This window comes from Stenotrophomonas terrae (assembly GCF_001431465.1).
Lineage (GTDB): Bacteria > Pseudomonadota > Gammaproteobacteria > Xanthomonadales > Xanthomonadaceae > Stenotrophomonas > Stenotrophomonas terrae.
Genome location: NZ_LDJJ01000044.1, coordinates 1 through 57,671 on the forward strand (window position 1 = coordinate 1; position 57,671 = coordinate 57,671).

29 protein-coding genes and 1 riboswitch (1 of these 30 running past the window's edge) are annotated in these 57,671 nt (G+C 64.7%); of the genes, 17 read left to right on the forward strand and 12 right to left on the reverse strand.

What is annotated here, in order from left to right; genetic code table 11:
* Positions 1-674: 674 nt before the first annotated feature.
* Together ABB27_RS13145 and ABB27_RS13150 are read right to left on the reverse strand one after the other, a co-directional pair.
* Positions 675-1,400: a glutamine amidotransferase gene (locus ABB27_RS13145; protein ID WP_057629250.1), complete on the reverse strand. Its 726-nt coding sequence runs from the start codon at positions 1,398-1,400 to the stop codon at positions 675-677.
* Entirely contained in the window at positions 1,397-3,169 is a 1,773-nt protein-coding gene (locus ABB27_RS13150) for a GspE/PulE family protein (protein WP_152984572.1), read from the reverse strand. Before ABB27_RS13150 ends, ABB27_RS13145 begins: the two co-directional genes overlap by 4 nt.
* A 122-nt stretch (positions 3,170-3,291) precedes the next feature.
* Between ABB27_RS13150 and glyQ the strand changes: the two genes are divergently transcribed.
* From glyQ to ABB27_RS13200, 10 genes are all read left to right on the forward strand, one after another.
* Positions 3,292-4,203 carry a glycine--tRNA ligase subunit alpha gene (gene glyQ, locus ABB27_RS13155; RefSeq protein ID WP_057629252.1) on the forward strand — a complete coding sequence of 304 codons (912 nt, stop codon included), beginning with the start codon at positions 3,292-3,294 and terminating at the stop codon, positions 4,201-4,203.
* Entirely contained in the window at positions 4,200-6,272 is a 2,073-nt protein-coding gene (gene glyS / locus ABB27_RS13160) for a glycine--tRNA ligase subunit beta (RefSeq protein WP_057629253.1), read from the forward strand. The genes glyQ and glyS overlap by 4 nt, the downstream gene beginning before the upstream one ends.
* A gap of 228 nt (positions 6,273-6,500) precedes the next feature.
* Positions 6,501-8,300, forward strand: a complete 1,800-nt coding sequence (locus tag ABB27_RS13165; RefSeq protein ID WP_057629254.1) for an autotransporter assembly complex protein TamA — start codon at positions 6,501-6,503, stop codon at positions 8,298-8,300.
* A gap of 44 nt (positions 8,301-8,344) precedes the next feature.
* Positions 8,345-12,157 (forward strand): translocation/assembly module TamB domain-containing protein, encoded by a 3,813-nt coding sequence (locus ABB27_RS13170; RefSeq protein WP_057629284.1) that lies wholly within the window; start codon positions 8,345-8,347, stop codon positions 12,155-12,157.
* A gap of 272 nt (positions 12,158-12,429) precedes the next feature.
* Positions 12,430-14,577, forward strand: a complete 2,148-nt coding sequence (locus tag ABB27_RS13175; RefSeq protein ID WP_057629255.1) for a S46 family peptidase — start codon at positions 12,430-12,432, stop codon at positions 14,575-14,577.
* 171 nt (positions 14,578-14,748) lie between these two features.
* Complete coding sequence (locus ABB27_RS13180) at positions 14,749-15,486, forward strand: winged helix-turn-helix domain-containing protein (RefSeq protein ID WP_152984573.1); 738 nt, start codon at positions 14,749-14,751, stop codon at positions 15,484-15,486.
* A gap of 331 nt (positions 15,487-15,817) precedes the next feature.
* Positions 15,818-24,850 (forward strand): SdrD B-like domain-containing protein, encoded by a 9,033-nt coding sequence (locus ABB27_RS13185; protein ID WP_057629257.1) that lies wholly within the window; start codon positions 15,818-15,820, stop codon positions 24,848-24,850.
* Positions 24,847-28,227: an Ig-like domain-containing protein gene (locus tag ABB27_RS19980; protein ID WP_057629258.1), complete on the forward strand. Its 3,381-nt coding sequence runs from the start codon at positions 24,847-24,849 to the stop codon at positions 28,225-28,227. The genes ABB27_RS13185 and ABB27_RS19980 overlap by 4 nt, the downstream gene beginning before the upstream one ends.
* Positions 28,228-28,237: 10 nt before the next feature.
* Entirely contained in the window at positions 28,238-29,257 is a 1,020-nt protein-coding gene (locus ABB27_RS13195) for an OmpA family protein (protein ID WP_161809654.1), read from the forward strand.
* Between the two features lie 590 nt (positions 29,258-29,847).
* Positions 29,848-33,288 (forward strand): hybrid sensor histidine kinase/response regulator, encoded by a 3,441-nt coding sequence (locus ABB27_RS13200; protein ID WP_057629260.1) that lies wholly within the window; start codon positions 29,848-29,850, stop codon positions 33,286-33,288.
* 617 nt (positions 33,289-33,905) lie between these two features.
* Here ABB27_RS13200 and ABB27_RS13205 read toward each other — a convergent pair.
* The 3 genes from ABB27_RS13205 to acs all read right to left on the reverse strand — a co-directional run bounded on the left by ABB27_RS13205 (position 33,906) and on the right by acs (position 37,856).
* On the reverse strand, positions 33,906-34,514 hold the full coding sequence (locus ABB27_RS13205; protein WP_057629261.1) for a manganese efflux pump MntP: 609 nt from the start codon (positions 34,512-34,514) through the stop codon (positions 33,906-33,908).
* A 7-nt stretch (positions 34,515-34,521) separates the two neighbouring features.
* Positions 34,522-34,686: riboswitch (yybP-ykoY riboswitch) on the reverse strand.
* 402 nt (positions 34,687-35,088) lie between these two features.
* Positions 35,089-35,754: a response regulator transcription factor gene (locus tag ABB27_RS13210; protein ID WP_057629262.1), complete on the reverse strand. Its 666-nt coding sequence runs from the start codon at positions 35,752-35,754 to the stop codon at positions 35,089-35,091.
* A 158-nt stretch (positions 35,755-35,912) separates the two neighbouring features.
* Positions 35,913-37,856 carry an acetate--CoA ligase gene (gene acs / locus ABB27_RS13215; RefSeq protein WP_057629263.1) on the reverse strand — a complete coding sequence of 648 codons (1,944 nt, stop codon included), beginning with the start codon at positions 37,854-37,856 and terminating at the stop codon, positions 35,913-35,915.
* A 239-nt stretch (positions 37,857-38,095) separates the two neighbouring features.
* On the opposite strand from acs, the gene ABB27_RS13220 reads away from it, so the two are divergent.
* The 5 genes from ABB27_RS13220 to bla all read left to right on the forward strand — a co-directional run bounded on the left by ABB27_RS13220 (position 38,096) and on the right by bla (position 45,898).
* Positions 38,096-39,529: a DcaP family trimeric outer membrane transporter gene (locus tag ABB27_RS13220; protein WP_057629264.1), complete on the forward strand. Its 1,434-nt coding sequence runs from the start codon at positions 38,096-38,098 to the stop codon at positions 39,527-39,529.
* A 151-nt stretch (positions 39,530-39,680) separates the two neighbouring features.
* On the forward strand, positions 39,681-39,998 hold the full coding sequence (locus tag ABB27_RS13225; protein WP_057629265.1) for a DUF485 domain-containing protein: 318 nt from the start codon (positions 39,681-39,683) through the stop codon (positions 39,996-39,998).
* Entirely contained in the window at positions 39,995-41,716 is a 1,722-nt protein-coding gene (locus tag ABB27_RS13230) for a cation acetate symporter (protein ID WP_057629266.1), read from the forward strand. Before ABB27_RS13225 ends, ABB27_RS13230 begins: the two co-directional genes overlap by 4 nt.
* A 175-nt stretch (positions 41,717-41,891) precedes the next feature.
* The gene (locus tag ABB27_RS13235; protein ID WP_057629267.1) at positions 41,892-44,612 is read left to right on the forward strand and encodes a TonB-dependent receptor plug domain-containing protein; all 2,721 of its coding nucleotides are present in this window, start codon (positions 41,892-41,894) and stop codon (positions 44,610-44,612) included.
* Positions 44,613-44,866: 254 nt separating this feature from the next.
* Positions 44,867-45,898, forward strand: a complete 1,032-nt coding sequence (gene bla / locus ABB27_RS13240) for a class A beta-lactamase (protein ID WP_161809655.1) — start codon at positions 44,867-44,869, stop codon at positions 45,896-45,898.
* Between the two features lie 22 nt (positions 45,899-45,920).
* Here bla and ABB27_RS13245 read toward each other — a convergent pair whose 3' ends face one another.
* Positions 45,921-47,015 carry a helix-turn-helix transcriptional regulator gene (locus tag ABB27_RS13245; protein WP_057629269.1) on the reverse strand — a complete coding sequence of 365 codons (1,095 nt, stop codon included), beginning with the start codon at positions 47,013-47,015 and terminating at the stop codon, positions 45,921-45,923.
* Positions 47,016-47,529: 514 nt separating this feature from the next.
* Here ABB27_RS13245 and ABB27_RS13250 point away from each other — a divergent pair.
* Together ABB27_RS13250 and ABB27_RS13255 are read left to right on the forward strand one after the other, a co-directional pair.
* A complete protein-coding gene (locus tag ABB27_RS13250) occupies positions 47,530-48,945 on the forward strand; it encodes a coniferyl aldehyde dehydrogenase (protein ID WP_057629270.1) in 1,416 nt (471 codons plus the stop codon).
* A 56-nt stretch (positions 48,946-49,001) separates the two neighbouring features.
* Positions 49,002-49,388, forward strand: coding sequence for a hypothetical protein (locus ABB27_RS13255; protein ID WP_152984574.1), 387 nt, complete (start codon positions 49,002-49,004; stop codon positions 49,386-49,388).
* A 392-nt stretch (positions 49,389-49,780) separates the two neighbouring features.
* On the opposite strand, the gene ABB27_RS13260 is transcribed toward ABB27_RS13255, so the two are convergent.
* From ABB27_RS13260 to ABB27_RS13285, 6 genes are all read right to left on the reverse strand, one after another.
* Positions 49,781-50,743 carry a transaldolase gene (locus ABB27_RS13260; protein ID WP_057629272.1) on the reverse strand — a complete coding sequence of 321 codons (963 nt, stop codon included), beginning with the start codon at positions 50,741-50,743 and terminating at the stop codon, positions 49,781-49,783.
* Between the two features lie 13 nt (positions 50,744-50,756).
* On the reverse strand, positions 50,757-51,950 hold the full coding sequence (locus ABB27_RS13265; RefSeq protein ID WP_057629273.1) for a CoA transferase: 1,194 nt from the start codon (positions 51,948-51,950) through the stop codon (positions 50,757-50,759).
* A gap of 162 nt (positions 51,951-52,112) precedes the next feature.
* Positions 52,113-53,969, reverse strand: a complete 1,857-nt coding sequence (locus tag ABB27_RS13270) for a glycoside hydrolase family 127 protein (protein ID WP_057629274.1) — start codon at positions 53,967-53,969, stop codon at positions 52,113-52,115.
* A complete protein-coding gene (locus tag ABB27_RS13275; protein WP_083491306.1) occupies positions 53,966-56,155 on the reverse strand; it encodes a formylglycine-generating enzyme family protein in 2,190 nt (729 codons plus the stop codon). Before ABB27_RS13275 ends, ABB27_RS13270 begins: the two co-directional genes overlap by 4 nt.
* 36 nt (positions 56,156-56,191) lie before the next feature.
* On the reverse strand, positions 56,192-57,133 hold the full coding sequence (locus ABB27_RS13280; protein ID WP_057629275.1) for a ribokinase: 942 nt from the start codon (positions 57,131-57,133) through the stop codon (positions 56,192-56,194).
* Positions 57,130-57,671, reverse strand: partial view of a serine hydrolase domain-containing protein gene (locus ABB27_RS13285; protein ID WP_057629276.1) — the 3' end only. It continues 748 nt past the right edge of the window; only the last 542 of its 1,290 coding nucleotides appear in the window; the start codon falls outside the window, past its right edge — the gene reads right to left on this strand; its stop codon occupies positions 57,130-57,132. The genes ABB27_RS13280 and ABB27_RS13285 overlap by 4 nt, the downstream gene beginning before the upstream one ends.

Consider the following 57,671-nt stretch of genomic DNA (forward strand, 5'->3'; position numbering starts at 1 on the left):
CTGCTGTCTGTAGTGCCGAGCCATGCTCGGCAGGGGCTCTACCGGGAATGCCTCTTGCCGAGCATGGCTCGGCACTACCCAGGTCGGATGTGCCACCAGCTTCGCGGCTGACGCCGCTCCTACACCCTCAACGTGCTTCGCGCCGCAAATGCTGCACGTTCGCGCAGCGAGAGGGCTGCTGGCGGTAGTGCCGAGCCATGCTCGGCAGGGGCTCTACCGGGGAACGCCCCTTGCCGAGCATGGCTCGGCACTACAGAGGACGGATGCACCACCAGCTTCGCGGCTGACGCTGCTCCTACACCCTCAACGTGCCTTGCGCCGAACATGCCGAACGTTCGCGCAGCGAGAGGGCTGCTGTCGGTAGTGCCGAGCCATGCTCGGCAGAGGCTCTACCGGGAATGCCCCTTGCCGAGCATGGCTCGGCACTACAGAGGACGGATGCACCACCAGCTTCGCGGCTTACGCCGCTCCTACACCCTCAACGTGCTTCGCGCCGCAAATGCTGCACGTTCGCGCGGCGAGAGGGCTGCTGTTTGTAGTGCCGAGCCATGCTCGGCAGGGGCTCTACCGGAGAACGCCCCCTTGCCGAGCATGGCTCGGCACTACAGAGGACGGATGCACCATCAGCTTCGCGGCTTACGCCGCTCCCACAGCTCCCACAGGCCCTACAGCCCTCAGTGCGCTTCACGCCGCACATGCCGCACGAAACGGCGTAGCAGCTGGCGGGCCAGGGGTGCGGCGGTCACTTCGCGGGCGACGCTGCGGGCGCAGCCGCCGTGGCGGGCGATGCAGTCGGCGCGGGCGCGCACGTAGCCGCGCATGTGGTGGGTGGCGAATTCGGGGTGGAACTGCAGGCCCCAGGCCTGCTCGCCCCAGCGGAAGGCGTGGCAGTTGTCCTGCACCGAGCGGGCCAGCACGGTGGCGCCTTCGGGCGCGCGCAGTACCGTCTGCAGGTGGGTGGCGTGGGCCGGGAAGCTGGCCGGCAGGCCGGCGAACAGCGGGTCGGCCGCAGCCGGGGCTTCCAGTTCCAGCTGGATGGTGCCGGACTCGCGCCCGGCCGGGTTGTAATCCACCTGCCCGCCCAGCGCGTGCGCCAGCAGCTGGTGGCCGTAGCAGATGCCCAGCAGCGGCATGCCGGCGTGGGCGGCGTCGCGCAGCCAGTCGGCGCTGCGCTCGCTCCAGTCGGCGCGGTCGGTGACGAAGGCAGCCGAGCCAGTGACTATCGTGGCGGAAAAATCGCCGCGGTCGGGCAGCTGCTCGCCGCGCTCGACGTTGACCACCACGGTGTCGGCTTCTTCCAGGCCGGCGGCGACGCGGATCCAGTGCGGAAAGCGGCCATAACGGCGCAGGGTCGGGAATGGTTGCCCGGTTTCAACGATCAAGAACGGCTGGGGCTTCATTCCGAGGGAGGCAGGACAGACAGGACTTCCTCGATTGTAGTCAGCCCTGCGGCTACCTTTTCAAGACCCGTACGGCGCAGGGTGCGCAGGCCTTCAGCGGCGGCGGCTTTGCTGAATCCGGCCAGATCCATGTCGCGGGTGATCCGCGCGCGCAGCCGCGAACCCAGTGGTAGCAACTCATACAGGCCAATCCGGCCCATGTAACCGGTGCGCCGACACTCCAGGCAACCGACCGGTGCATATGCCGTGACCACATCTGGTAATGCGTCATGGGCATGACGCAAGGGTGCCCAATCGGCCTCGCTCAAGGTGTCTGGCACTTTGCAGTGCGGGCACAGGGTACGCACCAGCCGCTGCGCCAGCACGCCGTTGACGGTGGAGGCGATCAGGTAATGCGGCACGCCCAGGTCGAGCAGGCGGGTGATCGCCGAGGGCGCATCGTTGGTATGCAGGGTAGACAGCACCAGATGGCCGGTCAGCGAGGCCTGCACCGCCATCTGCGCGGTCTCCAGGTCGCGGATTTCGCCGATCATGATGATGTCCGGGTCCTGTCGCAGCAGGGTGCGCACACCGGCGGCGAAATCCAGGTCGATATTTGTCTGCACCTGCATCTGGTTGAATTCGGGCGCGATCATTTCGATCGGGTCTTCCACCGTGCACACGTTCACATCCGGCGTGGCCAGGCGCTTGAGCGTGGAATACAGGGTGGTGGTCTTGCCCGAACCGGTGGGGCCGGTGACCAGCACGATGCCGTGCGGGCGGGCGACCAGCTCGTTCCAGCCAGCGGCTTCTTCCGGGCTGAAGCCGAGCTGCTCGATGCTCTTGAAGGCCGAATCCGGGTCGAAGATACGCATCACGCACTTCTCGCCAAAGGCGGTGGGCATGGTCGACAGGCGCATTTCCACCTCGCGCCCGCCCGGCGAGCGGGTCTTGATGCGGCCATCCTGCGGGCGCCGGCGCTCGGCCAGGTCCATGCGGCCGAGCACCTTGATGCGGCTGACCACGGCGGTCATCACCGACGGTGGCAGCTCGAATACCTTGTGCAGCACGCCATCGATGCGGAAACGCACCCGCCCCATGTCGCGGCGCGGCTCCAGGTGGATATCGCTGGCGCGCTGTTCATAGGCGTATTGCAGCAACCAGTCGACGATGCTGACCACATGGTGGTCGTCGGCATTGACGTCGCCGGCGCGGCCCAGCTCGACCAGCTGTTCGAAGCTGGGCAGGCCGCTGCTGTTGCTGCCGTCGCGGTTATCGCTGCGGGCGTTGCGCACCGAGCGGGTGACGCCGAAGAACTCCATCGAGTAGCGGTGCAGGTCCAGCGGGTTGACCAGCACCATGTCGATGCGGCGGCGGCTCAGATGCTGCAGGTCGGGCACCCAATCGCGCGCCATCGGCTCGCTGGTGGCCACCAGCACGCGCTCGCTGTCCACTGCCAGCGGCAGGATGCGGTGGCGGCGCGCATAGGCGTGGGAGACCACGGCGGTGGCGCCGGCGACGTCGACCCGGGTCGGATCGATGCGCAGGTAGCGGCTATGGGTACGGTTGGCCAGCCACTCGGTCAGCCGCTCCAGGCTGAGTTCGCCGCTGCCCTGGGCGGCGGCCAGTTTCAGGTTGGCCAGCAGCACCAGCGGGTGGACCTCGCTGGCATTGCGCGCACCCTGGGCGGAAAAACGGATCCGCTCCTGGTCATGCGCGGCGACCAGCCCGTCGGCCAGCAAAGCACTGGCGATATTGGAAAACTGCAGCCTTCCCGGGGCGATAGCCACCGGTGCTGATGGTGCCTGAGAGCCCTCTACGGCCGCGTTCTCCACCCCAAACCCCTTGCTGGCGCGGCCATCGCGCGGTCGGTCGCTATACTAACGCACCCCTTACGTACGGCTCAGGCAGCATGTCCGCGACTCCCCCCGTTTCGATAACTTTCCAGGGACTGATCCAGACCCTCAACGATTTCTGGGCGAAACAGGGCTGTGTCTTGATCCAGCCGCTGGACCTGGAAGTGGGCGCCGGTACCTTCCATCCGGCCACGTTCCTGCGCTCGATCGGCCCGGAAAGCTGGAATGCCGCCTACGTGCAGCCCTCGCGCCGTCCCACCGATGGCCGCTACGGCGAAAACCCCAACCGCCTGCAGCGCTACTACCAGTACCAGGTGGCGATGAAGCCGAGCCCGGACAACATCCAGCAGCTCTACCTGGATTCGCTCAAGGCGCTGGGCATCGACCCGCTGGTGCATGACCTGCGCTTCGTCGAGGACAACTGGGAATCGCCGACCCTGGGCGCCTGGGGCCTGGGCTGGGAAATCTGGCTCAACGGCATGGAAGTCACCCAGTTCACCTACTTCCAGCAGGCCGGTGGCCTGGAATGCCGGCCGGTGCTGGGCGAAATCACCTACGGCCTGGAGCGGCTCTGCATGTACCTGCAGAACTGCGACAACGTCTACGACCTGATCTGGACCTACGGCCCGGACGGCACCCCGGTCACCTACGGCGATGTCTACCACCAGAACGAGGTGGAGCAGAGCACCTACAACTTCGAGTACGCCGACGTGGAAGAAATGTTCCATCGCTTCGACGCCTGCGAGAAGGAAGCGCAGAAGCTTGTGGAAGCCGGCCTGCCGCTCCCGGCCTATGAACAGGTCTGCAAGGCCTCGCATTCGTTCAACCTGCTGGATGCGCGCCGCGCCATCTCGGTGACCGAGCGCCAGCGCTACATCCTGCGCGTGCGCACGCTGTCGCAGGCGGTGGCCAAGCTGTACGAGGCCAAGCGTCTGGAAGCGGTCGCCGCCAAGGAGGTGCAGGCATGAGCATGCAGCCGCTGCTGATCGAACTGGGCGTGGAAGAGCTGCCGGTCAAGGCGCTGCCGGGCCTCGCGCAAGCCTTCTTTGATGGTGTGATCGATGGCCTGGCCAAGCGTGGCGTGGCCTTCGAGCGTGGCGATGCCAAGCCGCTGTCGACCCCGCGTCGCCTGGCCGTGCTGTTGCCGGGCGTGGAAACCGAGCAGCCCGAGCAGCACTCGGAAGTGTTCGGCCCGTACCTGAACATCGCGCTGGACGCCAATGGCGCGCCGACCAAGGCGCTGCAGGGCTTTGCTGCCAAGGCCGGGATCGACTGGACCGCGCTGGAGCGCACCACCGACGCCAAGGGCGAGCGCTTCGTGCTGCGCTCGGTCACCCCGGGCGCGCAGACCGCCAGCCTGCTGCCGGAGATCCTGCGCGAGGCCATCGCCGCCATGCCCATCCCCAAGCCGATGCGCTGGGGCAACCACGATTACGCCTTCGCCCGGCCGGTGCATTGGCTGGTGCTGCTGCACGGCACCGACATCGTGCCGGCCGAGTTGCTGGGCCTGAGCTCGGACCGCTTCAGCCGCGGCCACCGCTTCATGGCCGATAAGCAGGTGTGGCTGAGCACGCCGAACGACTACGTTGAATCGCTGAAGGCGGCCAATGTGCTGGTCGATGCCGATGCACGCCGCGAGCGCATCATGGTCGAGGTCAATGCCGCAGCCGCACAGGCCGGGGGCGTTGCCCGCATCACCGACGACAACCTGGAGCAGGTGGTCAACCTGGTCGAATGGCCGGCGGCAGTGCTGTGCAGTTTCGAACGCGAATTCCTGGCCGTACCGCAGGAAGCGCTGATCGAGACGATGGAGATCAACCAGAAGTTCTTCCCGGTGCTCGATGCCGGCGGCAAGCTGACCGAGAAGTTCATCGGCATCGCCAACATTGAATCCAGGGACGTGGCCGAAGTTTCCAAGGGCTACGAGCGGGTCATCCGTCCGCGCTTCTCCGATGCCAAGTTCTTCTTCGACGAAGACCTCAAGCAGGGTCTGGTGGCGATGGGCGAAGGCCTGAAGACCGTCACCTACCAGGCCAAGCTGGGCAGCGTCGCCGACAAGGTGCAGCGCGTCAGCGCGCTGGCGCAGGTGATTGCGCCGCAGGTCGGTGCCGACCCGGTGCAGGCCAAGCGTGCCGCCGAGCTGGCCAAGAACGACCTGCAGTCGCGCATGGTCAATGAGTTCCCGGAACTGCAGGGCATCGCCGGTCGTCACTACGCCGTTGCCGGTGGCGAATCGCCGTCGGTGGCGCTGGCCATCGACGAGAGCTACCAGCCGCGCTTTGCTGCCGATGACATCGCCTTGTCGCCGCTGGGCAAGGTGCTGGCGATCGCCGAGCGCCTGGACACCCTGGCCGGCGGCTTTGCCGCAGGCCTGAAGCCGACCGGCAACAAGGATCCGTTCGCCCTGCGCCGCAACGCGCTGGGTCTGGCCCGCAGCATCATCGAGTCGGGTTTTGATCTGGATCTGCCGGCGCTGCTGGCCACTGCCAACGCCGGCCTGGCCGAGCGCAAGGTGCAGGCCGATGGCGCCGAGCTCTACGACTTCATCGTCGACCGCCTGAAGGGCTACTACGCCGACAAGGGCGTGCCGGCCACCCACTTCAACGCCGTCGCCGAATTGAAGCCGGCCTCGCTGTACGACTTCGACCGCCGCATCGATGCCATCGGCACCTTTGCCCAGCTGCCGGAAGCCGAGGCACTGGCCGCGGCCAACAAGCGCATCCGCAACATCCTGCGCAAGGCCGATGGTGAGATCCCGGGCAGCATCGATCCGTCGCTGCTGCGTGAGCCGGCCGAGAGCGAGCTGGCCGAAGCGGTGGTCGCCGCCATCGACGACACCGGCACCGCGCTGGCGCACAAGGACTACGTGGCCGTGCTCGGCCGCCTGGCCCGGCTGCGCCCGCAGGTGGATGCGTTCTTCGATGCGGTGATGGTCAACGCCGAAGACCCGGCACTGCGTGGCAACCGCCTGGCGCTGCTGCGCACCCTCGGCGACCGCCTCGGCAGCGTGGCGGCGATCGAGCACCTGTCGAACTGATCGGCCTTGGATGTCTGACCGCAACAGGCCCGCGCAAGCGGGCCTGTTGTCTTGTGGAGCCGGCAACCGCAATCGGTAGTGCCGAGCCATGCTCGGCTGGGCATTACCGGTACAGCCTCTGCCGAGCATGGCTCGGCACTACAGAGACCACCGCTGCCGAGCATGGCTCGGCACTACGGTGCGGTGGGATGACGGTTATGTGATTTTGCTGGTCATGTTCGGACCGGTATGCTGACGCGCATGCAGCTATCTCGAATCACCCCGCTCCTTCTGTTCCTGGCAATGCTGGCAGCAGCACCGCTCGCCCATGCCCGTGGCACCATCGAAAAAGTCCAGATCAAAGGTCTGGACAAGGGTGATGACGCCGAGATGATCGAAAACATCGAGGTTTCACTCTCGGTCTACGATGCGATCGGCAAGGTGCAGGGCGAGTCACGGTTGGAATACCTGCTGTCGCAGGCCGAGCGGCAGACCCGTACGGCGCTGGAACCGTTCGGTTTCTACAACCCCAAAATCACCATCGAAGCACCGCGTACCGGCGATACCCTGCAGGTGCTGATCCAGGTCGACAAGGGTGAGCAGGTCAAGGTCCGCACCGAGGAACTGGCCATCACCGGTCCGGCCTCGCGCGATCAGTATCTGCAGGAAGACATCGAGGCCTTCCAGCCCAAGACCGGCGAGGTCTTCGATTCGGTCAACTACGAAGCCAGCAAGATCAAGATCACCCGGCGCCTGGCCGAGCGTGGTTACTTCGATGCCGATTTCACCCAGCGCAAGGTGGAAGTGACGCGCGCCGAGAATGCTGCCGACATCTTCCTCACCTGGGACAGCGGCCGCCGCTACAACATGGGCCCGATTTCCTTCGAGCAGGATTACTTCCGCCCGGACCTGTTCGAGCCGCTGGTCTACTGGGAGCAAGGCAGCTACTGGCATGAAGGCAAGCTCGACCGCCTGCGCGAGTCGCTGACCAAGCTCGACTACTTCAGCGTCATCGATATCCAGCCGCACCCGGAACAGGCCGATGACAACGGCGAGGTGCCGGTCAACGTCAAGCTGACGCGTGCCAAGCGCACCATCTACACCGCTGGTCTGAGCTATGGCAGCGAGAGCGGCCCCGGTGTGCGCGGTGGCGTCGAGCGTCGCTACGTCAACCGGCGCGGGCACAAGCTCACCACCCAGCTGGACTATGCGCAGAAGCGCAAGAGCTTCATCACCAGCTACCGGGTGCCGGGCTTCCGCTGGCTGGATGGCTGGTATACCTATGCGGTCAGCGCCTATGACGAGCAGACCGACTACATCGACCTGCGCAACATCAAGCTGATCGCCAGCCGCAGCGGCGAGATCAACGAGAACTGGACCGCCATCGTGTCGATGAACGCCCTGCGCGAACGCTGGCGCTACAGCTCCGGCGATGCGTTCAACGCGGCGGTCTACAACTATTCAACGCTGGTCTACCCGCAGCTCACCGCCGACTACGTCAATGTCGATGACAAGAGCTTCCCGCGCCGTGGCCTGAGCGGCAACGCCACCATGCGCGGTGGCATCGAAGGCGCAGGCTCGGATACCAGCTTCATCCAGGCCGATGCCACCGTGCGCTGGTACATCCCGCTGGGCGATGTCGATCGCCTGATCCTGCGTGGGCAGGCCGGCACCACCTGGACCAGCGATCTGGTCTCGATGCCGCCCAGCCTGCGCTATTTCGCCGGTGGTGACCGCTCCATCCGTGGTTATGCCTACCGTGAAGTCGGCCCACGCACGCCGGCACCGGACAAATACGCACTCGGTGCCAAGAATCTGGTGATCGGTTCGGCCGAGTACGAGCATTACTTTGGCGGTGGCCCGTGGGGCGGCGCGGTGTTCGTCGATACCGGCAGTGCTTTCGACAACACCATTGATCTGCACACCGGCGTCGGTTTCGGCGTGCGCTGGAAATCGCCGGTGGGCCCGGTCCGCATCGATATCGCCCATGGCTTGAACAACCCCGATTCGCAGTTCCAGCTCTACCTCAACATCGGAGCTGACCTGTGAGCCGCCGTCCCGACGACGTGAGCCCGGAAGAACGCGAGGCGCGCATCGCCGAGCTGCGGGCCAAGCGCAAGGCGCGTCTGCGCACGCTGGCGATCCGCAGCGGCATCACCATCACCGTGCTGGTGCTGCTGGGCCTGTTTGCCTTGTATTGGCTGCTGCAGACGGTGGCCGGGCGCGAGGTATTGCTGGCGCAGGTGGTGGCGCGGCTGCCGGCGGGTTCCTCGCTGACCTGGAGCAAGGCAGAAGGCCCGCTGGCCGGGCCGCTGATCCTGCACGACCTGGATTTCCGCTACAACGATCTGCATTTCACCGCGGCGCAGGCCTATCTGGATCCGGATATCCGCCCCCTGCTGGGCCGCAAGCTGCGCCTGGACGCACTGCGCATCAGCGACGCCACGCTGGAACTCGGCCCCTCCGAAGACAAGCCGTTCGAGTTGCCGCGCTGGCCGGATGTGCTGCCTGCGATCGAGCTGCCGCTGGCCCTGCAGGCCGACACCATCGTGATCGATGGCCTGCGCATCACCCAGCTGCAGCAGCCGATCATCGATATCACCCGCATCCGCGGTGGGCTGGAAGCGGCGAATGGCGAATTCACCGCCAGCCAGCTCAAGGTCAACAGCAACCTGGGTGATTTCCGCATCGACGGCCATTACCTGCCGCGCGAGGATTACGCCACCGACCTGACCGTGCGCGCTCTCATGCCGCCGCGTCCGGGCCAGCCTGCGGCGCGCCTGGGCCTGGTCGCTCGCGGTGACCTGGCGCACATGGAAGTAGCCATTGCAGGTTATGCACCCAAGCCGCTGCATGTCAGCCTGATCCTGGACGGCCGCACCGATCCGGTATGGAATGTGGCCGCGCGCAGCGAGCAGCTGGACATCGGGCAAGTGGTACCGGCGCAGTTCCTGGCCGAAGCCCCGGCACCGCTGGCGCTGGATTTCACCGCGCGCGGGCGCGGTGGCCAGGCCAAGCTGCAGGGCCGGGTACGCCAGGGCGAGAACGAGCTGGTGCTGGCGCCGTCCAATGTCGCCATCGAGAACCAGGTGCTGACGGTCGCACCGCTGGTTGCTGAGGCCTTCGGCGGCAGCGTGCGCCTGCAGGGCACTGCCGATTTCAGCGATGCGCAGAATCCGGGCTTCCACTTCGCGGTGGTGGCCAATCAGCTGACCTACACCCCCGAACCGGACCCGAGTTCACCGGACAGCACGCCGGTGCCGCTGCACCTGAAGGAAGCGCGGCTGGGCGTGGCCGGCAACCTCAAGAATTGGGCCGCGGTCGGCAAGGCCGATGTCGCGCGCGATGCACAGGACGCCAATCTGGATTTCGACGTGCGGGGCAACGACCAGCAGGCACGCATCGAACGGCTCAAGGCGACCACCCCCGGCGGCGCACTGGAATTGAAGGGCTCGGCGGCATGGGCGCCCGAACTGGCCTGGGATGTGGAAGCGAGCCTGGCCAAGTTCGACCCGGGCTATTTCGCCCCAGGTTGGGAGGGCAATCTGTCCGGCACGTTCGCTTCCAAGGGCAAGCAGTTGCCGGCAGTGGCTGGCAGTACCGACATGCGCTTTGAAGCCAGCTTGGACGTACCGCAGATCAACGGCATGCTGCGCGGCCGCCGCGTCGATGCGCGCGCAAAGCTGGCCCTGCAGGGTACCCAGGGCGAAGGCAATGTGCGGCTGGTGATGGGCGACAGCCAGATCGAGGCCAAGGGCAAGGTCGGTGATCGCCTGGATGTGGATGCACGGCTGGAGCCGCTGCACCTGTCCGATCTGCTTCCCGGTGGCACCGGCAGCCTGGCCGGTACGCTGCAGCTGCGCGGCACCCCCAGCGAGCCGGACATCACTGCCGACCTGCGCGGTAATGGCCTGCAGTGGGACGATTGGAAAGCACAGCAGATCAGCATCAACGGTCGCCTGCCCTGGCGCGGTGACAGCGGCGCACTGCAGATCCATGGCAGCGCGGTCGAGGTAGGCATGCTGCTGGACCAGGTCAACATCAACGCACGTGGCAGCGTGCAGAACCTGCAACTCGATGCCGATACCCGCAACGAGCTCGGTGCGGTAGCGCTGAGCGGCAGCGTGCGGCAGCAGGGCCAGGCCTGGCGCGGCGAGCTGGCATCGTTGCGCATCGCCCCGGTCAAGGGTGCGCCCTGGCAGCTGCGGCAGCCGGCCGCGTTCAACGTGCAGGGCAGCAACTTCACGTTGGCCGATGCCTGCCTGGGTGCGGAAACCGGCGGCGCCTTGTGCATTGCCGCCAACTGGCCGCGCGAAGGCCTGCAGCTGCGCGGCGATGCCTTGCCGCTTGCGCTGGTGCAGCCCTGGTTGCCGCCCAACGAAGGCCGCCGCATGTACCTGCGCGGCGAGATCACCCTGGACGGTAACATCCGCCCACGTGGCAATGCCTGGGAAGGTGCCTTCAAGGTGGCCTCGGCCGAAGGCGGCATCCGCCTGGGCGACAACGCCCGTGGCGAGCTGGTGCGTTACGACAATTTCTCGTTGAACGTGGACATGCTGCCCAACAGCATCAAGGGCTACCTGGGTGTCGGTTTCAAGGGTGACGGCTTCATCGATGCCAAGGTGCAGACCGGTTGGGAGCCCAATGCAGCGTTGACCGGCGAGTTGTACATGAACATCGCACGGCTGTACTGGCTGGAGTTGTTCTCGCCCGACCTGGTGCGCCCGCAAGGCCTGATCGAAGGCCACGTCAGCCTGCGCGGCACGCGCTCGCAGCCCACCCTGGGCGGTGACGCCAAGCTCAGCAACTTCACCGGTGAGTTCCCGGCCCTGGGCCTGACCCTGAGCGAAGGCAGCGCCACCTTCGTCGCCCAGCCCGATGGCTCGGCGCGCATCAGCGCTTCGACCAAGACCGGTGGCGAAGGGGCATTGCAGGTGGACGGTGGCCTGTCCTGGTTTGGTGACGCACAGCCGCTGCAACTGCATATCCATGGCGACAAGGTGCTGCTGGCCAACACCAGCGAGCTGCGCGTGGTCGCCAACCCGGACCTGAACTTCACCCTGGCCGGCACCGCGATGGAGCTGCGCGGCAGCGTGCATGTGCCCGAAGCCCACCTCGACCTGGAGCGCCTGGATCGCGGTACTTCGTCGTCGGAAGACATCGTGGTGCTGGACCCGGTGGATCCGGAAGAAGGCCCCTCCTCGCCGCTGGACATGGACCTGACCGTCAGCCTCGGCGACAAGGTCAAGATGAGCGGCTTCGGCCTGAAGGGCGCGTTGACCGGGCGGATGCAGGTGCGTGCGCGTCCGGGCCGCGAGATGACCGCCAACGGCGGCCTGGAAGTCAGTGGCCGCTACAAGGCTTACGGCCAGGACCTGACCATCACCGATGGCCAGCTGCTGTGGAACTACGGCGTGGTTTCCGATCCGCGCATCAACATCAAGGCCGAACGTGCCATTGGTGACGTCACCGCCGGCATCACGGTCACCGGCCGCGCGCAGCAGCCGAAGGTGGACGTGTGGTCGAACCCGGCGATGTCGCAGTCCGAATCGCTTGCTTACCTGGTGCTGGGGCGTAGCCTGAGCATGGCCAGCAGCGACCAGGCACAGCAGGTCAACGCGGCCTCGGCGGCGCTGTCGGCCGGCAGCGGCCTGTTGGCCGCGCAGGTGGGCGCCAAACTGGGCCTGGATGATGCCGGCGTCAGCCAGTCCCGCGCACTGGGTGGCTCGGTGATCGGCGTGGGCAAGTACATCACGCCCAAGCTCTACATCGGCTACGGCGTCTCGCTGGTGGGCAGCGGCTCGGTGCTGACCCTGAAGTACCTGCTGCGTCGCGGCTTCGACATCGAAGTGGAATCGTCCACGGTTGAAAACCGCGGCTCGGTGAACTGGCGCAAGGAGCGTTGAGCAGCAGGGGGTGTTGTGGGAGCGGCGTAAGCCGCGAAGCCAGCACTCCCACCGCAGCCATTGGCGCATAGCACTGGCCGAAGATGCTTCACCGCGAAGCCATACAGCAATGGCTTCGCGGCTTACGCCGCTCCTACATGGCCCGCGCTTTCGGCAGCGCCCTGACGTAGCCCACACAAGCGCTGGCTGCCCCTGTTGTGACTGCTGGCGGTTGCCGCTCCTGGCGGGGGCCGCTACTGTCGGCGGCTGTTCTGTAATCCGCTGGAGTTCCGATGACGCGTAAACCGCTTACCGCCGCGCTGGCGCTGGGCATGAGCCTGGCCGCTGTTGCCGCCCACGCCAACGAAGGCATGTGGATGCCGACGCAGCTGCCGGAGCTGGCCAGGACGCTGAAGGAAGCCGGCTTCAAGGGTGACCCGAAGCAGTTGGCCGATGTCACCGCGCCGCCCTTGAGTGCGGTGGTACGGGTGGGCGGTGGTACCGGCTCGTTTGTCTCCGACGACGGCCTGCTGCTGACCAATCACCATGTGGCCTACGGCGTCATCCAGTACAACGCCAGCAAGGAGCACAACACCATCGACGACGGCTTCATCGCCCAGGGCCGCGACGACGAGCGCGCTGCCAATCCCGATTACCGGGTGCTGGTGACGGTGGGCTTCGACAAGGTCACCGATGAGGTGCTCAAGGACGCGCGCGGCAAGACTGGCCGCGGTTACTACGATGCGGTGGAAAGCGCACGCAAGCGCATCGTCGCCGACTGCGAAGCCGAGGGCGGTGTGCGCTGCTCGGTGGCCAATATGTACTACGGCAGTGATTTCTACCGCATCCGCCAGCTGGAGCTGACCGATATCCGCCTGGTCTATGCACCGCCGCGCGCGATCGGCAACTACGGCGATGAAGTCGACAATTTCATGTGGCCGCGGCACACCGGCGATTTCACCCTGCTGCGTGCCTATGTGGGCAAGGACGGCAAGCCGGCGCCGTATAGCAAGGACAACGTGCCTTACCATCCGCCGGCACATCTGAAGATGTCGCTGGATGGCCCCAAGGAAGGCGACTACGCAATGCTGGCCGGCTACCCGGGCACCACCTATCGGCTGCGCACCGCTGCCGAGTTCGCCAACCAGATCGATAGCGTGCTGCCGCGCCGCGTCGAGGTTTTCCAGCAGCTGATCGATGTGATCGAAGCGCAGGGCAAGACCAGCGCCGATGCACGCACCCGCTATGCCTCGCAGCTGCAGTCGCTGAAGAACAACCGCAAGCGTGCCGCCGGTGAGCTGGAAGGCCTGCTGCGCAGCGATGCCAAGAGCCAGCGTGCGCAGGACGAGCAGGCCATGCTGGCCAGCGCCGATGGCAAGTACAAGGCGGATATCGACGCGTTGTTTGCCTCGTTGGCGGAGGATCGCGCGGTTGGTAGCAGCGAATTCCTGGTCACCTTGATGTCCAGCCAGACCCAGTTGCTGCGCTCGGCGCTGCTGCTGGAACGGCTGCGGGTGGAATCGCTCAAGCCCGACGCCGAGCGTGAGGCCGGTTACCAGCAGCGTGACCAGGCTCTGATTGAAGGCGTGCTCAAGCAGGTGCAGCGCCGCTACGACCCGACGGTCGAAAAAGCCCTGCTCACAGCCTTGCTGACCCGCTACCAGCAGTTGCCGGATGCGCAGCGCGATTCGCATTACGACAACCTGTTCGGGCGCACCCCGGCCGAATTGGCCAAGCACCTGGACGAGCTGTACGCACAGACCAAGCTGGGCGATGAGGCGCAACGCCTGTCGCGCTTCGAGGCGGCGCGCAAGGGCGGCTTCATCGAAGCCGACCCGCTGGTCTCGGTGGCCTCGGCGCTGGTGATGGCACAGCTCAGCGCCGAACGCGACAGCAAGGAGCGCGAAGGCGAACAGCTGCGCCTGCGCCCGTCCTATATGCAGGCCTTGTTCGCCTGGCGCGCAAGCCAGGGCAGGGCGGTGTACCCGGATGCCAACAGCACCCTGCGCATCAGCTACGGCAAGGTCGAGGCGCTGCACCCGCGCGATGCGGTCAGCTACGCGCCGGTCACCACTGTGGCCGGCATCGTCGAGAAGAACACCAATACGGTGCCATTCGACGCCCCCAAGCCGCTGCTGGCGGCCATCGCCAAGGGTGATTTCGGCAGCACCGCCGATCCGGTCCTGAAGACCCAGACGGTCAACTTCCTGACCAACCTGGACACCACCGGCGGCAACTCCGGTTCGCCGGTGCTCAATGCCAAGGGTGAGCTGATTGGCCTGAACTTCGATTCCAACTGGGAATCGGTCAGCGCCAGCTGGTGGTTCGACCCGCGCTACAAGCGTGCGGTGCACGTGGACATGCGCTACCTGCGCTGGCTGCTGGCCAAGGTGTACCCGGCGCCGGCGCTGCTGCAGGAAATTGGCGTGCCGGCGGAGTAAACGCCGCGGGAGAGGGCGGCGCGCCAACGCCGCCCTTTTCGTTCATAAACAAGCGCCGTCCGTTTCATTCATAAAACGGCGTGTACCCGGTTTCAGCGGTAACTGACATTACGCTAGGCTAAAATCCCAGCTATACGTGGGCTGTTTACTTAAGCCCGACAGGGAGAGTGTGTGGCATCGGATCTGAACTTCGCGCCCGTTGGCGCAGCCAATCCCATGGCCTTGGCGCCGTTGCGTATCTGGATTGTCGGCAACCTGGAACTGCTGCAGCCGTTGTTGCCCTACGGTGCCCAGATCCAGGCCCTGGACAGCGTTGAGGCGCTGTACCGCGAACTGGTGATCGTCCCCTGCGACATCGTCGTGATCGACACCACCCGGGTCCGCACAGGCATGGTCGAGACCGTCGAACACCTGCGCCGCCGTGATGATCTGGGCGTGGTGCTGCTGGTGGACCCGCTCACCCCGCAACTGATTGCCGAAGGCCTGTGGGCTGGTGCTGACGCCTGCCTGCCGCATCGGCCGGAGCCCGAATTCCTGGCAGCCAAGCTGTACAGCCTGCGCCGGCGCCTGCCTGGTGAAGCCGCGCAGCTGGTGGAAAACCTGGCTTCGGCCAACGACAACACCTGTTGGTCGCTGGAATCGGACGGCTGGGACCTGCGCGGGCCCAACGGACAGGTGTTGGCGCTGACCGAGGCCGAGCGCGCATTCCTCACTTTGTTGTTCTCTTCGCCGGCTGAGACAGTCGCCCGCGAACGCCTGATCGCCGCCCTCACCGACCAGCCCTGGAGCTTTGATCCGCATAGGATCGAGGTGCTGGTGCACCGCCTGCGCAACCGTGTGCAGGCCGCCACCGGCTGTACCCTCCCGGTTCGCGCAGTTCGGGGTGCCGGCTACCGTTTGACGGTCTAGTTCACAGTTTTAAATTCAGTGACGATTCATTGATTTGAAGATGCGCCTGTTCACATTTGTGAGAGGCGAAATACGTAAATCCCGCGTGAAATCAATGTGATAGCCATGTGATGCGCAACGCATCAAGTCCGTTACGAAAGTAAGTGAGATTTTCCGTCATTTAACGGAACTGAATACGCCCCGGCGCGCCGTAAGAATCGCCGCCAACACGAGCACCCCCACGGTGCCGACTTGGCAGTTCGTTTTTGGGGCGAACTGTCTGACCACACGAATTTTCCCCGGGCTGCCATCTGGCGGCCTGTGCGCGCAGCGTTTGCACGAGGTTTGCACGGTGAACAAGCAATTCAAGCAGGACAGCGACGTCAGTCACTCTTTCGACGTGCCTACAACGGGCCGCCCGTCGCGGAGCTGGCTGCGGAAGGCGTGCCATGGTGGCCTGCGCGGGTTGGCGGCACTGGGGTTGATGGCCGGTTTGATGGCAGCGGCACCTGCGGCGCAGGCGTACAACGTGGGCCTGTCCTCGTTCCAGGATTCGACCAGCCCCTGGCTGATGGCCAATGGCGACCCATCCGGCACCAATGAAGGCAGCAACCTGACGCCGCTGGGCGGCATCGTGGTCTATGACGCGGTGATCGCCAACATCGAGGCCAGCTCTGTTTCGGGCATTGCGGCGGTCTTCGACATGGCGCCGGGCATGACGGTCTACGAAATCCCGTCCAACTGCACCAGCCAGACAGCAAGCTCCGGCGCATTGCGCATCGTCTGCGAGTTTACCTCCTTGCCTGCACTGGGCACCGAGGCATTCCAGCTGAAGATGGCCACCAGCGGCATGGCCAAGTCGGTAGTCGGCGTGCACGGCGCGGTGGGCCTGACCAACCAGGTGCCGGCGCTCAATGAAAGTGTGCAGGCGCTGGATCCGGCGACGCACGCGTTCTTCCAGGGCGACAGCAATACCAGCAACAACAAGCTGTCCGACAACACCACGTTGACCGATTCGGCCGATCTGGAACTGGTCAAGACCAGCAACCCGGCGGCGCCCGGCAGTGTCATTGGTGGCGGTGAAGTCACTTACACCTTGACCGTCACCAACAAGGGCCCCGGCCCGGCGAGCAATTTCAACGTCCGCGACAGTTTGCCGTCCGGCTTCACTGTGGTCGCCGGCAGTTTCCAGGGAGCGGGAGCAGGGTGGGCCTGGAATGCCGCCACCACCACCGCCACCCATGCCACTGGCTTGGCGGCAAATGCCTCCACCACCTTCAGCTTCAAGGCAAAGGCCGACATCTCGGCCGGTGATGTCACCAACCACGCGCTGGTCACCTCGGTCGGCACCATCGATACGCAGCCGAACAACAACCCGGCCCAGGCTGACACCCGCGTCAGGGCCGGTGCGGACCTGGGCGTGGATATTGCGTGGAGCAAGAGTCCGGCCACCACCGATCAGCCGCTGGATCTGAAGATCACCGTCACCAACAAGGGCCCGGAGACCGTCAACGATGCCGTCATCAAGGGCAGCCTGCCTGCAGGCATGCCGTGGGCCGGTGTGGACGTCAGCCAGGCGCCAAGCTGGGCATGCGTCCCCGATGTGGCCGGTGCAGACCCGGTGCTCTTCACCTGTACGCGCCAGCCGGGCTTCAGCAAGTCCGCCAGCGGCGAAGTGATCACCATCAACAGCACGGCGCCGGCCACACCCGGCGATTACACCGCGTCGGCAACGGTGGATTCGGCCCTGCTTGAAGACCCGGTTACCACCAATGACAGCGACAGCGCCACCGTCTCGGTGCTGGCCGATGGTGCCGACCTGGAACTGGGCAAGAGCAAGGTCAACCTGCAATCGTTGACCGATCCCGGGCTGGCACCGAACAAGGTGCCTGCAGGCAATACCGTGGCCAGCGACATGCTGTCAACGTTGACGCTGCACAACAACGGCCCGGCCGATGTCATCGGCAACGCCGAGATCCAGGAACTGCTTGCTGAAGGCGAAGAGTTCAAGGGTGTCTACAACGGCAACTTCGACTGTGCCGCCGTACCTGCGGCGTGGAGCAGCGGCGTCCGCCAGTTGGTGACCTGTACGCTGAAGGCTGCTGCCTATCCGTTCAAGCTGGGGCAGACGGAGCCCCTGAGGCTGGTCACCCGTGCGCGGGAGCTGCCGACAGGCGGTGCCGGCGCGCTACTGGTCAACAATGCCTGCACCGGCGGCACCATGCCGAACGGCTATGTTGGTTCAGCAATCGCCAATGAACCGACCACCAGCACGGGCGTGAACGCCGACAAGGTCACTGCCAACGACTGTGCCAATGGTGATGGTGTGGCAGTCACCCAGGGCGTGGCGAATCTGAGGGTGAGCAAGGAAACCCGCGCCCCGAATTCCGGCGACCGTGTGTTGAAGGTAACCGACACCGAGATGAGCTACATCATCACGGTCACCAACACCGGTGATGCCACCACCGGCGTGGTGGTGAACGACAAGATCCCGGGTTGGTCGAGCTTCACCAAGGCGACGGTGACCAACACGGCCAATTGGGACTGCACGGCAGTGGAAACCGTCATCTGCCGGTCCAACGCGACGGTCATGGCAAGTGGTGCCGTCAACACGATCACCATCAAGCTGACCCATACCGACGACGTCTCGCCAGGCTTCCTTGTCGACAGCGTCGGCAAGGTCCTCGCGTGCCCGAATGCGCCGCCGGTTGCAACGAACCAACCGCACTTCCATTGCAATACGGTGGGTGTCGGCATCGACGGCACCCAGCCCAACTCCTTGGGTGAAGGCGACTGGACGGACAACTACGCCAGCGACTGGGTCAGTGCCGAGCGCTACGCGAACATGAAGACGCAGAGCAAGACCATCACCACCGGTCGTGATGACGGCCAGGCCGGTGTCAACTCGGTCTATCGCGTCGAATACAGGAATGACGGCCCCTCGGCAGTGCCGGGCGTGGTCATGCGCGACACCTTCAAGCTGCTCGCCGGCGACGCAGGCTTCGTGCTGATCGAGGCCAAGACGGCCGGCGGCGCAACCTGCACCGTCGTCAGCAAGGACCCAGGGATTACCGAGCTGCAGGGGCAGGGCGGTATGTCCTACTCCAACACCAATTCCGCGCTGGTGCAGAATTTGACGGTCGCATGTCCTGCGGTCGATTTCACTGCTGGCAGCGCGCAGACACTCAATATCACCATCCGCCCCAACGTCAACAGCGGCAATACCGGTCGCTATTTCGACAATACCGGCAATTTCATCATCTCTACCGGTACCGGTGCCGATTACCACGGCAGCGATGCCAATGGTGATTTCATCTACAACAGCAACACCAATGTCAGCGACGACACCCAGGATGCCACGCTCACTTTCAAGCAGGGCGAGGCCGACCTGGCGGTACAGAAGAAGGACGTGTTCGACACGTTCAAGGACCCGATCGGCTACGACGGCACCCAGCCGGCGAAGAACGTCCTGACCTACATGCTGGAGGTCACCAATGGTGGCCCGTCCATCGCCACCAACGTGATTGCCAACGACTGGCTGACCCCGCCGGCAGGCAAGACCGTCAGCTTCGTCGGTGCCTCGGCTACCTCCTCGACCAGCGATGCCGACTACGGCTCGACGCTTTGTGCGGTACAGGGCCCCGCAACCGTGACCGGCAATGCGGCAAAGACCGAGAAGCTGCACGTGCTCTGCACCCTGCCCGGTGCCGGGTATGGCGCAAACAACGCCCCAGGCGTGATCTCCTCGACCACCGGCCAGAACAAGTCGTATGTCTACCTGCGTTACCGCTATGAAACCGAGCCGGGCGCCAGCGGCGACACCGTGAACAACCAGGTGGTGGTCAGCTCTTCCGAGCGGGATCCGCAGGGTGGCAACAACGACGTCACCGAGACCACCACGCTGTACATGACCGCGGATATGGGCGTGGTCAAGACCATGGTCGCCACCGAGCCCAGCGTTGATCCGCGCGTGGCATTGCCTCCCAGCGTCGGCGTGGTCAGCATCGAGCAGAATTTCTGGTACGTGCTGACCGCCACCAACCATGGCTCCGGGCAGAGCCTTGCCCGTGATCGCGCGCAGGCAAATGGCGGCGGTGGCACGGTCATCGTTGATACCTTGCCTGCGGGCGTGGTGGTCACCGAACCGGGGGAGATCCGTTGGCAGAAAATCGGCCCGGCATTCACCGGTGCCACGCCGAACGGCAGCGGCCTCTGCACGCTGGCCTCGCGCACCATCACCTGTGAAGTCGGCGACGTGACCTTTGCCAGCGGCAACCTTGGCACGGTGCGCATCATCGTGCCGTCCCGCTGGAACGCGTTGCCGCCAGGCAGCACCGCGCCGCTGGGTACCTCGAACAATACCGCCAAGGTCACCACCGAGCAGATCGATCCGAACCCGGTCAACGACAGCACCACCGTTCCGTTGGACGTGGTCAACCTGTCGATTGCCGGCGTCGTGTTCGTGGACAGCAATGGCGGCGCCAGCGATGGCATCAAGCAGGGCGCTGAGACGGGCATCAACGGCGTCACCATCACCCTGAGCGGCAAGGATCTCAACGGCGCAACCGTAACCCGTACGCTGACCACCGCAAACGGTGGCGCATACCGCTTCGACAACCTGCCGCCTTCCGATGAAGCCGGTTACACCGTCACCCAGAATCACGTGGCGGGTTACAGCAACGGTCTGGTGGCTCCGCCGACCTCCGGCAGCGATTCGGCAACCTTCAATCCCGGCTCGTACCTGGCTGCGGTGGATTCCACGTATGTAGCCGTGGTTACCCCGGGCGTGGTGGCAAACCTTGGCACCATCGGTACCAAGGGTGCCACGGCAATCAATTACAACTTCCCCAAAGTGCAGGCGGTCACGCTGTCCGGCTATGTCTATGCGGATATCGGCTTGAACTACGTGCGTGATGGCAGCGACCCGGCCATCAGCTCGGCCACGGTGGAGCTGCTGGACGCGAGCGGCAACAAGATCGCTACGGAGACAACCGATCAATATGGTTACTACGAATTCACCGAACTGCACCCCGGCCTGACCTACAGCCTGCGGGAACCGTTGCCGGCGGGCTACCAGGATCTGCCGGCCGCGATCAACCCAGGCAAGATCGGCGGCGTGCTGTGCACGACCTGCAGCACCCAGACTGTTGCAGCCAATGCCTCGCGCATCGACAACATCAAGTTGGTGGCCGGCAGCGGCACCGAGTTCAACTTCGGTGAGGCGCAGGTGGCGTCGGTTGCCGGTGTTGTCTATGTGGATCGCGAAGATCCCACGGGCACGGGCCTGTATGACGGCAACGGCACTTACAACAGCGGCGTGGACCGCGGCCTGGCCGGTGTCGCCATCGCCTTGTATGACGAGAGCGGCGTAACCCTGCTGTCCGAGACAACCACGGATGCGAGCGGCGCCTACGGCTTCGTCGACTTCAACAAGGCTGCAGGCAAGGTCGTCGCTGGTGCGAAGTACACGATCCGCCAGACCCAGCCGGTCGCGCTGCGCAGCGGCAAGGAAGCCAACAGCAATGTGATCAACACCGTCATGGTTCCCGCAACGGGGCTGCTGGGGCAGAACTTCGGTGAGATCGCCGGCAGCATCAGCGGCCGGATCTATCTGGATACCGCCAACGATGGCGTTTACAGCGCGGCCGACGAGGACCTGAACGGCGTAAGCGTGAGCCTGGGCGCCAACACCTTGAACGTGTTTGGTGAAGCAGTGGCCGCGCAGCAGACCGTTGCCGGCAAGTACGTGTTCCGCGACCTGCCCAATGGCACCTACGCGGTTACTGAGCAGACCCAGCCGCTGTACAAAACCGTAACTACCTTGAACGGTGCGACCAATGCCGGCTCCGTCAGTGCCGGTGGCACCGCAGGCCTTGCAACCAGCAAGAGCGTGGTGCCGTCGGCTATCACTGGCATTGCCATCGCGGCCGGTGGTTCCTCGCCGGACAACAACTTCGGCGAGATCCTGCCGGTTTCCGTGGCCGGTACGGTGTTCATGGACGTCAACAACGACGGCGTCATGAGCGGTGCTGCCGAAGTTGGGCTGGACGGCGTACTTATCCAGCTGACTGGCGTGGACGATCTGGGCCAGGTCACCACCACGATGGTGGTACCGGTGAATACCGCCAATGGCGGCACCTTCCTGTTTGAAGGTCTGCGCCCGGGCACCTATGTATTGACCGAGCCGAACCAGCCGACCGGTACCGCCAACGGCATCACCACCGCCGGCACGGTATCGAACATCGCATCCGGCACCGCGACCCCGGTGACTACGCTGCCCAGCGCCATTTCGGCCATCAACCTGACCGTGCCTGGCAGCGCATCCATCGATAACCTGTTCGGTGAAACGCCGCGCGACAGCAGCATCAGCGGCAAGGTGTGGCTGGATACGAACGATGACGGCATCGTTGGCTCAGGTGAGAACGGCCTGGGCGGGGTGACGGTGACGCTGGAAGGCACCGCGACCGATGGCACCAAAATCAGCGAAACAGTTACCACCAATCCAGACGGCAGCTACGCCTTTGTCGGCCTGCCGCCGGGCAACTACACGATTATCGAGCCGACCCAGCCCGCCAATACCGTGGACGGCAAGACCGTGCCCGGCAGCACCGGCGGAGCCGCTGGCAACCAGGGTGATCCGGCATCGGTGATCAGCACGATCACGCTCGGTGTGACCACCCACTCGGTGGACAACAACTTTGCCGAGCTGCCGTCCGGCAGCATCAGTGGCCGTGTCTACAACGACAGCAACGACAACGGCGTCATCGAGGCTGATGAAGTTGGTTACGCCAATGTCGATGTGGTGCTGAGCGGCACCGACGACATGGGCGTGGCGGTCAACATGACGCTGAAGACCGACAAGAACGGCGCCTACAGCTTCGAAGGCCTGCGCCCGGGCACCTATGCGGTGACCGAGCCTACCCAGCCGCCGGCAACGCTCAATGGCTTCACCACGCCGGGCTCCATCGGCGGGCAGCGCGTAGGCACTGCCACCGACAAGGCGACCGTGCCGTCGAAGATCAGCGCGATCACGCTGGCCATCGGCGCGAAGTCGATCGATAACAACTTCGGCGAGATCGGCGACTCACCGGACATGCTGGTGAGCAAGTCGTCCACCACGGTGAAGTTCACCGTCAACAATGTGGCCACCTACATCATCCGCGTGCGCAATGGCGGGCAGAAGCCGTCCTTCGGCGAGTACATCGTCAAGGATCGCCTGCCGGCTGGCCTGAGCCTAGCTGAAGTGCCGGCCGGCAATGGCTGGACCTGCTCCGGTGCGGTGGGCGATGCCCGCTTTGAATGCCGCAGTTCGGAAGTGGTCAAAGCCGGTGCCACCTCGTTGTCGGACATCACCGTCAAGGCCAACGTCTCGGCCCAAGCGGCCAAGGCCGGTACCGTCAACAACGCGGTGCTGATCGAAGGCGGTGGCGAGAATGAGTTCCGCACCCCGACCACCACCGAACGCAGCACCTTTGAAGGTGATGTCAGCAAGCTGCCGGTGTGCGATACCGCCATCACCCAGAACGTCTGCCGCGTGCCCAACCAGGTGCAGCTGTCGTCCTCGGTTGGCGGCACCGTGTGGTTCGATATCGGTGGCGATGACACCCTGCTCGACGGCGGCGATGAGCGCCTGCATTCGTGGATCGTGGAACTGGTTGATGCGACCAGCGGTGCGGTGAGCAAGAGCACCGTCACTGCCGCCGATGGCAGCTATCGCTTTGGCGATGTGATCCCGGGCCAGAAGTGGAACCTCCAGTTCCGCGATCCGGTGTCCGGCGTGCTGTGGGCGTGGCCGGTCAACAAGGAAACCGCCGGTGGCATGGGCGTGTCCTGTGATGCCGACAAGGCCATCAGCGGCAGCACCGCCTCGGCCTGTCGCATCAGCGAGAACGGCTCCAGCCAGCTGCAGGTTGTGCTTGAGGCCGGTGTGCATATGCCGCAGCAGAGCCTGCCGGTGGATCCTTCGGGCGTGGTCTATGACGCCATCACCCGTGATCCGGTGCCGGGCTCGATCGTGACCCTGTCGCCGGTTGGCGTATGCAATGGCTACGACCCGAAGACCGCAGTGCTCAATTCCATGGCTGGCGGCTACAGCATCGAGGGCAATGCGATCTCGATGACGGTGGGCAACAGCGGCTACTACCAGTTCATGTTTGGACCGGCCGCGCCGGCACGTTGTGAGTTCCGCCTGACGGTGACGCCGCCAAGTGGCTACAAGTTCGCGTCAACGATGATCCCGTCCCAGGATGGTTCGCTGTCCCCGGCCGGTGCAGCCGGCACCAGCCATCTGGTGCAGCCGCAGGCCAACGCGCCGACCGGTGCGGTGGGCACGCCTACCCAGTACTGGCTGACCCTGTTCGCAGGTTCGGCGACGGCCGGCATCGTGCACAACCACATCCCGCTGGATACCGCTGAAGCCACCGGCCTGGTCATCAGCAAGACCGGTGACCGCCAGACCGCTGAAATCGGTGACACGGTGCAGTACACCATCACCGTGCGGCAGACCGCCGGCAGCGCACTGGCCACGGTCAACATCGTCGACACGCTGCCGCGTGGCTTCACCTATATCGACGGCACTGGCCGTGTCGGTGGGCGTGCGGTGGACAACCCGCTGGGCAAGCCGGGCCCGCGCCTGGGCTTCAACCTGGGGCCGATCGATGTGGGCGGCCAGCTGGTGCTGACCTACCGCGTGCGTGTCGGCGTCGGTGCGCAGCAGGGTGATGGCGTCAACCGCGCGCAGGCACACGGCTGCTCGATCAATGGTGGCTGTATCGATCCGGTCGGCCTGACCCCGGTGCCGGGCTCGGTGCCGTCCAACCGTGCCGAGTACCGCGTGCGTGTCACCGGTGGCGTGTTCACCGAGGAAGCCTGTGTGCTGGGCAAGATCTTCGTGGACTGCAACAACAACCACGTGCAGGACCGCGAAGAGCTGGGCATTCCGGGCGTACGCATGTACTTCTCCAACGGCACCTGGATGATTTCCGATTCCGAAGGCAAGTACAGCTATTGCGGCCTGACCCCGCAGAGCCACACCTTGAAGGTGGATCCGTCCACCTTGCCGGTGGGCGCCCGCCTGACCACCAGCAGCAACCGCAACCTGGGTGATGCCGACAGCCTGTTCCTCGATCTGAAGAACGGTGAGCTGCACCGCGCCGACTTCGTCGAGGGCAGCTGCTCCAACCCGCTGCTGGAGCAGGTGAAGGCGCGTCGTACCCAGGGTGAGGTGCGCGCACCGGAAACCGAAACCGGGCAGTCGCAGCTGCGTTTTGACAGCAAGCCAGCCCGTGCGCCGCAGCAGGCCACGGACTCGTCCAAGCAGGGACCGATCGTGCAACCCCGACCCAACCCGCCGTCCGCGGCGGCCCAGCAGGAGGTGCAGCCATGAGCCGCACCGCCCTGCGCAAAATGCCGCGCGTAAGCCTGCTGGCCTGCGCGCTGGCCACCGCCTCGCTGCCGGTACTGGCCCAGAACGTGGGCAGCAGCACCCGTTTCACGCCGGTCAACGGCGACAGCACAACGCTGTATCCGCGTTCGCTGACTACTCTTGATGCGCCGCCGGAAGTGGTGGCGGCGCGCTCGGGTGAGGTCGATTACAGCCGCAATGCCGGTGTCGACCGTGTCTCGGTGGAAGTGGACCGCGATGGCTTGCCGGCCGATGGCCAGACCCCGGTGCACATCACCGTGCATCTGCTCGGCGCCGACGACAAGCCGCTGGCGGGCAAGTCCTTCGTCACCATCGAGAACAGCGGCGGTCGCATTCGTTTGCCGGGTTCGCGTACCGATGAGTTCGGCCCGGGTGCCAGCGACGCCGACAAGGTGATGCCGGGCGTGCAGCTGGAAGTCGAGAACGGCGTTGCCGAGTTCGACCTGATCGCCCCGCATGATCCGCAGGATGTATTGCTGCGCATCACCGCCGGTGGCGAAACCGCACAGGGAACCATTGGTTTCCTGCCGGAAATGCGCGACATGCTCGCCACCGGTCTGATCGAGGGTGTGCTGAACTTCCGCAACAAGTCCAACGCCAGCCTGATCTCGCCGGTGCAACACCACGATGCATTCGACCGCGACATCCGTCGCTGGGAGAAGCAGTTCAACAACGGCAAGGCCAGCGCCTCGGCGCGCACCGCGTTCTTCGTCAAGGGGCAGATCAAGGGTGAGTACCTGCTCACCGCCGCCTATGACTCGGACAAGGATGTGCGCGGCCGCCTGTTGCGCGACATCCAGCCGGAAGAGTTCTATCCGGTCTACGGCGACTCCTCCCTGCGCGGCTTCGATGCGCGCTCGGCCGAGCGCCTGTATGTGCGCGTGGACAACAAGCGCAGCTACCTGCTGTACGGTGACTTCCAGACCGGCGACACCCTGGCGACCACCAGCGGCGTTGGCGGCAGTGGCCCGATCCCGCAGCGCAGCCTGAGCACCTACAACCGCACCGCCACCGGCCTGGGCTGGCACTTTGAAAGTGAGCGCGTGCGCAGCAATGTGTTCGCCATCGAGGATTCGCTGCGGCAGATCATCGAGGAGTTCCGCAGCCAGGGCAGCGGCCCGTATGCGCTGCGCAACAACGCGGTGCTGGAAGGCAGCGAGCGCGTCGAGATGATCGTGCGTGACCGCAACCAGCCCTCGCGCATTGTTTCGGTCAAGGCGCTGGCACGCTTGGTGGATTACAGCTTCGAGCCGTTCTCCGGGCGCATCCTGCTCAACCAGTTCCTGCCTTCGTTCGACAGCGATCTGAATCCGGTCTCGCTGCGCATCACCTATGAACTGGATCAGCAGACCGAGAAGTTCTGGGTGGTCGGCGCCGATGGCCAGTACAAGCTGACCGACAAGCTCGAAGTCGGCGCATCGGCGGTCGAAGACCAGAACCCGTATGCCGAGTTCAAGATGGGCAGCGTCAACGCGGGTTATCGCTTCGGCCAGAACACCATGCTGGTGGCCGAGTTCGCGCGTACCCAGAGCGAGGTCAACACCAACTCGCTCAACCAGGTGACGTCGCAGGGTTTGAAGGATGTCACCGGTCAGGTTGAAGGCGACGCTTGGCGCGTCGAGTTCGCCCACGACGGTGACAAGTTCGACGCACGCCTGTTTGGTGCGCGTACCGATCCGGAGTTCAACAACCAGGCTTCGCCGCTGTACGGCGGTCGTGGCGAATACAGCGGCCGTATGTCCTACGCCGTTGGCCCGCGCCTGGAGCTGTATGTTGAAGCCCTGCGCAGTGAAGACCGCAACCCGGATGGCGGCAAGCGTGACGCCGGCGGCGCCGGTGTACGCATCGGTGCCACCGAGCGCCTGACCCTGGACTTCGGCCTGCGCAGCATCCGCGAAACCATCGGCATCACCTCGCCGTGGTCGAGCACCGGCTACGGTTCGTTGTCCGGCCTGACCGGCGGCTTTGCCACCGGCTCGGGTGGTGGCGCGCTGGGCTATGGCCAGCAGGCGCTGGACCCGGCCACCGGCCTGATGGTGATCAACAGCGGCAGCAACGGCGACACCATGACCAGCGACCTGCCGGTAGGCACCAAGTTGGAATCGGACAGCGCCCGTGTCGGTATTGGTTACCGCTTCAACGACAAGTTCAGCGGCGGCGCCGAGTACGAACAGAGCGTCAGCGGCGAAGACCGCAACCGCGTTGCCGCCGGCATGGACTACCAGCTGTTCGAACGCAGCCGCATCTACGGCCGCTATGAAAAGCAGACCGGCCTGACCAGTGCCTACGGCATCACCACCACCGACCGCGAGGCCGATGCGCTGGTGTTCGGTATCGACAGCAGCTACATCCGCGACACCCAGGCATTCTCCGAGTACCGCCTGCGTGATGCGATCAGCGGCCGCGATGTGCAGGCGGCCTCGGGTATCCGCAACAACTGGGATATCGCCAAGGGCCTGCGTCTGAGCAGCTCGATCGAACGCGTCAATGTGGTGGCGGGCGATACCGGCGACAGCACCGGCCTGGCGCTGGCCCTGGATTACAGTGCCAACCCCTTGTGGCGTGGCGCGATCCGTGCCGAGCACCGCATCTCCGAGGACGTGCCGGGCACCACCGATGCCAATGAGGCCTTCAAGACCTCGTTGCTGCAGTTCATGGTTGCCCGCAAGCTGAGCCGCGATTGGACGTTGTTGGGCCGCAATTACCTGCTGGCCACCAACTACGAAGAACGCGGTGACGTGCTGCAGGACCGCTTCCAGCTCGGCCTGGCCTACCGCGACACCGACCGCAACCGGGTCAATGCTTTGATGCGTTACGAGTACAAGCTCGAGCGCGACGAAAGCGGCCTGACCCTGCTCAACGGCAACGTGGTGGATGGCACCAGCCAGGATGTACGCACCCGTGCGCACATCGTCTCCACCCACGCCGACTGGCATCCGTCGCGGCCGTGGTGGCTGACCGGCCGCATTGCCGGCAAGTGGCAGCGCGACCAGTTCGCCTATGGCGACGGCAGCCGCGTCAACAGCAGCTTCAACGCAGTGCTGGTCTCTGGTCGTGTCGTGTATGACATCACCGAGAACTGGGATATCGGCGTGCTCGGCTCCACCTTCCGTGGCCAGTACGGCGCCAATCAGTTTGCCTACGGCATGGAAGTGGGCCGCCTGCTGCGGCAGAACCTGTGGCTGTCGGCCGGTTACAACTGGACCGGTTTTGAAGGCGACAGCGATCTCAATGGCTACGAGTACACGCAGCAGGGCTTCTTCCTGCGCCTGCGCTTCAAGTTCGACGAAGACCTATTCCGCCGGGACCCGGTCCGCTACCGCGACCCGGCCCGCTGAGGACGACACCATGACCTTTATGCAAACCAAGAACCGTCCGCTGCGCAGCTTGCTGGCAGTTGCTGTCTTCGCTGTCGCCGGTACCGCCGGCGCCCAGCAGACCCAGCTCAACCCGCAGGCCAAGCGCATCAGCGACGAAGCCATCCACGCCGACCTGGAGTCCTACGAGGCGACCCAGGGCCGTATCCAGGCATTGAACGATGGCGGTCGCCCGATCCGCGACTACCACCTGTCCAAGGCGCAGTGCTGGCTGGACGTGTCCTTCCACGAATACACCCGCAACGACCGCAGCGCCTTCCCGCAGGAAGCGCTGACCGAGTCGGAGAAGTTGATCGTGGACATGGAGAACGGCGTCTCGCCGATCCCCACCGACACCGCCCTGGTCAACGACGCCAAGTACCTGCGTGCCGACCTGTGGCAGCGCCTGAAAGTCATCCACGGCACGCCGGGCTTTGCCTGTGCATCGCAGAAGGTGGCCTGTGGTGAAGTGGAGCTGGTGCATGCCGGCAACGAGTTCAACCAGCAGCAGTGGCGCCATTCCAAGCCCTATATCCAGATCGCCGAAGACCTGGTCAACGAGGCTGAGACCGCAGCGCGCCTGTGCGGCGTTGATCCGGCCGGCCCGGCGGTTGCACCGCTGGCAGCAGGCCCGCTGATCGCAAACGTGCTGTTCGAGTTCGACCGCGACGGTTACAAGGACATCCGCACCTACTCGCTGGAAAGCGTGGACCGCGCCTTGGCAACGATCAGCAACGAGAAGCGTGAACTGGCCGGGGTGACCCTGGTCGGCCATGCGGACCGGATGCAGGGCAATGGCTTCGACTACAACCAGGCGCTGTCCGAGCGTCGCGCCAAGACCGTGCGTGAGTTGCTGATCGGTCGTGGCGTGGCCGCTGACAAGATCCGCTACGAGTACCGCGGCGACACCCAGCAGGTGCAGCAGTGCGACGGCGTCAAGCCGCGTGCGGCACTGCTGGAATGCCTGCTGCCGAACCGCCGGGTGGAAGTGCGCTTCGAACTGGCGCAGTAAGTTTCAGTTTGAAGTGTGGATCGACAACGCCCCGGCACTGCCGGGGCGTTGTTCGTTTTTGGGAGTCAAACATGCGTCGCCAACCGCGCATGCGCCGGCCTTTGCCCCCCTCCCTTGCGCAAAGCGCAGGGGAGGGCGGGGGAGGGGTAGGCGAGCGCAGCTCGAAGCTTTGTGCTTCGAACAAGACGGGCATGCCAGCAATGAAACGCCCATCTGCTGCTGCCAAAAGCACCCCTCCCCAACCCTCCCCTGTGCTTCGCACAAGGGAGGGAGCCAAGCTGCAGCCGAAGTAATCTCCGCAAGCTCGCAATCTGCCCCCTCCCTTGCGCAAAGCGCAGGGGAGGGCTGGGGAGGGGTAGGCGAGCGCAGCTCGAAAGCTTTGTGCTTCAAAAAGTACGCGGCATGCCAAACAGCAAGAACGCCAGCTGCCATAGCGAACAGCACCCTCCCCAACCCTCCCCTGTGCTCCGCACAAGGGAGGGGGCCAAAGCAAAAGCCCGCTCGAGCTTTGCCCGCTCGCAATCCGGCCCCAAACCCCCAATCCTGCGGAATGGCTACACTGGCCCGGCTAAGTCGCATGGGAACTACCCTTGGTCTCCAGCTGGATCCTGCTCCTGGTCTCACTGTGCTACGCCGCGCTGCTGTTCGGCGTGGCCTGGTGGGGTGACCGTCGCCCGCTGTATCCGGACCGCCCGTGGCTGCGGCCGGTGGTCTACAGCCTGGCGCTGGCGGTCTATTGCTCGTCCTGGACCTTCTACGGTGCGGTCGGCTCGGCAGTGCGCTATGGCATCGGCTACCTGCCTATTTATCTGGGCCCGCTGCTGCTGCTGATCTTCGGCTGGCGCATCATCGAGCGGCTGGCGCTGATTGCGCGCAGCGAGAACGTGGTCTCCATCGCCGACTTCATTTCCTCGCGCTTCGGCCGCTCGCGGCGGTTGGCCGCGTTGGTGGCCTTGATCGCGTTGATCGGCGTGGTGCCCTATCTGGCGCTGCAGTACAAGGCCGTCGCGATGAGCCTGCAGGTGCTCACCGGCGACGCCGCCGGCAAGGGCCCGCTGACCGATCCGGCGCTGTATGTGGCGCTGCTGATGGCCTTGTTCGCCATCCTGTTCGGCACCCGCCAGGTCGATGCCACCGAGCACCATTACGGCATGATGCTCGCCATCGCGGTGGAGTCGCTGATCAAGCTGCTGGCGATGGTCGCCATCGGTGTATTCGCCTACGTCTGGCTCACCGACCGTGGTGATTCGGTGGTGCAGTCGGCACGTGCCTTGTTCGAAGGCATGCCGCCGGTGGGTTTTGTATCGCAGACATTGCTCAGTTTTCTTGCGCTGATCTGCCTGCCACGCCAATTCCACGTGGCGGTGGTCGAATGCGGCAATGCCGGCGATGTACGCCGTGCGCGCTGGATGTTCGGCGGCTACCTGGTGCTGATCTCGTTGATGATCGTGCCCATCGCCAGCGCCGGTGCGGCGCTGTTCGGTACCGGTCTGGCCTCGGACGACACCCTGGTACTGGCCCTGCCGATGTCCGCGGGCAGCACCACCCTGGCGCTGATTGCCTATGTGGGCGGTTTCTCCGCAGCCACCGGCATGGTCATCGTGTCATCGATCGCACTGGCGACGATGATCAGCAACGACCTGGTGATGCCGCTGCTGCTGCGCCGCAGTGGTGATCACCAAGAGGCCGCCAACGTCGCCTCGCGCGTGCTGTGGATACGGCGCATGGCGATCGTGCTGTTGGCGTTGGTGGCCTATGGCTATTACCGCGGCAGCAACGACGACACCATGCTGGCCGCCTATGGATTGATGGCCTTCGCGGCGGTGGCGCAATTCGCGCCGGGCCTGCTCGGTGGCCTGTATTGGCGCGGCGCCAGCCGGCGCGGTGTTGAAACCGGCATGTTGGTCGGCTTCCTGGTCTGGGCCTATACGCTGCTGTTGCCGGCGCTGAGCCACGGTGGTTGGTTGGATGCCAGCCTGCTGACGCAGGGCCCGTTCGGCATCGGTTGGTTGCGGCCGCAGCAGTTGTTCGGCCTCACCGGTTGGGACCCGCTGACCCATGGCACCTTCTGGTCGCTGCTGATCAACACCGTGACGATGCTGGTGGTATCGATGCGCTGGCGCCCCGATGTGGCCGAACGCCTGCGCGCAGCGCCGTTCCTGGATCCCTATGCCAAACGCCCAGTGGTGGCGGGTGACTGGCCGGCGCACGTCAAGGTGCGTGATCTGCTGGCCCTGGCCACGCGCGTCATTGGCGACAACCGAGCGCGGCGCTCGTTCGGCGAACAGGCGCAGTTGCTGGATCGCGAATTCCAGCCGGCCGCCGCCGCCGACCGCGTCTGGGTGCAGTTCACCGAGCGTTTGTTGGCCGCCTCCATCGGTGCCGCCTCCGCACGCCTGCTGCTGACCAGTCTGCTGCGCGGCTCGGGTATGGACCTGGGCGAAGTGGTGGCGGTGCTGGACGAGGCCGGGCAGGAACTGCGCTTCAACCGTGAGATTCTTTCAACCACGCTGGAGAACATCAGCGCCGGCGTCAGCGTGGTCGATCCGGAAATGCGGCTGACTGCATGGAACCGCCGTTATCAGCAGATGTTCGGTTATCCGGACGGCATGCTTTATGTGGGCCGCCCGGTTGCCGACCTGATCCGCTACAACGCCGAACGCGGCGAACTCGGCTCGGGTGACACCGAGGTGCAGATCAATCGCCGTATCGGCTATATGCGCGCCGGTTCGCCACACGTGTTCGAGCGCACCGGTGCCGATGGCAAGGTGATCGAGCTGCGCGGCCAGGCATTGCCCGGCGGCGGCTATGTCACCAGCTACAACGACATCACCGATTTCAAGAACGCCGAGCAGGCACTGCTGGAAGCCAACGAGAACCTGGAGCAGCGCGTCGCCGAGCGTTCGCAGGCGGCTGAAGCGGCGCAGCAATCGAAGACGCGTTTTCTTGCTGCCATCAGCCACGACGTATTGCAGCCGCTGAACGCGGCACGTCTGTTTGCCTCGGCACTGCGCGACAGCCTGCACGAGACCGACGAGCAACGGCATCTGGCCGAGCGTGTCGATGCTTCCCTGCGTGCGGCCGAAGAGCTGCTCGATGGCTTGCTGGATGTGTCACGCCTGGATGCCGGCGGTTTGCGCCCGACCATCACCGAGTTCGATGCCAGCGTACTGGTACGCGAACTGGCGGCGCAGTACACGCCGGTGGCGGCGGGCCGTGGCCTGCGCCTGCACGTGTTTGCGCGTCCCGCCTGGGTGCGCAGCGACCGCCGCCTGCTGCGGCGTGTGCTGCAGAACTTCATGGCCAATGCACTGCGATACACCCGCAGCGGCCGCATCGTGCTGGCGTTGCGTGTGCGCGGTGATGAGGTTGAACTGCAGGTCTGGGACACCGGCCCGGGCATTCCCGAGCACCATATGCAGCAGATCTTCAATGAGTTCCACCGCTACCAGCAGCCTTTCGACTGGGGTGAGCAGGGCCTGGGCCTGGGTTTGTCGATCTGCCAGCGCATCTCGCGCCTGCTCGACCACGGTTTGAATGCGCGCAGCCAGCCCGGCCACGGCAGCATGTTCTCGATCAGCCTGCCGCGCGTGCCGACACCAACCGCGCCGTTGCCAACGCCGCGTCAGCAGACCGCCTTTGGCGGTGATGACTCACTGGCCGGCATGCGCGTGCTGTGCGTGGACAACGACCAGGAGATCCTCGACGGCATGCGGGCCCTGCTGGGCCGTTGGAAGGTGGAGGTGATCGCCGCCAGCACGGTGGACATGGCGCTGGAGAAATTGAGTGAGCAACCCGATGTGATGCTGGTTGATTACCACCTGCACGACCGCCTCGACGGTCTGGATACCTTGATCGCCCTGCGCGAAGCCGCGCAACGGCCCTTGCCGGGCGCACTGCTGACTGCCGATGGCCGCGATGAGCTCAAACGCATGGCCCGCGAGCGCGGCTACCGCGTACTGACCAAACCAGTGAAGCCGGCCTCACTACGCGCCTTCCTCACCGCCTTGAACGACCCACGCCGCCGCTAGCAGACGAAACGGTAGTGCCGAGCCATGCTCGGCAGGGGTTTTACCGGCAAAAGGCTACCCCTCCCCAACCCGTCCGGCCCGAAGGCACAGCCTTCGGTCGTTCATCAGGCCGCGCGCCAGTGGCGCGCAAGCAGGCCTTCTTCACCCCCTTCGCTACGCGAAAGGGAGGGAGCAATAGCGGTAGTGCCGAGCCATGCTCGGCAGAGGCTCTACCGGTAGTGCACCAGCGCAGCATGGCTGCGCTTTGCCAAAGCGACCCTCACCCCAACCCCTCTCCCGCAGGAGAGGGACTCAAACGGTAGTGCCGAGCCATGCTCGGCAGAGGCCTTACCGGTAGTACCACAGCGCAGCATCGCCGCGCTTCGCCAAAGCAACCCTCACCCCAACCCCTCTCCCGCAGGAGAGGGGCTAAAACCGTAGTGCCGAGCCATGCTCGGCAGGGCTCTACCGGCAATGCCCCAGCGCAGCATGGCTGCGCTTTGCCAAAGCAACCCTCACCCCAACCCCTCTCCCGCAGGAGAGGGACTCAAACCGTAGTGCCGAGCCATGCTCGGCAGGGCTCTACCGGCAATGCCCCAGCGCAGCATGGCTGCGCTCTACAGGTACCGGTTCGCCGCTTACGCCGCTCCCACAACCTCGGCTGCTGCATGCAGGTGTTCGTACAGGATCGCGCAGCCGATGACGATCAGGATCACGCCGCCGATGATCTCCGCGCGCTTGCCGACCAGTGCGCCCAGGGCGCGGCCGAGCATGATGCCGATGGTCACCATGGTCATCGTGCACAGGCCGATCACCAGGGCGACCACGCCGATATGCACATCCAGGAAAGCCAGGCCCACGCCGATGGCCATCGCATCGATGCTGGTGGCAAAGCCGGTGGCGGCCAACGTCCAGAAACTCTTGTGCTGCTCGCCGGCTTCGTCGGTGGCGCTGTCAGCCTCGGTCTCGTCGTCGGGTTTCAGGCCGGCAATGATCATGTGCGCGCCGAGTACACCCAGCAGGCCGAAGGCGATCCAATGATCGAATGCCTGCACGTACTGCGACGCGGCGCGGCCCAGCAGCCAGCCGATGATGGGGGTGATGGCCTCGATGACGCCGAAGATCAAACCCGCGCGCAGCGCATCGAGCAGGCGTGGTTTGCGCATGGCTGCGCCCTTGCCGACTGCCGCCGCGAAGGCGTCGGTGGACATGGCGAAGCCGATCAGAACAATGGAGAGTGGTGACATCAGGATTACCGGGTCGGGCGGACACAAACGGCACACGCCGCGCCCAACCGTAGTTGCGCACGCATGCCGCTGGTCTCGCCAACCGGGTCTGGCTGCCCACACCACGGCGCACTGGCCGAGTATGTTGATGTGGGCGCTTCCATTGCTGGAAGCAGGCTACTCCCCAAGGGAGCGCGGATTGTAGCAGCAAGCTGCGGCGGTGGCAGACCGCCCGGGTTGTAGGAGCGGCGTAAACCGCGAAACCGTTGGATTCTGGCTGCCGGGCACAACGCCATTCAGAAATCTGACTGTTTGAGGATTGCGTGGAGAGGCCTCAAGCACGCTATCTGAAGGATCATTTGCTTCGCGGCTTACGCCGCTCCTACAAAGGCCCGTGTTTCATGCAGCGCTGTCTGGCTGTTTGTGGGAGCGGTGTAAGCCGCGAAGCTGATGGATTCTGGTTGCCGGACACAGCGCCATTCGTGAATCTGGCTGTTTGATGATTGCCTGGAGAGGCCGCCCGCCCGCTAGCTGCAGGTTCAGTGGCTTCGCGGCTTACGCCGCTCCCACAAAGGCTGATTACCTGCGTGACCGCTCAGTCTTCTTCCGGCGGCAGCACGATGGCATCGTCGTCGATGGCCAGCTTGCCGGCCATCAGCACCGCCTGGGTGCGGTTGGTGACGCCGAGCTTGCGCAGGATGGCGGTGACGTGGGCCTTGATGGTGGCCTCGGAGACGCCCAGGTCATAGGCGATCTGCTTGTTCAGGCGGCCCACGCCCAGCATCTGCAGCACGCGGAACTGCTGCGGGGTCAACTCGCGCAGGCGTTGGCCGACTTCACGTTCTTCATTCGGCGTGGGCGGCACGTTGTGCGCCTCGGCCGGCGCCCAGCGCTCGCCATCGAGGATGGTGCCCAGCGCATGGCCGATGGTGTCCGAATCGGCGGACTTGGGAATGAAACCAAAAGCGCCATGGTCCAGTGCGCGCCGCATAACCGTGGCTTCCTCGCGTGCGGACACCACCACGATCGGCAATTGCGGATGCAGCGAACGCAGGTGCACCAAGGCGTTGAAGCCTTGCGCGCCCGGCATGTTCAGGTCCATCAATACCAGGTCGGCATCGGGGTGCTGCTCGGCCAGTGCGTACAGCGCTTCGACACTGTCGGCCTCCATCAGCTGCACGCCCGGTATGACGCGTTGCACCGCGCCCTTCAGGGCTTCGCGGAACAGCGGGTGGTCATCGGCAATGAGCAGGGTCGGCATAGGTGCAGGAACTAGTGGGTAGGAAAGTTGGAACCAGATGAAGCGGTGGCGCTGCAAACAGTCAGAGCCGAGAGCCTACTCCCCAGCGGAACCAGGAGCGAGCGGGGCTGTGTTCCGGCCCGCACTCGTTCCTGGTTTCTGTTCACTGGTTGCTGGCCTTATCTGACCTTGCGCTCTTCCACCAGCGAGGCGACCACCGACGGATCGGCCAGCGTGGAGGTATCGCCGAGCTGGTCGGGTGCGTTCTCGGCGATCTTGCGCAGGATGCGGCGCATGATCTTGCCCGAGCGGGTCTTGGGCAGGCCCGGCGCCCACTGCAGGTGATCAGGCGCGGCGATCGGGCCGATTTCCTTGCGCACCCATGCCACCAGTTCCTTGAGCAGCTCATCGGTCTGCGCTTCGCCGGCAATCAGGGTGACATAGGCATAGATGCCCTGGCCCTTGATCTCGTGCGGGAAGCCGACCACAGCCGCTTCGGCCACCTTCGGGTGCGACACCAGCGCGCTTTCCACTTCGGCCGTGCCGATGCGGTGACCGGAGACGTTCATCACGTCATCGACGCGGCCGGTGATCCAGTAATAGCCGTCTTCATCGCGACGGCAACCGTCGCCGGTGAAGTAGCTGCCTGGGTAGGTGCGGAAATAGGTGTCGATGAAACGCTGGTGGTCACCGTAGACGGTGCGCATCTGGCCCGGCCACGAATCGCGGATGATCAGGTTGCCCTCGGTGGCGCCTTCCAGCGGCTCGCCATCGGCGCTGACCAGCGCCGGCTGCACGCCGAAGAAGGGCAGGGTTGCCGAGCCCGGCTTCAGGTCGGTTGCACCCGGTAGCGGCGAAATCAGGATGCCGCCGGTTTCGGTCTGCCACCAGGTGTCGACGATCGGGCAGCGGGCATCGCCGACCACGTCGTAATACCAGCGCCAGGCTTCCGGATTGATCGGCTCACCGACGCTGCCGAGCAGGCGCAGGCTCTTGCGCGAAGTGCGCTTCACCGGCTCCTCGCCATCGCGCATCAGCGCACGGATGGCGGTGGGCGCGGTGTAGAAGATGGTGACCTGGTGCTTGTCGATCACTTCCCAGAAACGCGAAGTGTTCGGGTAGTTGGGCACGCCTTCGAACATCACCGAGGTGGCGCCGTTGGCCAGCGGCCCATAGACGATGTAGCTGTGGCCGGTGACCCAGCCGACGTCGGCGGTGCACCAGTAGATGTCGTCCTCGCGCAGGTCGAACACCGCTTCATGGGTGTAGGCCGCATACAGCAGGTAACCACCGCTGGTATGCAGCACGCCCTTGGGCTTGCCGGTGGAGCCGGAGGTGTAGAGGATGAACAGCGGATCCTCGGCGTTCATGCGCTCCGGTTCGCACTCGGTCGGCTGGGTGTCCACCACATCGTGGAACCAGCGGTCACGCGGTGCCTGCATGTCCACCGCGCCGCCGGTGTGGCGCACCACCAGCACGGTTTCAACGGTGTTGGTGCCGGGCAGCTTGAGTGCGGCATCGACATTGGCTTTCAGCGGCACTTTCTTGCCGCCGCGCAGGCCTTCGTCGGCGGTGATGATCAGCTTGCTGGCGCAGTCACCGACGCGGTCGGCGATGGAGTTGGCGGCAAAGCCACCAAACACCACCGAATGGATGGCGCCGACGCGGGCACAGGCCAGCATCGCCACCGCCGCATCGACGATCATCGGCAGGTAGATGGTGACGCGGTCGCCCTTCTTGATGCCAAGATTGCGCAGGGCATTGCCCAGCCGGCAGACGCGCTCGTACAGCTCGCGGTAGCTGACTTTCTGCGCCGGGCTGTCCGGGCCATCGGGCTCGAACAGGATGGCGGTCTTGTCACCGCGCGTGGCCAGCTGCCGGTCCAGGCAGTTGATGCTGACATTGAGCTCGCCGTCTTCGAACCACTTGATGCGGAAATCGTCGAGCTTGTAGCTGACGTTCTTGATCCTGGTCGGCTTCTTGAACCAGTCCAGCCGCTCGGCCGCCTTGGCCCAGAACACATCCGGGTTTTCGACCGATTCGCGGTACAGCTGCTGGTACGTGTTCTTGTCGATCCGTGCCTTCTCGGCGAACGCGGAATCAACGGGATATACATCAGTCATGGCAACCCTCACCTTTGCACTTGTAACCAATGAATGAGCCCTGTCGTGGGACAGGGCCGGGACACCCCAAGTGTGCCGCATCCACCCCACCTCGCGCTGCATCTTCTGTTAGACGATGGTCGAACAGACGCCCGCTTACGACTAATGGCGAATAGCCGCCCGCTGCCATCGCCGCGCACGCTGGCTGCGACCGTGCAACCGGTGCGGCCCGTTCGCCAGCCTGGAGAGAGGCAGTCCCAATGAATCGAAACATCTTGAAAACGGCCCGCCGGCCGCTCGCCGCTGCGCTGTTTGTCGCGCTGGTTGCGCCAGGCATGGCGTTTGCTGAAACCACCAAGGAAAAGGCACTGGAAGCGCGTGTAGCCGATCTTGAGCGGCAGGTGCAGCTGTTGCTGTCCACCCAGCAGCAACAGCAGGGCGCCATTGCCCAGACCCAGAGTGAAGTGGTGCAGGTGCGCAGCGCCCAGGCCGAGCGCGTCGCGGCGCCGGCGGTGCCGGCCGGCAAGCAGCCGATCCAGATCACCACCATCACCCCGGGCGCAGCGCCGGGCACCACCTTCAAGGTGGGCGGCTTCATCAAGGCTGATTTCCTGGCCACCCGTACCGGTGACGGCCAGCTGGCCGACGATGCCACCGGCCGTTCCCTGTACCTGCCGGGGCAAACCCCGGTGCACGGTGCCGGTGGTTCGGGCAAGGCGTCGGACGTGGATTACAACGCGCACGCCAAGTTCTCGCGCTTCAACCTGGGCGTGGACAACGTAGCTGAAAACGGCGACAAGGCCGGTGCGTTCGTGGAGATGGATTTCTTTGGCAACTCGCTGGGCAACCAGACTGCCACCAATACCTATGGCGTCACCCTGCGCCACGCCTACATGTACTGGAACAAGTGGCTGGCCGGCCAGACCTGGTCCAACTTCATGGATGCGGCCTCCATTCCGGAAGCCGCTGACTTTGTCGGCCCCACCGATGGCGTGGTGTTCGTGCGCCAGGCGCAGATCCGTTACACCAATGGCGGCCTCAGCGTAGCCCTGGAAAACCCGGAAACCACCACGCTCACCGGCGCCTACAACCCGGTGACCGGCAAGTGGAATGTACCGGCCGTGGCCAACTCCGATCGTGGCTCGGTGCCCGACCTGACCGTGCGTTACGGCTGGAAGGGTGACTGGGGCACCTTCGGCGTGGCCGGCCTCGTCCGCCAGCTCAAGCTCGACAACCAGGCGACTGGCGCCGATGCCAGCAAGGTGGGCGGTGGTGTCACCGTCGGCGGCAAGTGGCTGATGGGCGATGCCGATACCCTGCATTACCAGCTGACCGGCGGCGAAGGTATTTCCCGCTACATCGGCCTGGGCATCACCGCCGACGGCGGCTATGACGCCCTGCGCGACGAGATCGACCCGACCGGCGTGATTGCCGGCTACGTGGGTTGGCGCCATGCCTTCACCCCGAAGCTGCGCACCAACCTGATCTACGCACGCAGCGACTACGACAACGATGCCTCGATCACCGGCGACCTGGTGACCAAGAGCGTGCAGTCGATCCGCGGCAACATCTTCTACACGCCGATGCCCAAGGTCGATGTCGGTGCCGAGCTGATGTACGGCGTACGTGAGATCGAGAACGGCAAGAAGGGCGATATCAGCCGCGTGCAGTTCACCACCAAGTACAGCTTCTGAGCCATCCGTTGCCGGCGGTACAGTGCCGCCGGCAACGCATCTGAAAACGCAGCAAGCCCCATCTCCCTACCCCCACGGGGAGCACTCATGTGACCGTCAAGGCATCTCCGCATGCCGTGGCGTTCGTATTCCCAACGCCTGGAGAATTCCGATGAATGCTTCCGTCGATCCCCGTGTAGAGCGGATCGCCTCCAACCCGAAGTACCAACGGTTGCGCAGCACGCGCAACAAGCTGGGTTGGTTCCTGACCATCCTGATGCTGCTGGGGTACTACGGCTATATCGGCCTGATCGCCTTCGACAAGGCCTTCCTGGCCACCCCGATCGGTGCCGGCAAGATCACCACCGTCGGCATCCCGATCGCGTTGGGCTTGATGGTGTTCACCATCCTGATCACCGGCTTCTACGTGCGCCGTGCCAATAGGGAATTCGACAAGTTGACCGAAGAGATCGTGGAGGAAGCACAATGAACCACTCCCTCCTGCGAACCGGCGCCTTGCTCGGTCTGCTGATCGCCAGCGGTGCGGCCATGGCCGCCGGTGGCGACATCGGCCAGACCGTGCGCCAGCCTACCAACTGGACCGCGATCATCATGTTCGCGACCTTCGTGCTGTTCACCCTTGGCATCACCAAGTGGGCCGCTGGCCGCACCAAATCCGCGTCCGATTTCTACACTGCCGGTGGCGGCATCACCGGTTTCCAGAATGGTTTGGCCATCGCCGGTGACTACATGTCGGCGGCTTCGTTCCTGGGCATCACCGCTGCGGTGATGACCAATGGTTACGACGGCCTGATCTATGCGCTGGGCTTCCTGGTGGGTTGGCCGATCCTGACCTTCCTGATGGCGGAGCGGCTGCGCAACCTTGGCCGCTTCACCTTTGCCGACGTTGCCGGCTACCGCTTCCAGGCCAAGCCAATCCGCATGTTTGCCGCCTCCGGTACGCTGGTGGTGGTGCTGTTCTACCTGATCGCACAGATGGTTGGTGCCGGTGCCTTGATCAAGCTGCTGTTCGGCCTGGACTACTGGATCGCAGTGGCGCTGGTCGGCGTGTTGATGATGGTCTACGTGCTGTTCGGCGGCATGACCGCAACCACCTGGGTGCAGATCATCAAGGCCTGCCTGTTGCTGTCCGGCGTGACCTTCATGGCCGTGATGGTGATGTGGCACTTCAACTTCAGTTTCGAGGCGCTGTTCACCGAGGCGGTGCGGGTCAAGACCCAGATCGCGGCCAACGGCGGCAAGAATGCGGAGGAAGCGGCCAGTACCGGGTTGGCGATAATGGGGCCCGGTGGCTTCGTCAAGGATCCGATTTCGGCAATCTCGTTCGGCATGGCGCTGATGTTTGGTACCGCCGGCCTGCCGCACATCCTGATGCGCTTCTTCACCGTTCCCGATGCCAAGCAGGCGCGCAAGTCGGTGCTGTGGGCAACCACCTGGATCGGCTACTTCTACATCCTGATCTTCATCATCGGCTTCGGTGCGATCGCACTGGTGCTGACCAACCCGGAGTATGCGGACCCGGTCACCGGCACCATCCAGGGCGGCCCGAACATGGCAGCGGTGCTGGTCGGCAAGGCCGTCGGCGGCAACCTGTTCATGGGCTTCATCTCGGCCGTGGCCTTCGCCACCATCCTGGCCGTGGTCGCAGGCCTGACGCTGTCCGGTGCATCGGCGGTGTCGCATGACCTGTATGCCACGGTGTTCAAGAAGGGCAACCCGGAGCCGGGCTCAGAGCTGCGTGTATCGCGCATCACCACCTTGGCGCTGGGCGTGATCGCGGTGCTGCTTGGCATCGTGTTCGAGAAGCAGAACGTGGCCTTCATGGTGTCGCTGGCCTTCGCCATCGCCGCATCGGCCAACTTCCCGGTACTGATCCTGTCGCTGCTGTGGAAGGACTGCACCACCCGTGGTGCGGTGATTGGTGGCTCGCTGGGTCTGGCCTCGTCGCTGATCCTGACCCTGCTGTCGCCGTCGGTATGGGTGGACACGCTGGGCAATGCGGCCGGCAGTGCACCGTTCCCGTACACCAGCCCGGCGCTGTTCTCGATGACGATTGCCTTCGTCAGCATCTGGTTCTTCTCGATCACCGACAAGAGCAAGAACGCGCAGGCCGAGCGTGCGGCCTACCCGGCACAGGAAGTGCGTGCCGAGACCGGAATTGGTGCGAGCAAGGCTTCATCGCACTAAGCATTGGTAACGTTTGAAACAACGGCCGGCCTTGCGCCGGCCGTTGTCGTTTGCGCGGCTGGTATGGGGGTTTTCCCTGATGCGGGGCGGGAAGGCTGCTTCCTAAGATGCGGGAGAGGGGAGTACCGCATTGTCAGGTCAGCAGTTCCACTTCCAGCTTTCAGCGAGGAACCGTATGCCGTGCCGCATCGCCAGAACCACCTTGTCCACGGGCATCGCCCTGATCATCGCCGGCAGCCTGCCCAGCGCCTTCGCCCAATCGGCCACGGCCAAGGCGGATGAAGCCACCGACAAGGTGGTGGATATCGGCAGCGTCAATGTCACCGCATCCGGCTCACGCATCGATCGGCCCGGCTTCAACGCGCCGACACCGACGGTGAAGGTCACCCCGGAGGATCTGCAGCTTTCCACCCATACCAATATCGCCGCCGCGCTCAACGACCTGCCGCAGTTCCGTGGCACGGTGTCGCCGCAGACACACACCACCGGCGTGGACGCGGCGCGTGCGCCGGTCGACCTGCGCGGGCTGGGCACCAGCCGCACCCTGGTGCTGCTGGATGGCCGACGTTTTTCCAGTGACAACGACCTGGCCAGCATTCCCTCCATCCTGATCAGCGGCGTGGATGTGGTTACCGGCGGCGCATCGGCGGCCTGGGGCTCGGGCGCGGTCGCCGGTGTGGTCAACGTGCAGTTGGACAGCCAGCTGGTGGGCACCAAGATCGATGTGCAGGGTGGCGTGTCCTCGCGCTCGGACAACCAGAAGCAATACATCTCGGCCGCCACCGGCTTCGAGATCGCGCAGGGCCGTGGCCATGTGGTGATCGGTGGCGAGGCGCTGAACAACGACGGCATTCTGCCCAAGACGTCGCGCCCCTGGCTGGGCCGCACCGCGCAGCTGTCCAACGGCGACGGCACCTATACGATGAAAGGTGACGTGGGCTACGGCAATGCCGCCATCGGTGGTTTGATCACCACCGGCGTGTTGGCCGGGCAGGCTTTCAATCCCGATGGCAGCTTGCGTGCGTTTCCGGGCTATACCGGCGCGTCGCTGATCCAGGGCGGCGAAAGCCCCAGCAATGACGACATCAGCTCACTGATGACGCCGCAGCGCCGTTACAACCTACTGGGTCGGCTGTCGTGGAACCTCACCGACAACACCAGCCTGACCATGGATGTGCGCCACTCGCGTAGTTGGAACCGATTCCCGTGGTTCGGCGACCACAACCGTGGCACCGGCCTGAAGATCGGCGTGGACAATGCCTTCCTGCCGACTGCCGTACGCGATGCGTTGGTGGCTGCCGGTGAGACCAGCTTTGGGCTTGGCCGCTTCAACAGCGACTTCGCCTTTCCCGATATTGATTACGACCGCCGCACCACCCAGTTCACCGTGGCGCTGGATGGTGTGGTTGGCGACAACTGGCGCTGGAGTGGCTATTACAGCCACGGCGACAACCAGTCCGATCTGGCAGCGCCGGGCTTCCTGCTGACCAGCAACTACCGCGACGCGGTGGATGCGGTGATCGATCCGGCCACCGGCAAGGCGGTCTGCCGGGTAACGTTGACCAATCCCAACTCCGGCTGCGTGCCGATCAACCTGATCGGCCATGGCGCGCCTTCCGCCGAGGCGGCGGCCTATGTCACCGGCACGCCCAAACGCATGACCAATACCAAGCTCGACGCGGCCGGGCTGGACCTGCGCGGCGAGCCGTTCTCGCTGCCGGCCGGCGAAGTCTCGGTGGCCGTGGGCCTGGAGGCGCGCAAGGAGCAGATCGAGCAGAAGGTGGGCGCGCAGGATCTGAGCAAGTCCTTCAGCACCTGGAGCTCCTCGCCGATGGCCGGCAGCTTCCAGGTCCGCGAAGCCTTCGCCGAAGTCGCCGCGCCGCTGCTGCGTGACCTGCCGGTACTGCGCGACCTGCAGGTCAACGCGGCCGCACGCTTCAGCGACTACAACAGCTCCGGCGCGATCTGGTCTTGGAAGTACGGCATGACCAATGAGTTCTTCGATGGCTTCCGTGGCCGCTTCACCCGCTCGCGTGATATCCGCTCGGCCAACCTGTCGGAGATGTACACCACCAGCACCACCGGCTGGTCGACCATCAGCGATCCGTTGACCGGCACCTCGATCAGCGCGTTGGTGATCGGCGGCGGCAACCCGCTGCTGGATCCGGAAAAGGCCGACACGCTCACCGCCGGCTTCACCTGGGCGCCTGCCAGTGTGCCGGGCCTGATCATGTCGGTGGATTACTTCGATATCGAGATCAAGGATGTGATCACCCAGGTGTCGGCGCAGGAAACCGTGCTGCGCTGCATTGCCGGCAACCAGGCCATGTGCGGGCGCATCCAGCGTGATGGCAATGGCGAGATCGAGCGGATCAATTCCAACTACGTCAACCTGGCCGAATACCGCACCAACGGCGTTGACCTGGACCTGCTCTACAACCTGCCGGCGGCCAAATTGTTCCCGGCCATGTCGGGCAATTTCCATACCCGGGTGCTGGCCACCTGGACCGACAGCCTCAGCACCTACGATGGCAAGAACACTTTCGAATACGTGACCTCGCAGGGCCTGACCGGCGGCTCCGGTGTACCACGCTGGCGGGCGAACGCCACCTTCGGCTGGCGCGGTGACCGCTATGCTGCACAGGCGCGGGCGCGCTACATCTCGCCTGGCGTCTACAACAACCAGCTGGTTCTGACCAACGGCAACATCCCGTCCTATGTGTACTGGGATGTGGGTGGCAAGGCGCGCTTCGGGTTGTCGGGTGACAACGAGGTGGAGATCTACGCCGACATCAGCAACCTGTTCGACAAGAAGTCACCGCTGGGTGCGGTGGGCTCGCCTTATTACGATGTGGTTGGCCGCTACTTCACGCTGGGCGCGCGGATGCGCTTCTAGGGATGAACCGATTGGCAGGAAGGTTCGGCATAACCGTAGCCCGGGTAAGTGCAGCGCACCCGGGATGAGGGATCTATTGGTCTTTCAGGCCGTCCGCCAACAGCCCCGGGTGCGCTGCGCTTACCCGGGCTACGGGCAGAACGGGCATTGCGCCAAGGGCCCGAATTTCTGGATGAAGCATCATGCAGATCAGTAGGAATAGTAGCTGCCGGCCCGATGTGGACGGTGGCGTTTCGCTTGCAGAGGATTCCAACATGTACCAGCAACACCGTCATCGTTCCCCATCGCGTCCGCGCCTGCGCGCGCTGTTTGCCGCGCCGTTGCTGGCCTGCATGCTGCTGCCGGCGATGGCTGCCAGCAAGCCTGCATCGAGCCAAGGCCTGCAGACCGAGGCGCAACGGCTGGCGGCGCTGCTACCCGGCCAGCTGGGCGCAGCCATCGTGCATCTGGAAAGTGGCCGCAGCGTCTATCTCGATGCGGACCGGCCGTTCCCGATGGCCAGCACGATGAAGGTGCCGGTGGCCGTGCATATCCTCAAACTGGTGGACGAGGGCAAGCTCAGCCTGCAGCAGCAGGTCACGCTCGACGCCGATGATGTCTACCCGGAAATGGGCGGGCCGATGGACCTGCACCTGAGTGCGGGTTCGGCCATCACCGTGCGCGATCTGCTGCACATGATGATCACCGTCAGCGACAACAACGCCACCGATATCCTGATCCGTCTTGGCGGCGGCACCACTGCGGTGAACGCGCGCATGCAGGCCTTGGGTATCACGGGCATGCGCGTGGACCGCTACATCTGGGAACTATTGGCCAATTACCGTGGCAACAGCGGCTCACAGGCGAACCCGCTGGGACCGGCCGCCTATGCCGAGCTGTCGCGCAGCGAGCGCAGTGAAGAACTGCGGCGTGGTCACACCAATGCCTGGAACGAAGATCCGCGTGACACCAGCAGTGCGCTTGCGATGACCACCCTGTTGCAGAAGGTATGGCGTGGCGAAGTGCTGCAGCCGGCTTCGACCAGGTTGCTGCAGGACATCATGCTCGACACCCGCACCGGCACTGCACGCCTGCGCGGCATGCTGCCGAAGGAAACGCCGGTCGCGCACAAGACAGGCACGGTGGGTGATGTAATCAACGACGTGGGTGTGATCACCCTGCCGGGCGGGCATGGCCATGCCATCGTCAGCGTGTTCGTGCAGTCACGTGCCAGCAACGAGGAACGTGATGCGGCGATCGCACAGCTGGCCCGCGCCGCGCACGACTATTTTCTGTTCGTGCCCTGATCGCGCTGGGGTAGGCGTCTGCTCAGCCGCTGGTGCTGAGCAGGCGCACCAGCTGCGCGCGATGGCCGACGTCGAGCTTGCGGTAGATGGTGCTGATCTGGCTTTCGATGGTCTTGCGCGAACGCCGCAGGTGGTTGGCAATTTCGTCATTGCGCATGCCGTCCAGCACCAGCTCGGCTACGCGGGTTTCGGTAGGCGAGAGCTTGCACCACATCGGCCGCGGCAATACCGGAACGGCAGCGATGGGTGGCGGGATCGGCATCAAGCGCAGCAGGAACATCGGGTATAAGCCATCAGCCTGCAGCCGGCCCTGCAGGCTGATCTGCAGTTGTGTGCCGGGCAGTTGCAGCTCGTCCATCAACACATCGCCATCGACAGGCTGGCTGGCTTGAGGCAACCAGGCGCGCAGGGCTGCGACCACCGTATCGGGAAAGCCAACAGGCCTGCTGCCACCACCCAGCCAGTCGGCACACAGCCGCTGCGCCGCGGGTGACAGGCTGATCAGATGCAACTCATGGTCGAGGATGATGTCGGCCTGGCTTTGGCGATCAAGCAGGGCCTGGTAGATGGTGCGTCGTTCGTGCTGCAGCGAGCGCACCCGTTGCAGGCCTGCAGCCATCAGCGGGTGCAGTTCGTCGAGGAATTGCTGGTGTGCGCCGGTGATCTGTTCCTGTCCCGCGTGCATGCGGATGCTCAGCACCGCTTCCAGGCCTTCATCGCGCCAGAACGCCATGTGGATGAACTCGTTCCAGCCCGGTGCCGGATTCTGTGCACGCAGCCGTTGCCGCGCCTGCGCATCGTCCGAGGCCACCTGCGACAGCGTGTACCAGTCGATGCGTGGATTGCGCTGCAGATACGGGGCGGCAACGTCGAGACTGCGCAGTGGCCGCGCGCCACTGGCGGCGCTGCTGCCGAGGTAGTGCAGGCTGCGCTGTGGTTGATAGGCGCCGGTGATGTCGTACATCAGGGTGCAGGAGTGACAGGGCAGGTACTGGTTGAGCAGGTCCACGCAGGCCCGCCACAGCGCATGCAGGTCCAGCGCCCGCAGCAGGTCCCGCTTGGCCTGCACGGGGCAGGCATCGGGGTTCACTGCGATGTCATGTTCACGTCCCACCATGGTGCGGCATGCCCTCGAAATGGATCGCAGCGCCCCTGTCTGCTGCGGTCGCGATGCAGATCTGCCGCGTCATGACGGCAGAAGCTGCACGAACTCTTCTAGCACTCATCGTGCGCGGGCGGCAAGCCGAGTCGCGGCTTCTGCGCGCTTGACGCTGGGATTGGCATTGCTCGACGGATCAGTTGCCTGCGAAGAGCACCCGTCCCCCAACCCTCCCGGCCCGAAGGCACAGCTTTCGGTCGTTCATCAGGCCGCGCGCCAGTGGCGCGCAAGCAGGCCTTCTTCACCCCCTTGCCTGCGGCAAAGGGAGGGGGCAAAAGCGGCGCGCACGGGGGGCTGACAGGTCACGCGCTTCGCTCCCTCCCTTGCGCAACGCGCAGGCGAGGGTTGGGGAGGGGTAGCTCCGCCGTCTTTGCTCCCGACTTTGCGCAGCACATCACGCCCGCCTCGCAAACAATCCTTCACTCATCAACACACACAGGTTTACAGTGGCCGCTGATCTTGGGGAGGCACCATGGATCCACAGACCGATGGTTCAAACGCGCTGCAGCAGCGCCTGACGCAACTGCGTGACGCCTGGCAGCAACACAAACCGGACTACACGCAGCGCCGCGATGACCTGCGTCGCCTGCGTGCGGCGTTCAAGGCGCGCATCCCGGCGATGACCGAGGCCATCGCTGCAGACTTCGGGCACCGTTCCAAACACGAATCGGTGATCGCCGATGGCATGACCGTCACCGGTGAGATCGACCATCTGCTCTCGCATCTGCGTGGCTGGATGCGGCCGGAGCGGATTGGCGTGGGCTGGCGCTTCTGGCCGGCACGGGCGCAGGTGCGGCCGCTGCCGGTGGGTGTGGTCGGGGTGATTTCACCCTGGAACTACCCGGTCAATCTGGCCCTGGTGCCGCTGGCCACCGCGATTGCCGCCGGCAACCATGTGATGCTCAAGCCTTCGGAACATACGCCGAACAGTTCGGCCTTCCTGCAATCGCTGTTGGCGGAGGTGTTTCCCGCTGATCGCGTGGCGGTGGTGCAGGGTGACGCCGGCGTGGCCTCCGTGTTCTCGGGCTTGCCGTTCGACCATCTGGTGTTTACCGGTTCCACCGCGATCGGTCGCAAGGTGATGGCCGCTGCCGCACAGCACCTGACTCCGTTGACGCTGGAACTGGGCGGCAAGTCGCCGGCCTTGATTGCCGCCGACTATCCGCTGGAGGGCGCTGCGGCGCGGCTGGCCACCGGCAAATGGTTCAACGCCGGGCAGACCTGCATCGCGCCGGACTATGTGCTGATCGACGAGGGCCGGATAGATGCGCTGGTTGCCGCGCTGCGTACACAGGTGCAGCAGCGTTATGGCGACTTCAGCGATGCGGGCGATTACAGCCGCATCATCAACGAGGGCCAATACCAGCGCCTGCAGGGCTATGTGGACGATGCGCGCGCGCGTGGCCTGCAGGTGCTGCCCTTGGCCGACATCGATGTGGAGCGCTCGCGGCGCGAGCGCCTGTTCCCGCCGACCTTGATCCTGCAGCCGGGTGATGACGCCACGGTGATGCAGGACGAGATCTTCGGGCCGATCCTGCCGATCCGCAGCTATCGCTCGCTGGATGAGGCCATCGCCACCATCAATGGCCGTGACCGCCCGCTGGCCTTGTATCCCTTCAGCCATGACAAGGCGACGGTGGAGAAGATCGTCGGGCAGACGCTTGCCGGTGGCGTCACCGTCAATGACACCTTGCTGCACTTTGCGATCAACGGCCTGCCGTTTGGTGGCATTGGTGCCAGCGGCATGGGCGCGTATCACGGCAAGGCCGGGTTTGATGCGATGAGCAAGCGTTTGCCGGTGCTATGGCAGACGCGGCGCGCGGGTAGCGACCTGCTGCGTCCGCCGTATTCCAAGGTTGCGCGCTTCATCGAGATGATTTCGCGCTGAAGTCTGTATTCGGATGTTGCAGTTGTATTCCGGTCAATTGCAGAGGAGGAATGATTATGAAAAATGCCTTGGCATTACTGCTTCTTGCATTGCTGATGCTTACATCGGGCTGGGTGCAGGCGAAAGATAAAAGTGAGAATGGCGTTTTTAGACCGACGTTATCAACCAACCCTAAGAGCTACTTGCGAGAGTTTCCTTTGGCCAAGGTTGGTGGCGGAGAAGTCATTCAATATGTGGGGACACCTGATAAAACGTTCTCGTTGGGTGGTTCCGATTTTATTACTTACAACATAGCAACTAGGTCAAATAGTGGAATTATCGAATACACCTTCGAGGTGAAGGATGGGGTCGTCGTTAATGTCACCTATTTGAATTCAGGTAACTTTTTTGGGGTTACCCAGCGCGAGTCCGCTAAAGAGCTTCAGGCCGTCAGTGAAAAATGAATTGGTTTGTATCCGGTACCCGCCTTTTGATTAAAAAGCCGCAACCGGGCCCCGTAGGGCCGGCTGCGGTGACACCGGCACGAGGGAGAGGGAGCCGGGTGTCTAAAAGCCTTGTGAAGCGTGAAGCTCGCAAGAAGCATGCGATCTGAGAGCCCCTCTCCCGCATGCGGGGGGAGAGGGAGCGCTTGCGAACCATTGGTTTGCGCTCACTCGAGCGCCCCTGCGCCAGCGCCGGGGCGCGGAGCGGGGGTTTGGGGTGAGGGCGCTCTTAAAGCACGTGGAGCAAAAGCTTTAGAAGCTTTTAAAGCTCCCCCTCATCCGGCCTTCGGCCACCTTCTCCCGCGCGCGGGGGAAGGGAGGAATCAAGCACTACGTTGATCGGCCGGCTTCGCTCAGCCGCCCAGCTCATTCGCAATCCGCTGACGCAAGGTCTGCAGATCCTTGGCAAACGCTTCGATACCGGTAGCCAGCTTTTCCGTGGCCATCGGATCAACCGCCATATCCGCATCAAACTTCGCTTCATCAATCGCAGCCACGTTCACCGCTTCGGCGGCACCGGCTACCAGCTTCCGCGGCAGTTCGCCGAAATCGGCGTCCAACTTCTCCAGCAGGTCCGGCGAAATCGTCAGACGGTCACAACCGGCCAGCGCTTCAATCTGCGCGGTCGAACGGAACGAGGCGCCCATCACCACCGTGCTGGAGCCGCGACGCTTGAACTCGGCAAACACGCCGCGCACGAACTGCACGCCCGGGTCTTCGTCGATGCTTGCCGGGGTCTGGCCGTTGGCCACGTACCAGTCCAGGATGCGGCCGACGAACGGCGAAATCAGGAAAGCACCGGCTTCCGAGCAGGCCAGGGCCTGGGTCGGGTTGAAGATCAGGGTCAGGTTGCAGTCGATGCCCTCGGCCTGCAGCACGCGGGCGGCTTCCACGCCGGCCCAGGTGGCGGCGATCTTGATCAGCACCTTGTCGCGCGGCACGCCGGCCGCTTCGTACATGGCGATGAACTCGCGCGCCTTGGCAATCGTCGCCTCGGTGTTGTGGGCCTGGTCGGCATCCACTTCGGTGGAAACACGGCCCGGCACCAGCTCGGCCAGCATCGTGCCGACGCCAACGGTCAGGCGGTCAACCACGGCGTTGGCAACAGCCTGCTTTTCACCGGACTGGGCCCGGCCCCACTGCAGCTCGCGCTCGATCAGGCCGGCATAGACCGGCAGGTCGAGGGCTTTCTTCACCAGGGTCGGGTTGGTGGTGCAGTCGACCGGGCGCAGGCGCTTGATGGCGTCGTAATCGCCGGTATCGGCGACGACGACGGACAGTTCACGCAGCTGCGCGAGCTTGGATGCATTGCTCATGATCGGCTCCGGATCAGGCGGGGGTATCGCCATCATCGACGGCGGCGATGACAACGGCGGTGTCCTGGTCGAAGGTCGGCGCAGCGAAAGGCTGCGGGCCGGGGGTGCGACCAAACACGATGGGACGGGTGATGCCGCGGTAGCTGCCCAGCAACGGGTGCGGCAGCGTGGTGATCATCTCCTCGGCCAGCACCTGTGGGTGGTCGAACATGTCTTCGACCTTGCGCGCGGCCGCGCAGGGTACTTCTTCGGCAAACAGGGTTTCCCACTCCAGCGCGCTGCGTGCGGCCAGCGCGGCGTGCAACTTGGCCAGCAGTTCGTCGGAATGTTCGGCGCGCTTGCGCACGGTGTCGTAACGCGGATCGCTACCCATTTCCGGCAGGCCGATCTTGTCGCACAGCGCCTGCCAGAAGCGCGGCGTATTGGCCGAGATATACAGGTGGCCACGTGCGGTCGGGTGGATGCCGGTGACACCGCCCGAGCGCATGTCGCGGCCCACGCCTTCCGGCTCGCCTTCGGCCCAGATCATCCGCGCCGACTGCATGGTCAAGGCGCTGCGCAGCAGCGACACGCCCACATACTGGCCTTCGCCACTGCGTTCGCGTTCAAACAATGCCGAGGACACACCGGCGGCCACCAGCGCGGCGGCGTAGTAGTCCACCACCGAGCCGTACAGTATCTCCGGCGCGCCGCCGGGCTTGCCCTGCATCGCGCACATGCCGGTCATGGTCTGCAGCACCTGGTCGTAGCCGGCCTTGTCCTTGAGTGGACCGCCCTCGCCATAACCGGTGACCGCGCAGTACACCAGGCGCGGGTTGATCTTGTTCAGGCTTTCGAAGTCGATGCCAAGCCGGGCTGGAACGCTGGGGCGGAAGTTGTGCACCAGTACGTCGGCCTCACGCACCAGGCGCATCAGCACCGCGCGTTGGTCGGTTTCCTTCAGATCCAGCACCACGCCACGCTTGGAGCGGTTCACGCCGAGGAAGGCGCGGCTTTCCGCTTCCAGCGTGGACGGGTATTTGCGCAGGTTGTCACCAACCGGCGGCTCCACCTTGATCACTTCGGCGCCCTGGTCGGCCAGCAGGGTGCAGCCGTAGGGGCCGGCGATATAGGCGCTCAGGTCGAGCACGCGCACGCCGCTGAGCGGGCCGCGGGCGCCTTCGCGCTGGGCGATATCGAACGGTGATGGGTTGTGACTTGCTGACATGGGCTGCACTCGAATCCTTGATTGCAGTTTCCTCCCGGTGGCTGGGAAGAAACATATCGTGCGGGTATTTTCAGCGAGGACAAAAAACAGGTATCGCCTTGTCATCGCCTTCATCGTTGCCGCTGTCCGCACCGTGCAGGGTGCCAGACAGCGGCGACAGGTTTACTGCGGCGCCAGTGACAGCCAGCTCAGGCGCCACACGTCATGCTCGCGGCCACCACAGCGGTAATACGGCTCGAACACCAGCGGCGCGCGGCATTCCAGCTGCATTGTCACCGTCGCACCTTCACCGGCGTCTTCGCCCACCTGCAGCCAACGCGCTGGATCACCTGCAGGCAGCTTCACCGTTTCATCGGTCTTGAAGCCGTCGATCAGGCCGGTTGCATAGACCAGCGGGCCGTAGCTCAGGCCGACGTATTCCCAACGCAGCACTTCCTGCGCCACCGGCGAACCATCCGGTGCGCGCGATTCCTGCACGTTGATGTTGGCCGCACGGTGCAGCTGCGGCTGCATCGGCAGCTGCAGGCTGACCAGGTCGCCGGCCTGCCATTGCCGTTGCAGCTGCACGTAGCCATCGGCGCCCACCTGTACCGGCACGGTGACGCCATTGACCTGGATGCGTGCATCTTCGGCCCAGGCCGGGATACGCAGGCCAATGCCGAAGCTGGCGCTGTGCTCGGGGCTGACGCGCAGGCTGATCTCGCCATTGAACGGATAGCGGGTCTGCTGCTGCAGTACCACCGCGCCCGCATCGGTATGGTTGAGTGTCGCTTCGCCGGGGCCGTACAGGTTCACCCGCAGGCCACCATCGGCGGCGATGCCATAGGCGATCTGCGGCAGCTCTTCCACCGCCATCGCGCCGGAGGATTTGCAGCAGCGCCAATAGGTGGTGTGCACGCGCTTGCCGTTGGGGAAGGTGTAGTAACACCAGTCCTCGCCGTTCGGCGCCATCGCTGCCAGCAGGTCGTTGTAGGCGGTGCGTTCCAGCTCGTCGGCATAACGTGCGTGGCCACTGATGGCCAGCAGCTCGCGGTTGAGCTGCATCCACGCCAGTACCGAGCAGGTTTCCACATAGGCCTGCGGGAAGAAGGTGCGCGGTGCGTTGAACACTTCGCGCGAGCGATGTGCAACGCCGCCCCATGGGCCGCCACCCAGGGTCAGGTGCTGCTCGCGGATGTTGTTCCACAGATTGTCGATGGCCAGCTTGTAGTCGGCCTTGCCGGTGGCCTTGTACAGCTTGGCCAGGCCAACCAGGTTCCACGACAGCTGGTAAGCCTTGCCGGTGGCGATGAAGGCCGCGTCTTCGTTGGCGATGCCCTTGTCGAGCAGAGCAAGGCGCGGGTTGGCGTTGGCCTGCTGCAGGATCTTTTCGGCCAGCGCCAGATAACGCGGCTCGCCGGTGACCAGGTACAGGTCGGCGGCCGGGTCCAGCAGCACCGTGGCCGACATGCCGTGGTGGTTGCCCAGCGTGGTGATGTCGATGCCCGACTCCAGCGCCTGCCAGCACAGGTCGGCGATGCGCCGGGCGGCCTGCAGGTAGCTGTCGTCGCCCAGCGCACGCCAGGTTTCGAGGAAGCCGAGGATCAGGTAGCTGTGGGTCCAGATGTCCCAGGTGCGCAGCGCCGGTTCGCCGTTCCAGCTCTCGGGCTTTGGCGGCTGCGGCACGGTGAAGCGGCGGTCGGCGGCGTAGTTGCCGAGATAGCCATCGTCGTCCTGCTGGCTGATCAGCCAATCGGCGACGCGGCGCAGGTTGGCTTCCAGCTCGGGCTGGCCACCTTGCGCCACTGCACGCGCAGTGGCCGACAGCCATTTGCCGGCGTGTTCGCCGTACCAGTCGCCTTCCTGGTTCTGCTGCTTGTGGGCCTGGCCGAAGATGCTGATCGACGGGCTGTGCTCATCGACGATGAAATGGCTCAGGCGGCCGCTGCGGTTGGCCGCCAGCATCTGCCCGAACATGCCGTCGAGCTTTACCGCCGCCGGTGCGATCAACTGCTGGCCGCTGCTGATGGCCGCACTCATGCCGCGTCCACCACGCAGCGGAAGCCAAGCATGCCGCTGCGGTCCTTGGCCGGTGCCATCAGCAGGTATTTGCCGTGCTGGTCCAGGCGATAGGCCTGCGGGAAATACCAGTGCGAGGTCTGCGGCTGGTAGCTGGAGCCGCCACGCAGGATCGCCGCACGGGTGTGCTCGTCGCTGAATTCGTCGGTCCACTGCCACACATTGCCGACCAGATCCTCGACACCGAACGGGCTGGCGCCCTGCGGGTGCGCGTCGACATCGGCCGGCGCCAGCACGCGGCGGCCACGGTTGACCTGCGGCACACGGGCGGCATCCCAGTCGTTGCCCCACGGATAGGTTCGGCCATCGTTGCCCTGGGCGGCGTACTGCCATTCCCATTCGTGAGGCAGGCGCTTGTCGGCCCACGCGGCGTAGGCGCGCGCGTCTTCCAGCGACACCCAGATCACCGGCTTGTTGTCCCAGCCGGTACGCGGTGCGCCATCCACCCAATGGGCGAGGAAGTTGATGTCATCGGCCGGGTGGTAGCTGGTGGCGTCGATGAAGGCCTTGAACTGCGCGTTGGTGACCGGGTGGCGATCGATATGGAACGCCTCCATCTGCATCAGCTTGCGGTGATGGCGACGCGGGCAGTCTTCCCATGGGAACTGCACGTCCTGGCCGGCCCAGTTGAAGCCCTCGATCTCGATGCCGCCAACGGCAAACACGAATTCGCCGGCCGGTATGGTGACCATGCCGGTTGGTGCAGTGGCCTGTGCGGTGGTGGCGGGGATCTCGCGCAGTTGCTGCGGGATCGCCCTCCATGCACCGGAGAAACTATTGAGTGGCTGTTCGGCGCGCTTGGCGGCCTCAATCAGGAAGGCATCCAGACCCTCGACAGCAGCGCCCGGCTGCACGCTCAGCACCGCGCCAAAGCCGCGCGCTTCCATCGGCAGCTCGATGATGGCCAGGCCATCACGCAGCGCCGGCGACAGCTCCACACCGTGCCAGACATCGTAGTAACGGGTGCCGTCCACATGCGGCAGACCGATCTGCTCGCCGTTGACCGCGTATTCGTTGCGGTTGATCAAGGTGTGCAGGCTCAGGCCTTCGACCGGGAACTTGCTGGCGAAGATGCCGCCCTGGTAGCAGACCTGGTACGGCTCCCAGTCCATCGCGACAATCAGTGCCGGGAACTGGCGATAGATCGCGGCGATGCGGCGCAGGGTTTCGCCATCGCGCGCGGTGAACTGGTTCCAGATGCCCCAGATGTTCTCCCAGGCGTTGTAACCGATGCCGTTGAAGAAGCAGTACTGCAGATCGTGGTTGCGGTTTCGCCCCCAGCGGTTCTCGTAATTGACCATGTGGCGCGGCTCCAGCCACTTCCACTTGGACACCGGCGGCACCGGGCCATCGGGTGCCTTCTTGCCCCAGCTCTGCACGTTCCAGATCAGCTGCTCTTCGGAGCTGATGGTGGATTCGGGCTGTACCACCACCGGGTTGCCATTGGCGTCGCAGGCGTCGAAGAACGCGCGCGGCACGCCGTTGAAGGTGTCACCGTTGATGCCGTCGGCGCCGGTGGCCTTGATGATTTCAGCCAGGCCATCCCAATGCGTCACGCCCGGATCGCGGGTGCCGTGATCCCAGGGCTTGGCCGGCAGGAACACGCGCACGCCGCGCTTCTGGAATGCCTTTACCGCAGCGGTCAGACCTTCGAGGCCGCCCGGCAACGTATGCGCCAGGTCGAACTGGTTGCGGTCGTCGATGCCGATGTTCGGGTAGATGTACCAGATCAGGACCGAATCCAGTCCACCGAAGCGTTCGATCAGATCGTCCAGGTACTTGTCGACGGTGTACTGCGCGGTCTCCACGTCGAAGAAATAACGGTCCTCGACCATCATCTGCGCGTGCACGAAGTTGCGCTGCGCCCACTGCAGTTCCGGGCGGCGGTAGTTCACATCGGTATAGCCGATGCGCACCAGGTGTTCCTGGCGCCAGTCCTTCAGCTCGGTCAGCCAATCGGCGGCGCTGGCATTGGCATCGATCATCCAGCTGCCGATATCGGCGAACGGCCACGCCGGTGCCTTGCCCGGGGTGGGCAGGTAGCGGCCGGTGGTGACGTGCGAGAACTTGTACTCGGTATGGATCGCCTCACGCCCGTGATCGGGGGAATCGTTGTCGTAATCGGGTGCGGGGTAGGGCGAAGTCATGGCAGTCATCCAACAAAAACGGGGAGGGCGTAACAGTTACAGCGCGCACCATGCCGCAAGCGCGGCATGGGCGTCGGTGCCGGGCAGGCGGCTGGCATCGGCCAGCAGCGCTTCCACCTCGGCGTGGTCGGGGATACTGGATTGTGCCCCCAATCGCGTGCAGGCCAGTGCCGAAGCGGCGCTGGCGGCAAGCAGCGCCTGCTGCAGCGGCGTGTGCTGCGCCATGCGCGCGATCAGCGTGCCGCAGAAGGTGTCGCCGGCGGCGGTGGTATCCAGCGGCGAAATCGAGAACGCCGGTTGCAGCAGGATCTGGCCATCGATGCGGGCCAGGCAGCCACGCGCACCGAGGGTGACGATCACGCAGGGCACATCCAGCCGGGCCAGGCCGCTGGCCAGATCGGGCGGATTGCCGGCCACCACGGCCAGCTCGCCTTCGTTGACGATCAGCATGTCCAGCAGCGCCAGCAGCTCGGCCGGCAACACCTGCGCCGGTGCGGCATTCAAGGCGACCTTTACCCCGGCCGCACGTGCGGAGGCGGCGTAGGCCTGCACGGTGGCCAGTGGCGACTCCAGCTGCAGCAGCAGCCACTGCACGCCGTCGAGCGGTGGCAGGTGCGTGGGCTGCAAGGCCATGTTGGCACCCGGCGCCACGGTGATCGCGTTCTCGGCATCGTCGGACAGGCAGATGAAGGCGGTGCCGGTAGGCAGCAGTGCATCGCGCACGGTGTGCAGCGTCACCCCGGCATCGTTCAACGAGGCCTCGATCGGCTTGGCGAAATCATCAGCACCCAAGGCCAGCAGCATCTGCGTGGCAGCGCCGCCGGCGCGCGCGCAGGCTACGGCCTGGTTGGCGCCCTTGCCGCCGGGGAAAGTGCGGAATTCGCGGCCGAGCACGGTTTCGCCCGGCGCCGGCACATGCGCCGCACGCACCACGAAATCAAGGTTTGCCGAGCCGGCGACAAGAACGGTGGAGGTCATGGAATGGCCTGGTAAACGAGGTTGTAGAACGGGGTGGCCAGCGACGGCAGGCGTTTGTCGCCTTCGGGCAGGTATTGCAGCAGCACGATGGCGATCAACTGCTCGCTGCGATCCACGGTGAAATAGGTGGACGCCGCACCGGACCAGCCGAACTGGCCCACGCTGCCCAGGCGGCCGCGCAGTGCCGGATCGGTGACCACATAGCCGCCCAGGCCGAAGCCTTCGCCGTCGCTGAAGCCCTTGATGGCGGGCGTGAAGCCACCGAGCTGGTCGCTCATCATCAGCTCCACGGTCTTGCGCGAGAGCAGGCGCGCGCCATTGCTTTCACCGTTGCCCAGCAGCATGCGGGCGAACTTCAGGTAATCGGCGGCGGTCGAATACAGGCCGCCGGCGCCGCTGTCATAGCCTTTCAGGCGCACACCGGGGCTGCGCGCGCTCAGTGTGTCGGCGATGTGCAGTGTGCCATCGGCGGCACTGGTTGGCAGATCGACCACGCGTGCGCGCTGGCCCACAGCCACTTCAAAGCCGGTCTCGCTCA

Coding starts and splice junctions, on each gene's coding strand:
- ABB27_RS13145 (WP_057629250.1), bottom strand. CDS start 1,400: ATGAAGCCCCAGCCGTTCTTGATCGTTGAAACCGGGCAACCATTCCCG.
- glyQ (WP_057629252.1), top strand. CDS start 3,292: ATGTCCGCGACTCCCCCCGTTTCGATAACTTTCCAGGGACTGATCCAG.
- glyS (WP_057629253.1), top strand. CDS start 4,200: ATGAGCATGCAGCCGCTGCTGATCGAACTGGGCGTGGAAGAGCTGCCG.
- ABB27_RS13165 (WP_057629254.1), top strand. CDS start 6,501: ATGCTGACGCGCATGCAGCTATCTCGAATCACCCCGCTCCTTCTGTTC.
- ABB27_RS13175 (WP_057629255.1), top strand. CDS start 12,430: ATGACGCGTAAACCGCTTACCGCCGCGCTGGCGCTGGGCATGAGCCTG.
- ABB27_RS19980 (WP_057629258.1), top strand. CDS start 24,847: ATGAGCCGCACCGCCCTGCGCAAAATGCCGCGCGTAAGCCTGCTGGCC.
- ABB27_RS13195 (WP_161809654.1), top strand. CDS start 28,238: ATGACCTTTATGCAAACCAAGAACCGTCCGCTGCGCAGCTTGCTGGCA.
- ABB27_RS13205 (WP_057629261.1), bottom strand. CDS start 34,514: ATGTCACCACTCTCCATTGTTCTGATCGGCTTCGCCATGTCCACCGAC.
- ABB27_RS13210 (WP_057629262.1), bottom strand. CDS start 35,754: ATGCCGACCCTGCTCATTGCCGATGACCACCCGCTGTTCCGCGAAGCC.
- acs (WP_057629263.1), bottom strand. CDS start 37,856: ATGACTGATGTATATCCCGTTGATTCCGCGTTCGCCGAGAAGGCACGG.
- ABB27_RS13220 (WP_057629264.1), top strand. CDS start 38,096: ATGAATCGAAACATCTTGAAAACGGCCCGCCGGCCGCTCGCCGCTGCG.
- ABB27_RS13225 (WP_057629265.1), top strand. CDS start 39,681: ATGAATGCTTCCGTCGATCCCCGTGTAGAGCGGATCGCCTCCAACCCG.
- ABB27_RS13230 (WP_057629266.1), top strand. CDS start 39,995: ATGAACCACTCCCTCCTGCGAACCGGCGCCTTGCTCGGTCTGCTGATC.
- ABB27_RS13235 (WP_057629267.1), top strand. CDS start 41,892: ATGCCGTGCCGCATCGCCAGAACCACCTTGTCCACGGGCATCGCCCTG.
- bla (WP_161809655.1), top strand. CDS start 44,867: ATGTACCAGCAACACCGTCATCGTTCCCCATCGCGTCCGCGCCTGCGC.
- ABB27_RS13245 (WP_057629269.1), bottom strand. CDS start 47,015: ATGGTGGGACGTGAACATGACATCGCAGTGAACCCCGATGCCTGCCCC.
- ABB27_RS13250 (WP_057629270.1), top strand. CDS start 47,530: ATGGATCCACAGACCGATGGTTCAAACGCGCTGCAGCAGCGCCTGACG.
- ABB27_RS13255 (WP_152984574.1), top strand. CDS start 49,002: ATGAAAAATGCCTTGGCATTACTGCTTCTTGCATTGCTGATGCTTACA.
- ABB27_RS13260 (WP_057629272.1), bottom strand. CDS start 50,743: ATGAGCAATGCATCCAAGCTCGCGCAGCTGCGTGAACTGTCCGTCGTC.
- ABB27_RS13265 (WP_057629273.1), bottom strand. CDS start 51,950: ATGTCAGCAAGTCACAACCCATCACCGTTCGATATCGCCCAGCGCGAA.
- ABB27_RS13270 (WP_057629274.1), bottom strand. CDS start 53,969: ATGAGTGCGGCCATCAGCAGCGGCCAGCAGTTGATCGCACCGGCGGCG.
- ABB27_RS13275 (WP_083491306.1), bottom strand. CDS start 56,155: ATGACTTCGCCCTACCCCGCACCCGATTACGACAACGATTCCCCCGAT.
- ABB27_RS13280 (WP_057629275.1), bottom strand. CDS start 57,133: ATGACCTCCACCGTTCTTGTCGCCGGCTCGGCAAACCTTGATTTCGTG.